A 55,917-nucleotide genomic window follows, 5' to 3' on the forward strand; every position below is an offset into this window, starting at 1 on the left:
CTCACATGGGGGCTGCACAAGACGAGATTTTTGGTCCAGTGTTGTCTGTGATGACTTTTGACACGCTGGAGGAGGCGGTCGCGTTGGCCAATGGCACGGACTACGGGTTGTCTGCCGGGGTGTGGAGCAACGATGTCCATACCTGCCTGGCGTTCAGCCGCCGCGCTGAAGCGGGCACGGTTTGGACGAACACATGGATGGATGGATTTCCTGAGGTCACATTTGGAGGGGCCAAGCAATCCGGTCAGGGAAGAGAGATCGGGCGCTATGGCTTTGAAGAATTTATGGAGGTTAAATCGGTTGTGATGCGGATCGGGAATACCCGGGCGCGTTGGGTGACCGACACAAACGACGAATAACCAAAGAAATTTCGCAGATCGGGAGGAAAACATGCGAATTTTTACCAAAACCAAAGCAGCTGTTGTGGGAGCCTTGTTGGCGAGTACCAGTATGGTGCAAGCGAGCGATGTGGAGGTACTGCACTGGTGGACATCCGGTGGTGAAGCGGCTGCGCTTAACGTTCTGAAACAGGATCTGGAAAGCCAAAGTGTGGGCTGGCAGGACATGCCGGTTGCAGGTGGCGGCGGTGAGCAGGCGATGACTGTTCTGCGCGCACGCGTTACTGCGGGCAACCCACCAACCGCCGTGCAGGCGCTGGGCTTTGATATTCTTGACTGGGCCAACCAAGGTGCGCTTGCGGACCTCAACGAGGTTGCGGCGAAAGAAGGTTGGGACGCGGTTGTTCCTGATGCCCTGAAAGCATTTGCCAAGGCAGATGGTAAGTGGGTCTCCGCGCCGGTGAATGTGCATTCTACCAACTGGGTCTGGGCCAACAAAGCGGTTCTGGATGCCAATGGCATTGCGCAGCCTACCTCTTGGGATGACTTTGTTTCTGCGGTTGAAGCGCTCAAAGCGGCGGGTGTAACTCCGATTGCGCATGGCGGTCAGGCCTGGCAGGACGCCACCGTGTTTGACGCCGTTGCAATGGGCGCGCTGGGCCCGGATGGCTACAAAGCCGCCTTCATCGATTTGGACAGCGCAACTCTTGGCAGCGATGCCATGAAAACCGCGTTCGATCGCATGGCATTCATCCGTGACAACGTGGATGACAACTTCTCTGGCCGTGACTGGAACCTTGCGACTGCGATGGTGATCAACGGTGAAGCTGGTTTCCAGATGATGGGCGACTGGGCAAAGGGTGAGTTCCTGAACGCGGGCAAAGTACCGGGCGAGGACTTCCTGTGCTTCCGCTTCCCAGGAACCGCGGAGCAGGTCACGTTTAACGCGGACCAGTTCATGATGTTTGACCAAGGCGGTGAAGTTTCTACTGAGCAGGCGGCGCTTGCCAGTGCGATCCTGTCGCCAAGCTTCCAGTCCGCATTCAACGTGGTGAAAGGCTCTGTGCCAGCCCGTACCGATGTGTCTGACGCCGACTTTGATGCCTGCGGCAAGCAGGGCATGAAGGATCTGGCTGCGGCTGCGTCCAGCGGCAACCTGTTTGGCTCCATGGCCCATGGTCACGCAGCGCCCGCATCGGTGAAAAACGCGGTTTATGACGTGGTTACCGCGCATTTCAACGGCGAGTACGACAGCGAAACAGCTGTTCAGGAGCTGGTGGATGCGGTGGAAATCGCCAAGTAATCCATAGGGTTACCTCCCCAGGCGGGGCTGCCACTTTTGGCCCCGCCACCTAACCGGACTTTTTTTTCCCAATGGAGGTCGCGTCATGGCGCAGACTGCTGAGGCGGATTTCAAAACCCGTCTACAGAATTGGATTCCCAAACTGGTGCTTTCGCCTTCGTTGGCCGTGATCCTAGTGTTTGTCTATGGGTTTATCCTGTTCTCCGTTTACCTGAGTTTCACCGACAGTCGCCTTTTGCCGTCTTATGGCTGGGTTGGCTGGGAGAACTATTCCAAGTTATGGCGACTGAGCCATTGGGAGATTTCGCTCACAAATATGGGCATATTTGCCCTGCTTTACATCACGCTTTGCACAGCAATCGGTCTTGGGCTTGCGATCTTTCTGGATCAAAAAATCCGTGGTGAGGGCCTTTTGCGTCCCCTCTACCTCTATCCGATGGCGCTGAGCTTTATCGTGACAGGGACGGCCTGGAAATGGTTTCTTGATCCGGGGATCGGGCTTGAAAACGTGATGCACACCTGGGGCTGGGAAAGCTTCAAGTTTGACTGGATCAAAAACCGGGACTTTGCAATCTACACCGTGGTTCTGGCCGCTGTCTGGCAGACCTCCGGGTTTGTGATGGCGATGTTCTTGGCTGGCCTGCGCGGGATCGACAATGAGATTTTGAAGGCGGCGCAGATGGACGGTGCCAGCAATTGGAACCTCTACCGGCGCATTATCATTCCGCAGCTGCGGCCCGCGTTTCTGTCGGCCTTCGTGATCCTGAGCCACCTCGCGATCAAAACCTTTGACCTGGTGATCGCGTTGACAGGTGGTGGACCGGGGCGAGCCACAGAGCTGCCTGCGACTTTCATGTACTCCTACACGTTTACGCGCAACCAAATGGGGATTGGTGCGGCATCTGCCACCATCATGTTGATGGCGATTGCCTCAATCATGATCCCTTATCTCTACTCTGAACTGCGGGAGAAACGGTGATGTCTGTTGCGACCCAAGACACAGCAATCCGCACCGGGCGTTTCACGCGCACGCTGATCTATGTGGTGCTGATCCTGTTTGCCCTGTTTTATCTGCTGCCGCTTTACGTGATGCTGGTGAATTCGGTGAAACCGCTTGATGAGATCACCGGTGGTGGCATGATGAGCCTGCCTGATGCCTTCACGCTTGAGCCGTGGAAGCAGGCCTGGGCGAGCGCGCAGATTGGTGTGGAGCCAACCGGCCTCAAGCCCTACTTCTGGAACTCGATCAAGATGGTGGTGCCTGCGGTGGCAATCTCCACAGTGCTTGGCGCGCTGAACGGCTATGTCCTCACCAAATGGCGCTTTAAAGGCGATACGATCCTCTTTGGACTGATGCTCTTTGCCTGCTTCATCCCGTTTCAGATCGTTCTGATCCCTATGGCGCGGATGCTAGGGCTGATGGGGCTCGCCGGGTCGACCTATGGTCTGTCCTTTGTGCACATCGTGTTCGGCATTGGTTTCACCACGCTCTATTTCCGCAACTACTACGCGGTGTTCCCAACCGAGCTGATCCGTGCGGCACAGATTGACGGGGCGGGCTTCTTTCAGATCTTCTGGCGCATTCTGTTGCCAAGCTCCGGGCCAATCGCCGTGGTCAGCGTGATCTGGCAGTTCACAAACATCTGGAACGACTTCCTGTTTGGCGCCTCTTTCGCGGATGCGAGCAGTCAGCCAATGACCGTGGCACTCAACAACCTCGTGCAGTCGAGCACAGGTGTCAAAGAATACAACGTGCATTTTGCCGGGGCGATCCTGGCGGCGATGCCCACTCTCTTCGTTTACATCGTGGCTGGACGGTACTTCGTGCGCGGCCTGATGGCGGGCTCAGTTAAAGGATAAGACGTCATGGGCTTTCTCGACATTGATAAGGCAACCAAATCTTACGGGGCCATCGAAGTGCTGCACAATGTGGACATCTCGATTGAGGAGGGCGAGTTCCTTGTGCTCGTGGGGCCATCGGGGTGCGGTAAATCCACCCTGCTTAACATGATTGCTGGGCTGGAAGATATCACCGGCGGCGAAATCCGGATCAAAGATCGGGTGATGAACGGGGTACACCCGTCCAATCGCAACATCGCGATGGTGTTTCAGAGCTACGCGCTCTACCCGAATATGACGGTTGGGCAGAACATTACATTTGGTCTGGAAATGCACGGCGTGCCAAAGCCAGAGCGTGAGAAGGCAATGCACGATGTGGCAAAGCTCTTGCAGATTGAGCAGCTGCTGGATCGCAAGCCCGGCGCACTTTCGGGTGGGCAACGGCAGCGGGTCGCCATGGGGCGCGCATTGGTGCGGGATCCGGATGTGTTCTTGTTTGATGAGCCGCTTTCAAACCTTGATGCAAAGCTGCGCGTGGATATGCGCACCGAGATCAAGAAGCTGCACCAGAAACTTGGCACCACGATCGTCTATGTGACCCACGATCAGATCGAGGCGCTGACACTGTCTACACGGATTGCGGTGATGAACGGCGGCTATGTTCAGCAACTTGGCACGCCGCAAGAGATCTATGACAACCCTGCCAATATATTTGTGGCGACGTTCATGGGCTCTCCTGCGATGAATGTGGTGCCTGCCAAAGTGGTCATGCAGGATGGGCGTCCAGCGGCGCAGGTTGCGTTGGCTGACGAAAGCCTGGCAATTCTGCCATTCAGTCAGGACAATCTGGCCCCGTATGAAGGCCGCGAGATCCTGTTGGGCATACGTCCAGAAACCATCACTGATCCGGACAGCGCAGACCGCAAGTCCAGCAATATCGCGGAGCTCACCAACCGCATTGATGTGACAGAGCCAGCGGGGTCTGATACTTTTGTGTCGATGCAACTTGGCGGGCGCGACGTGATTTCACGTATGCGGTCCGATGTGCCGGTGGCTGCCGGGCAGCAGTTTGCGTTCGCCGTCAACATGGAGAAGGCGGTTGCATTTGATCCTGATACCGAGATGCGGATTGCCCCCTAATGGACGCGGATGTGGTCATCATCGGCTCTGGCATTGGCGGTGCAAGCATGGCGGCGGCTTTGGCGCCAAGCGGAAAGCGCATTGTTGTGCTGGAACGTGGCGAAAGACTGCGCTCTTGTCCGCAAGATAGGGATGCCGAGGCCATCTTTGGTCAGGGGTATTTTCGGCCGGATGAAACCTGGCTGGATGGCGCGGGCCGCGCCTTTTCGCCGGGGAATTACTACAATGTGGGAGGCAATTCGAAATTTTATGGCGCAGTGATGCTGCGCTATCGGGAAGCAGATTTCCGCCCCATTGTGCATATGGAGGGCACCACGCCTGGATGGCCGATTTCTTATGCGGATCTGGCGAAAGACTATGCTGCCGCCGAAGCGCTTTTTGACGTGCGTGGGGCGGCGGATGAAGATCCAACCGATCCGGCGCGCGCAGGCAAGCTGCCCTATGGAGCGGTGCCCGACGAAGCTGACATTGCCGATTTGCGTAGCCGTCTTAAACGGGTTGGGTTGAAGCCTGCATCCCTGCCGTTGGCGGTGGATATTGGGACTTGGCTGGCCAATGGGCAGACCACTTGGGATGCCTATCCCAATACCTGCGCGGGCAAGCAGGATGGTGAGACCGTGCTGATGAAAGCCAGCGCAAGGGGGCGTATTGCGCTTTGGACGGGGTGCGATGTGCGGCGACTGGAGATCGGCACGGATGGCCGCGTTTCGGCGGTACACTATAGGCAGGAGGGCAGAGACAAGCGGATCGCCGCGCCGGTGGTTGTTCTGGCGGCAGGTGCCGTGCGCTCGGCCGCGCTGTTGCTTTCGTCTGCCAATGACAATTGGCCCACAGGTGTGGCGAACCGATCTGATCAAGTTGGACGTAACTTTATGAACCACAATTGCAGTGCGGTCTTGGCACTGCATCCGCTGCGCCGCAACCGGGCGATCTATCAGAAGACGTTGATGGTGAATGACTACTACCATGATGACGGGGAAGGGGGCGCGCCTCTTGGCAATGTGCAGTTGCTTGGCAAAATCACCGGGCCGATTTTGGCGGCGACGTCGGGACTGCCCAGTCTTCTTGCCAATTGGATCGCTGCGCGCAGCTTTGATTTCTATGCGATGAGTGAAGATCTGCCGCGTTCCGATAGCCGCGTCACGGTCAAGAATGGGCAGATCAGTTTGGTGTGGCAACGCTCCAACTGGGCGGCGCATGAGGCTTTGGTGAAACAGTTGAAAGTGAAGCTGCGGCAAGCCGGGTTTCCCGTGGTGCTGAGCCGCGCCTTTGACCGGTCTACGCCCTCCCACCAATGTGGCACAGCCCGCATGGGCACTGATCCGGCGAAATCCGTTGTGGACAGCTTTGGGCGCAGCCATGACCATCCCAATCTTTTTATCACGGATGCCTCCATTTTACCGACCTCTGCGGCGGTGAACCCCGCGCTGACGATTGCGGCCCTTGCCCTGCGTGCTGGTCGTCATATCGCGGAAACGGAGTTCGCGGCATGAGTGGTGTTGCGCTGATAACAGGTGGTCAACAGGGTATCGGACTTGGCATTGCTCAAGCGTTGCAGGCTGCAGGCTTTCGGATCGCAATCGCGTCTCTGCCTGAACCGGATGCGCCTGCAGTGCAGGCTGGACTTGCGGCGCTTGATGGGGACGCTGTCTATTTCACCCATGATGTCAGTGACATCGTGGCCATCCCGCAACTGCTTGATCAGGTGGAGGCGGCGGTGGGTCCTGTCACCGCATTGGTGAACAATGCGGGCGTCGGAGCGCCCGCGCGTGGTGATTTGCTCGATCTGCAGCCAGAGAATTGGGATTTTGTGCAGAACATCAACCTGCGCGGGGCGTTCTTTCTCGCGCAAGAAGTCGCGCGCCGCATGGTGACGCAGGGCGGAGAAAACTATCGCTCGATCAGCTTTGTTACCTCTGTAAGTGCCGAAATGGCCTCTCCTGAACGGGCCGAATACTGCGTCTCCAAAGCAGGGGCGTCGATGGTTGTGAAGCTGTTTGCAGCGCGTCTAGCCGCAGAGAACATCGGTGTTTTTGAGATACGCCCAGGCGTGATTGCCACGGAAATGACGGCGGGCGTGAAAGACAAATACGACGCGCGGATCGCAGATGGGCTGATCCCGGCGGCACGCTGGGGGACACCGGCAGATGTCGGCCAAGCGGTGGTGCCGCTGGCGACGGGGCAGATGGCATATTGCAGCGGATCGGTGATCGCCGTGGACGGCGGTCTGTCGATTGCGCGGCTTTGAGGAACGGACATGAAGACAGACTTTGATTTCATCGTTGTGGGCGGCGGCTCCGCCGGGTCGGTGATTGCTGCGCGGCTGAGTGAGGTGGCAGACGTGTCGGTGCTACTGCTTGAAGCGGGGGGGACGGATCGCCATCCGTTTTTCCATCTGCCAGCCGGATTTGCCAAAATGACCAAGGGTATTGGCAGCTGGGGATGGACGACGGTTCCTCAGAAGCACATGAAAAATAAAGTGTTTCCCTACACGCAGGCCAAAGTGATTGGCGGCGGGTCTGCCATCAATGCGCAGATCTATACCCGGGGTGCGGCGCAGGATTATGACGATTGGCGTCAGATGGGCTGTGAGGGCTGGGGCTATGACGATGTGCTGCCCTACTTCCGCAAGTCTGAGGACAACGACACCCATAACAACAAGTTTCACGGGCAAGGTGGGCCACTGGGCGTAAGCCAGCCCGCTGCGCCGCTGCCGATCTGCGATGCGTTTATCGCGGCGGGGGGTGAATTGGGCATCCCAGCAGCGGGTGACATGAATGGCGAAAAGCAGGATGGGGTGGGCTACTACCAGCTGACACAGCGCAATGCGCGGCGCTCTTCTGCGGCGATGGCCTTTCTGGCGCCCAATCGCAATCGACCTAATTTGACCATTCAGACCGGCGCTCAGGTGCGCCGCTTGAGTATTGAGAACGGGCGTGTGATCGGCGTCGAGTTGATGGATGGCACCAAGCAGCGCGCGGCGCGCGAGGTTGTTTTGTCTTCTGGCGCTATTGGGTCGCCACGATTGTTGCAGCTGTCCGGCATCGGGCCGGCAGATGCGCTGTCTGAGTTGGGCGTCGAGGTGCAGCTCGACCAACCAAACGTTGGCGCGAATTTGCAGGATCATCTTGATCTCTATGCGATTTGCGAGGTGAGCGGTCCATATACCTATGACCGGTTTGCCAAGCTGCATATGTCGGCGCTTGCGGGGCTGCAGTACCTGTTTGCGCGCAAAGGGCCTGTGGCAAGCAGCCTATTTGAGACCGGTGGATTTTGGTACGCCGATGAAAGCGCGCGCTCACCTGATATTCAGATGCATCTCGGGCTGGGCACAGGCATTGAGGCGGGAGTGGCGGCCATGCCCAACGGGGGCGTGACGCTGAACGCCTGTTTCCTGCGTCCGCGCTCGCGTGGATCGGTGCGCCTGCAGAGCGCTGATCCAAATGATGCACCGTTGATCGATCCGAATTATTTGGCCGATCCTTATGACCGGGAAATGTCGCTGCGCGGTTTGCAGCTGGTGCGAGACATCCTCGCGCAGGACGCGCTCAAGCCATATATTCTGGCGGAGCGTTTGCCGGGGCCGGAGGTGCGCACCGAGCAGGACGCGTTTGAATTCATCTGTCAGCATTCCAAAACCAGCCACCATTGTGCGGGCACGTGTCGCATGGGGCCGGATGAGGCGGCTGTGGTGGATATTCGTCTGCGATTTAACGGGCTTGAGGGGCTGCGTGTGGCGGATGCCTCGATCATGCCAACCGTCAACTCATCCAACACCAATGCACCATCCATCATGATCGGCGAGAAGGCCGCCGATATGATCAAAGAAGATCAAGGGCTTACAACATGATCAAACATATCGTTCTGACCCGGTTCCGTTCCGACGTGTCTGAGGATACCATTTCGGAAATCTACGCGGGGCTCGCCGGTGTGACAGCGCGGCTGGAAGGGGCCTCAGGCTTTCATGGTGGCCGCTCAACCAGCCCGGAGAAGATTGAGCGTGGTTACATGCACGGTTTCACCATCGATTTCGACAGTTTTGATGACCTGGCAGCCTATTCCGAAGATGCAGAACACAAGCGCTGGGGGGCGGAGATTGTTGCGCATGCAGAGGGCGGGCTCGATGGGGTTTTGGTGCTGGATGTGGAGGCCTGAGCCGATGATCGGAGGAGTGATGTCATGCTGAAGCTGCCAACACAGGACGGGCGCATTGAGGACTATCGTCTGCACGGCACACCGCTTGTGCCACGTGCGCCCAAGGTTGCGCTGACCCGCACGGCCTTTGCAGCGGCGCATGTGGTGTCAGATCCGGTTGCGGAGCGAGATCCCTGGACAGGCCGTCCGGCGGTTGATTGGGACTCCACCTTGGCGTTTCGCCAAGGTCTCTGGGATCAGGGACTCGGTCTGGCAGAGGCCATGGATACAGCGCAGCGTGGCATGGGCGTGGATTGGGCGACAGCACGTGAATTGATCGAGCGCACGATGGTGGCAGCCAAGGCACACCCGCAACAGCCACGCGTGGCCTGTGGTGCCGGAACCGACCATTGTGAGCTGTCTGAGTTGACTACTTCGGAGGTCATCGCTGCAGCTTACGAGCATCAGGCAGAAGTCATTGAGGCAGCTGGGGGACAGTTGATTTTGATGGCGACCCGAGCATTTCCGGCAATTGGAGCGGACAAAGAGGTTTATCGCAAAGTCTATCGCCGCTTGATTGATGGGGCTGCGCAGCCTGTGATCCTGCATTGGTTAGGTGATATGTTTGATCCCGCGCTCAAAGGGTACTGGGGCTGTAACTCTGTTGAGGCCGCCAGTGACTTTGTTCTGGAGCTGATTGGCGAGAACCCGAGTCAGGTTGATGGCATCAAGATCTCTCTGCTGGATCAAGCGCATGAGGAGGCCTTTCGGGCGCGGCTTCCTGAAGGCGTGCGTCTCTATACGGGGGATGATTTCAACTATGCGCCACTGATTGAGGGAGATGGCACACATCACTCCCATGCGCTGTTGGGGATTTTTGCCGCCATCGCTCCGGCGGCCAGTCAGGCGCTCGAGGCTTTGGCGATGGGCGACATGCACCGCTACCATGCTTTGCTGGCACCGACAGTTCCTTTGTCCCGCGAAATCTTCCGCGCACCAACGCGATTTTACAAGGCCGGCATTGCCTATCTTGCCTGGCTCAATGGCGCGCAGAGCCATTTCATTATGCCGGGCGGGTTTCAGGCGAGCAGAGATATCACCCATTATGCAGAGGTGTTTCGCCTGGCCGATGCTGCAGGGCTGCTTTCGCAGCCGGAATTGGCGGAAACCCGCATGAAAGCCTTGCTTTCCCTGCATGGTATCTGACACCTAGCGGCCATGGAGCGCAGACCGACGATCAAAGATGTGGCCCGCGAGGCTGGGGTGTCAAAATCCACCGTTAGCCTCGTGTTGCAGGGCAGCAGCTTGGTGAAGTCCGAAACGCGAGAGCATGTGCAAAAGGTGATGGCCGATATCGGTTATGTCTATAACCGTGCTGCTGCAAAACTGCGTTCCGGTTCAACCGGCCTGATTGGTCTCGTGATCAATGATCTGCGCAACCCGTTTTTCTCTGAGCTTGCGGCCTCTTTGCAGCGCAGTCTGAGTCAGCAGGATTATGCGGCCGTTGTGGCCAATACCGAAGAGGACCCAGCCCTGCAGCAAAAGATGATCAATGCGTTGATCGAGCACGGTGTGTCTGCCTTTGTGATCTGCCCCACCTATGATGATACAGGACAGGCCTTGGAGCCGATCGCGCGCGCAGGGCTACCTGCGATGCAGGTGTTTCGGCGCGTAGACAATCGGTTGGATAAGTTTCCCTTTGCCGCTCCGGACTATGCCGAAGGTGGGCGGCTGGCGACCGAGCATTTGCTTTCGCAGGGGGCGAAGCAGATCGCCTTCGTTGGCGGGCTTGACGGGCGGCCTGTCACGCAGGAGCGCGTGTCGGGATATCTCAAAGTGATGGAAGAGCGTGACCAGCAGTCGGTGGTCTTGACCGGGGCTGCCACAAGACAGTTTGGGCGCGAACAGGCACAGGTGCTCAAAGAACGGTTTCCGGAGGTTGACGGGGTCATTTGCTTCAATGACTTGGTCGCGCTCGGGCTCGTCGCATCTGCCTCAGCGCAGGGACGTGTGATCGGAGCGGAATTAAGGGTTGTCGGCGTCGATAACATCGAAGAATGTGCGCATAGTGCACCGCCGCTGAGCTCGGTGAGCTGCCGTATCCCCGAATTTGCCACTCATATCAGCGATGCGCTGCTGGGGTGGCTGACCCAAGGTCCGGCGCCTGCGCCTGACGCGCGCACACCCGTGTCATTGATGGTGCGGGCCTCCAGTGGAGAGAGCTAAGTGATTGATGACCCGAATGACTTCCTGAGAGCGCTTTTTGCCAAAGCTGTGGCTGTTGCCGATCCTATGGCGGCGCTGCCGGACGCATTGCCCTCCAAACCGTCAGGTCGGTTGATTGTTGTAGGCGCTGGCAAGGCGAGCGCGCGGATGGCGGAGGCTTTGGAAGCGGCTTGGGGTCCCTGTGAAGGGCTGGTGATCACGCGCTACGGATATGAGCGCCCTTGTGCGGGCATTCGGATCTCCTCGGCCGCCCATCCGGTGCCGGACGCCGCCGGTGAAGCGGCGACGCTTGAAATGCTGGAGCTGATGCGTGGACTTGGCGCCGAGGACACGGTGATCTGTTTGATTTCGGGAGGTGCGTCCTCGCTCTTAACAGCGCCTGTTCCGGGTGTGACCTTGGACGAGTTGAAACAGGTAAACGCGGATTTGCTGGCGTCTGGTGCGCCAATTTCAGCGATGAACGCGCTGCGCAAGCATTTGTGCCAAGCCAAAGGTGGTCAGTTGGCCGCGGCGGCATATCCTGCCAAGGTGGTGTCTTTCCTGATCTCAGATGTGCCGGGTGATGAGCCGGGTATGATTGGTTCCGGCCCGACGGTTGGAGAACCCTCGGATTTGGATGTCGCACTGGCAGCGGTTGCGCCATTTGGTGTGACTTTGCTCAAACATGTTGAGGCGGCTGCACGGGCACATGCTGGCGTTGTGGCGCTGGATGATGAGCGGCTTTCGACCACGGAGAATGTCCTCTTTGCTTCGCCGATGCAGTCGCTTCTGGCAGCGAAGGCGATGGCGGAAGACGCAGGATGTGTGGTGGAAATTCTGGGCGATGCCTTGGAAGGCGAGGCGCGTGAGATTGCTGCAGAGCATGCTCTTCTCGTGAAAGAGCGAGCCGCGACAGCCACGGAGCCTTTGCTTCTTTTGTCTGGTGGGGAGCTTACGGTGACGCGTCGTGGTGACGGTGTAGGCGGGCCAAACGCGGAATATGCGCTGGCACTTGCCTCAGCTTTGGATGGCGCGCCACAGATTCACGCGCTGGCCTGTGACACGGATGGTGTAGATGGGGCTGCGGAGGTGGCCGGGGCGGTCATTTCGCCGAACACGCTGAAAGAGGCAGAGGCGCTTGGTGTTGATGTGGCGGAGGCGCTGGCGATCAATGATGCGCATAGCTTCTTTGCCAAGCTGGATAAACAGGTTGTACCTGGCCCGACATTGACCAACGTGAATGATTTCAGGGCGATTTTGATCACCCGGTAGAGCAAAGACGCCGCAGAGAGGTCTGCGGCGCTTTCTTTTATTTGAGGTAGTCCAGCCAGGGGCTTTGTTCAGCGATCATATGATCCACCAAGGCTCCCAAGCCTTTGGATTTGGTCACCACCGGATCCACAAGCAGGGCCTGCACCACGAGATCGCGGCTGCCTTGCAAGATGGCTTCAGCGGTCATGTCGTGGATGCCAATCTGGTTGGTCAGAAGGCCGCGCACACCGGCTGGGATGTCGACCGAAATGCCGTGCAGCCCGTTTGGGTCGATCATCGCCGGAACTTCGACGCAGATCCACTCTGGCAAGTTGGCGATGTAGCCCTTGTTTGGGATGTTGACGGCGGCCTCCTCGTAGGCAGGCGCACCCAGCAGGGCTTCCATGATGGGCACCACGCGCTCTTTCAGAACAGGTTCGATCACCGGGTCCGTTTTGCCGAGGAAGTTACGGTAGTAGGTGTAGAAATCCAGAATACCTTGATGGTCAGAGCAGTCATGGGCCCACTGGATGTATTCGCCAAAGTGGCTGTCATAGGTGATCGGAAGCGCGCCGAATTTTTCGAGGATTTCGGCAAACAACCAACGGTCAGACCATGGGCGAACGGTGTCGATCATGCTCAGGTCGATGTCCATCCAGCCCTCGGTTTCAATCGACGTGCCGGTTTTGCGCGAGGCTTGCAGAATTTCAGAGTAGCCCGGCATTTCACCGAAGTAGCCCTCAGCCTTGGCGCGGACATCCTCATAGGCGTCCGAGCCATCTTTGACATAGGTGCAATCCGTCATCACCGAGAAGTGGTTTAGCCCGCCCGCACGATAGCTGATGTCTGCGCGTTCAACGCCCAAGAGCGGCGCGAGGTGACGCTCCAGAGAAGCTATCTCGTGGCACATGCCCACAAAGGTGAGCTCTGGGAATTTGCGGTGCACTGTTGTGCAGATCCGGCTCATGGGGTTGGAATAGTTGAACACTGTGGCGTCAGGGCAGATGTCCATAACCTGCTGGCAGATGTCGAGAATTGGCGGGATGATACGCAGGCTGTGAAACAGACCGCCGGGGCCGCCGTTTTCACCGTAGACCTGTTGAATTCCGTATTGTTGCGGGATCTTCCAATCCATGTCCCAAAGGGCAAAACGGTCGCCAACCTCGATAGAGATGACGACGAAGCGTGCGCCTTTGAGCGCTGCAGTAAGATCTGTGGTTGCGGTGAGCGCATGCTTGAGGTTGTTGGCGGCGACATAGTCCTCAGCAACTTTTAGCGTGCGCTGGGCGGCGTCCAGATTGATGTCATGCAGGACAATCTCAGCTTGTTCCAAATGAGGGCTTTGAAAAATGTCGCCCAGCATTCCGGTGCCAAATTGCAGGCTGCCCGCCCCCACGAGTACGATTTTGGTCATGCGTTTATGTCCTTTGCGCCGCCTCAGGAGGCTTGGGCTGGTTTTGCAATATGAGAGATGCCCGCGTGACCTTTCGGGAAAGTCCAGTGGGTCGCACAGGCTGGTCGGCGAAGGGCCGTTATCGGTAACATGTGCGGCGAAATTGGTTTCGGCAAGTGTGTTTTTGAACGTGCATGTTGCGAAACAAGTTTCGGACGGGTCTGGAGTGGACTGAAGCATGCGAGCGCGTGATTTCAGTTGCCCCAAGGGCGGCCTTTTGCCATAGCATATTGGAAATGTTAGCGCTAATGGTTGACTTGCTTGGGGCATCCCATGTGTGAGAGGCCAGTTTGCGAGGGAGATTGCGATGAAACGCTCAACCATCAATGAGATCATGGCCGCTGCGGACGAGATGATCCGTTCCTATGGTTTCAAGCTGCCACCATTTGCCTATTGGACGCCAGAAGAGTTCGTGGCACGCAAGCAGGCTGCCAAAGCGCTGGTTGATGCGCGCTGCGGGTGGGACATCACCGACTACGGCGCTGGCAATTTTGATGAAATGGGCTTGTTCCTTTTCACGCTACGCAATGGCCGGTTGGCTGATCTTCAGCGAGGTGGTGGCATGTGCTACGCGGAGAAGCTCCTGATTTCACGTCAGGATCAGCTGTCCCCGATGCACACGCATGTGATCAAGGCCGAGGACATTATCAATCGTGGTGGGGCGACCATGGTGGTGGAGCTTTATGGCTCTGATGATGACGGGAACTTTGCCGAAGATCGCGGTGGTATGATCATGTGCGACGGTATCGCGCGCGAGTTTGCACCAGGTGAGAAGCTTAAGTTCGCGCCCGGAGAAAGCCTCACGCTGATGCCCGGCGATTGGCATGCCTTCTGGGGCGAAGGGGGCGATGTACTGATTGGAGAGGTCTCGACGGTAAACGACGATGAAACCGACAATATCTTTCGTGAACCGATTGGGCGGTTTGCCGATATCCGGGAAGATGTGGACCCAACGCATCTGCTCGTGAGCGACTATGCAAAGTGGCTTGGGTGAGGAAGCACCATGATCCTGTGTTGCGGAGAAGCGCTGATTGATATGATCCCGGAAGCGACGGTGGGCGGAGCGGAAGGTTTTGTGCCACATGTCGGAGGCGCGGTGTTTAACACAGCGGTTGGGCTCGGGCGGCTTGGCGCCGATGTCGGGCTTTTGAGCGGTATCTCGGAGGATCGATTTGGCGCGCAACTGATTGCGCGGCTTGAACAAAGCAAGGTTGCGACAGGTGCTGTTGTGCGTTTGGATCGTCCGACAACGATGGCCTTTGTGCACCTCGAAGACGGCCATGCCACCTATGATTTCTATGATGAAAATACGGCAGGCAGGATGATCGCATCTGAGGATGTTGCGCCGGTTTCGGACGATGTGCAGGCGCTCTTCTTTGGGGGCATCAGCCTCGCGGTTGAACCTTGTGCCGATACATATGCAGATGTTTTGGAGCGTGAGGGCCAAAGCCGTGCGGTGATGATTGATCCCAATATCCGCCCGGGGTTCATCCGCGATGAGGCAACCTATCGCGCTCGATTGGCGAAGATGTTTGCCAAAGCGGATGTGGTTAAAGTCTCTGATGAAGATCTGGTATGGCTGATGCCAGAGCTTGCCGATATGGATGCGCGCGCTGCGCAGCTTCTGACGCAAGGGCCTGCCTTTGTGATTGTCACTTGTGGCGGTGACGGCGCGCGCGGGTATTTGGCTTCTGGGGAAGCGTTTTCTGTGGCGGCGGAAAAAGCCAACGTGGTGGACACCGTGGGTGCAGGCGACACATTCAACAGCGGGGTAATCGCGAAGCTCTCGGAACTGGGTGTCTTAGACAAAGACCGGGTGCGAGCGGTTACGGCCTCCGAAGCACAGGCGGCGATGGCATTCGGCGCTAAAGTCGCGGCCGTGACGGTGGCCCGGGCTGGGGCCAATCCGCCTTGGGCAGAGGAGCTAAGTTAGGGCTGGTCTAACTTCAGAGCCAACACGCCATGTGGACGGCAAGACCGCAGGAGGCGGCGCTGGTATCCGCTGAGAGCAGGGCGCGAGATAGAGAGCGTGGTGAGCTCTTGTCTTCCGCGAGGTTGCACGGCATGAAGCGGTGATGGTTTCAGGAGGCTGGAAATGACACCGCAGGATGTTGAAACGCTCTTTACCCGTGCCGATGGCAGCTATGGTTTTGCCCGGTGGGGGCGCCCGATTGCCCCAGTGGTGTTCGGTGTGGAAGACGCAACTCTGCGCACAGTCAAAGGCGCTCTGGAGGCAGTGGCCACGCTGGTTGGCCATCAAATGGCGGAGACGGATCCGGAACTTGGCAGCAACCTGATGATGTTCTTCTTCCGCGAGTGGGAAGAACTGTTGTCCGTGCCGGATCTGGATCGTCTGATCCCCGACTTGCCAGCTTTGGTTGCGCGTTTGCAGGCGGCCGATGCGACCCAGTACCGAGCATTTCGTTTTGACAACGACGGGGCTATTCAGGCGGCTTTTGTGTTTTTGCGCATGAGCGGCGAAATGGCGAAGCTGCCCGCAGAGGCGCTCGCGCTTGAGGAAGCGGTCCAGACCATCGTGACCTGGGGGCCAGCGGCTTTTGCCGAGACGTCACCGTTGGCGGTCGTGCCAGAGAGCGGAGCCACAGTGCTGCGCCCTGAGGTGGCGGCGGTGATTGCCGCAGCCTATGACCGGATGATGCCAGCAGCAGCCGAAGATCCAAGTCATGCCCTGCGTCTCTTTGCGCGGTTGCGATTGGAATAAACAGCGCTTTGTTCCGCTTGCATTGAACACGTCTGCGGCCTACCCATAGGGCAGCCGAATTTGGAGCAAGTTCAATGATCTACACCCTGCCAGTCCGCATCTACTACGAAGACACCGACATGGCGGGGATTGTCTATTATGCCAACTACCTGAAATTCATCGAACGCGGCCGCAGCGAGTGGGTGCGCGAGATTGGGCTTGATCAAAAAGAGATGAAAGACGAAGGCATCGTCTTTGTCGTGCGCAGGGTCGAGGCGGATTATCTGGGATCTGCTGTTTTGGATGACGAGCTGACCGTTGAGACCGAAGTGCGGAGCGTGACCGGCGTGCGCCTGACGATGGATCAGCGGGTGAAACGGGGCGAAGAGCTTCTGTTTCAGGCTGTGGTGACCGTTGTTTGCATGAATGAAGCAGGGCAACCGGTGCGTTTGCCGGCAAATATTCGCCAAATGATCCACTAGAGCGCGCAAATTTTCGCGATTGATGCCAATTCATTAGATTTCCCAGTGGAAACCCGCTAGGTTTGCTCTCAAACAAGGCTCCAAAAGAGGGCCTCAGAAAAGAGCAGGCAAAATGGAACACGCAGCAGTCGATTTTTCGATGTGGGCGCTTTTCGCGCGCGCAACCCTCACCGTAAAGCTGGTCATGGTGATGCTTATTGTAGCGTCGTTCTGGTCTTGGTCGGTGATCATTCAAAAGCACATCATGTATCGTAAAGCCCGCCGTGAGGCGGCGCGGTTTGATCGTGCGTTCTGGTCCGGCGAGCCGCTGGATCAGCTCTTTGAAGAACTCGGGCCTGAGCCAAGTGGGCGGTCTGAGCGTGTGTTTGCCTCAGGTATGGTGGAATGGCAGCGCAGCCATCGGCAGGATGGCGGTTTGATCGCGAATGCCACAAGCCGGATTGACCGGTCGATGGATGTGGCGATTGCCAAGGAAGCTGATGAGCTGCAGCATGGTTTGCCGATCCTTGCCACGGTGGGTTCCACTGCGCCTTTTGTCGGGCTGTTTGGGACGGTCTGGGGCATCATGAACGCCTTTATTGAGATCGCGGCTCAACAGAACACGAACCTCGCTGTAGTCGCGCCGGGCATTGCAGAGGCGCTATTGGCCACGGGCCTTGGCTTGTTGGCGGCTATTCCGGCCGTGATCTTTTACAACAAACTCAGCGCGGACAGCGATCGGATCGTTTCAGGCTATGAAGCCTTTGCCGATGAGTTCGCCACTATCCTTAGCCGCCAGCTGGACGCATAAGGGATGGGTGCGGGTGTGATGAAATCAGGCGGAGGAGGCGGCAAACGCCGCCGCCGCTATCGGCGCAGCAGCCAGCCGATGAGCGAAATCAACGTGACGCCTTTTGTGGATGTCATGTTGGTGTTGCTGATCATCTTTATGGTGGCGGCTCCGCTACTGACCGTGGGTGTGCCAGTTGAACTGCCAAAGACAGCAGCCAATCCGCTTCCTGGCGAACAGGAAGAGCCTTTGACCGTAACCATCGACTCAGATCTTGGCATCACCATCATGACCACGCCCGTTGCGGCGGAAGAACTGGTGCCCAAGCTTCGGGCGGTTGCTGCGGAACGCAGCTCTGAGCGGGTTTATCTGCGCGCGGATGGCGCAATTCCTTATGAGGCTGTGGTGCAGGTGATGGGCGCGCTCAATGCAGGTGGTTTCAGTGATGTCGGCCTTGTGACCGATGTTGGCGGGCCGACGCTGAGCGGTGCGGAGCCCGCAGCGGCCTCTGGTACCGACAACTAGGACGCAGGCGTGCATATCGGCCACTATATATCCGGCATCGCCCACACCGGTCTGATTGGTTGGGTGTTGTTTGGCGGGGTGTTGAACCCTGACCCGCCTCCGATGGAAGTGACGGATGTGTCTGTGATTTCCTCTGCGGAGTTTGACGCTTTGGTGCGCTCTCAGGAGTCACCGGATACGGCCACGGAAGTTACCTTGCCCACGCCACCTGAAGAGTTGGAGCGGACACCGGAGTTGTCATCTCAAGCGGACGACACGCCTGAGCAGGTGACGCCGCCTGAGGCGCTGCCCACAGAGCCAGATGTGACTCCTGAGCTGACAGAGGTCACGCCACCAGCGCCAATTGAGCCGGACGATGTTGCGCAAGAGGCGCCTGAGTTGCCGACGCCGGAGAGTGACAGCGCGGTGATCATCCCCGATGCGCCCGTCCGTCCAGCCGCCCCGCAGGCAGAGCGGGTGGCGCCAGAGCCTGTGGCCCCGCCGGAGCCTGAAACAGCTATTGCGGATACATTGCAGGAAGCGACACAGCCGGACGAAAGCGCTGAGGTGCAGGACGAGGTGCAAGAAGAGACAGCGCCAGAAGCCGCCAGCACGGAAATAGCGACGGAACCCAAACAAGAAGAACTCGCTAGCGCAGCGCCAAGCCGATCGTTGCGTCCACGTGTGCGCCCAACGGCGCAGCCAACACCAGCGGCCGAAGCTCCGGCAGCTGAGACAACTGATGATGCCATTGCCGCGGCCTTGGCAGAAGCCAGCGCGTCTGAGGCAGCAGAGACCACCGCTGCGCCTTCGGGGCCACCCCTGAGCCAAGGGGAGCGTGATGGTCTGCGAGTTGCCGTGCAGCAATGCTGGGTCGTGGATGTGGGCTCGCGCGCTGCAGATGTAACGGTGGTTGTCGGTCTTTCCTTGGACCGCAACGGCAAAGTGCAGGGCGATATTAAGTTGCTGAGCGCAGAGGGCGGCGATGACGCTGCCACGCGCACGGCTTTTCAGGCTGCAAGACGCGCGGTTTTGCGCTGCCAGAAAGACGGATATGACTTGCCAGTGGAAAAATATGACCATTGGCGAGATGTTGAGATTACATTTAACCCAGATAATATGAGGCGCCGATGAGCAGACTTTTTGCCACAGTGATGATCGGGGTGATGGCCCTGACCCCTTGGGCGCATAAGGCTGAAGCCCAAAGCACCCCTCTGCGCATCGAGATCACGGACGGTGTGATTGAGCCTTTGCCTTACGCGGTACCAGATTTTGTTGCGGAAACGCAGGGCTCCAATCAGGTGTCGCGCGATATCAGCCAGGTGATCGCCGCAGATCTGAATGGCACGGGGCTGTTCCGGCAAATCCCGGCCAACGCGCATATCTCCAGCATCACCAACTTTGACAGTCCGGTGCAATACGCCGACTGGAAAGCCATCAACGCTCAGGCGCTGATCTCCGGTGGCGTCTCTGTGAGCGGCAATCAGCTTGAGGTGCGCTTCCGTGTATATGATGTGTTTGCAGGGACCGAGCTGGGCAGCGGCCTGCGGTTCAAAGGCACCCTCGACGGCTGGCGGCGCATGGCCCACAAAGTGGCGGATGAAGTCTATGCGCGCATCACCGGTGAAGGTGGATACTTTGACAGCCGCGTGGTGTTTGTAAGCGAGACAGGCCCAAAGAGTGACCGCAAAAAACGACTGGCGGTGATGGACTATGACGGCGCCAATCTACAGTTTTTGACCGACAGCCGCGCGATTGTGTTGGCACCACGGTTCTCTCCGAAAGGAGACCGCGTGCTCTACACGAGCTACGAAACGGGCTTCCCGCAGGTGTATGTTCTGGATGTTGGCTCTGTGCAGCGCCGGGTGCTGTCCAATGAGAGCGGCACCATGAGCTTCGCGCCGCGTTTTTCGCCGGATGGCTCAAGTGTTGTTATGTCCGTGACCGAAGGCGGCAACACTGACCTCTACAAAATGAACATTGCAAGCGGGCAGCGCCAGCGTTTGACGTCGACCCCGTCGATTGAAACCGCACCGAGTTACAGTCCCGATGGCAGTAAGATTGTGTTTGAGAGCGACCGTTCCGGCACACAGCAGCTCTACATCATGAACGCCAATGGTGGCGAGGCGACGCGTATCAGCTTTGGCAAAGGGCGTTATGGTACGCCAGTCTGGAGCCCGCGCGGTGACCTGATTGCGTTTACCAAGCAGAACAAGGGACGGTTCCACATTGGCGTCATGCGCACCGATGGCAGCGAAGAACGCCTGCTGACGGCATCTTTCTTGGATGAGGGGCCAACATGGTCGCCCAATGGCCGCGTGATTATGTTTACACGCGAGACCAAAGGCTCCGGCGGTGTGTCGGCGCTCTATTCGGTGGACGTGTCCGGACGGAACCTTAAGCCGGTAAGCGTAACGGGTGGCGGTTCTGATCCAAGCTGGTCGCCACTCCAATAACGCTTGAGCGAGCAAACCACGGCGGCGTTTTCTAAAACGCAGGCTTGTGATACACGAATGGCACAACAGGCAAGAGACGAAAGAACTTTCGGGATAAAAGGCGAGGCGATTTCATGAAAACTTGGACAAAAGCGGCGTTTTTGGTGACCGCGGTGGCGCTTGGCGCTTGTACGGATGCTGATCGGTTTGGTGGCGGATCTGGTGGTTTTGGCGCGGATGGCACTGGCGGCGTAGCGGGAAGCAGCGCGGACCCAACCTCCATCGCCTATTTCCAGGAAGCTGTCGGAGATCGTGTGCTCTTTGCAGTGGACCAATCCACACTGAGTGAGCAGGGGCGTCTGACAGTTCTGTCGCAGGCAAACTGGCTGCTTGAGAACACAGACTATGTGGCGGTTGTGGAAGGTCACGCCGACGAACAGGGCACCCGGGAATACAACCTCGCGCTTGGCGCGCGGCGCGCAAGCGCGGTCAAAGAGCTGCTGGTGTCCCAAGGTGTTGCGTCCAATCGCGTGCGTACTGTGAGCTACGGCAAAGAGCGCCCGATTGAGGTTTGTTCGCAGGAAAGCTGCTATGCGCAGAACCGTCGCGCGGTGACCGTGCTGACGGCAAATGTTTCGGGATAACTCACGATGCGAGCGCAGGTATTTGCAGGACTAAGCGCACTTGCGCTTGTATTGGCTCCGGTGATGGGCAGCACGCAGACGCGTGAGGAAACGCTGGCGGATGTGCGCCAGCAACTTTCGGTGCTTTATGTCGAAATTCAACAGCTCAAACGCGAGCTTTCGACAACCGGCGCGCCGGGCACCGTGGTGGCGGGTGCCTCCACGTTGGAGCGGGTCGATGTGATTGAGCAGCAGCTTCAGGTGCTGACCAACAAAACCGAAGAGCTGCAATATCGCGTAGCGCGCATCGTGGAAGATGGTACCAATCGCATTGGGGATCTGGAGTTTCGTCTTGTGGAGCTTGAAGGTGGAGACCTGAGCCAACTGGGCGAAACCACCACGCTGGGTGGTGATATCGAGGCTGTGCCCGATGTCACCGAAGGTGAAGATGATGGATCGGGTGATGGCGAGCCGACAGAGCTGGCCGTAGGGGAAGAAACGGATTTCAACCGTGCAATGACCGCTCTGGACAACGCAGAATATGCGTCTGCGGCAGATCAGTTCGCCTCATTTGTGCAGACCTATCCGGGGAGCCCGCTGGAATCTGAGGCGCATTTGCGGCGCGGACAGGCGCTTGAAGGTACGGAAGACAAAACCGGCGCAGCGCGTGCGTTCTTGGAAGCCTATTCGGGTGCGCCTGTGGCGGGCACAGCCCCAGAAGCGCTGTTTCGCCTCGGAAAATCCCTTGGCGCGCTTGGTCAGGTCAATGAGGCCTGTGTAACGCTAAACGAAGTTGGTGTGCGCTTCCCGGGTGGTGTGTTTGTCTCTGAGGCGCAGGCCGAGATGGCCAACCTGCAGTGCCCCTGATTGCGCCAGCTGATGCCTTGTTAAAGGCACTTGATACGGCTTTCGGACACGAATTCCCCGACAAAATAGGCGTCGCCGTCAGCGGTGGCGGAGACTCCATGGCGCTTCTGGATCTGCTGCGCGCATGGGGCAAATCAGAAGTTTTTGTCGCAAGCGTCGATCATGGGCTTCGGCCGGAAGCGCGCGATGAAATCGCCTTGGTTGCGGAGTACGCCGCGTGTCATGAATTGTACCACAGTGTTTTAAATTGGCAGTGGGATCTGCAAGGCAATCTGCAGCAAGCGGCCCGAGAAGGGCGGCGCACGGCTTTGCGCAAATGGGCTGAAGAGTGCGGGTTGACCTGCGTTGCTCTGGGGCACACTGCTGATGATCAGGCGGAAACGTTTCTGATGCGGCTTGCGCGTGGATCGGGTGTGGATGGGCTTTCTGCTATGGAGCTGACACGTCATGACGGAGAATTGACGTGGTTGCGCCCGCTTCTGAACGTGCGCCGTCAGGCACTTCGTGATCATCTGCGGCAGGCTAATGTGCCTTGGGCGGATGATCCCAGCAACGAAGATCCAACGTTTGATCGCGTCAAAGCGCGCCAAATGATGGAGACATTGGAGCCGTTGGGATTGACCGTAGAGCGTCTGGCCCAAACCACTGATCATATGAGAGAGCAGCGGGCGCTGGCGGCTTGGGTCGCAGAGCGTGCCACGAAGGATTTGGTTTCACGGGATGCAGGCGACGTTATTTTTGATCTCCCAGGGCTGCTAAACCTGCCTGACGCTCTCAAGTCACGATTGCTTGCCGATGCTTTGGCGGCGGTGTCCGGAAATCCGTATCGGCCGCGTTTCAAGGCGCTTTCGGGTGTTTGGGACATTGAGGTTCCAAAGCCCTTGCACGGATGCTTGGTGATCCCGAAAGCTGCACAGCTGCGTATCACCCGTGAATGGCAAGCCGTGAAAGGCATCCGCACTGCGACAGACAGCCTTTGGGACGGACGGTGGCGCTTGACCACAGTCGAAGACGGCGATGTGACTGGCCTTGAAATTGCGGCGCTTGGCGAGGCGGGGCTGGCAGACGTTCCAGACTGGCGGGCCATCGGGCGCCCACGCCAGAGCCTGCTGTCTTCACCTGCAATCTGGCAGGGTTCAAAGCTGATCGCGGCCCCCATCGCAGGCCTTTCTAACGGATGGGATGCGCAGGTTTTGGCGCTTTAGTTACAAAATGGCGCGACTTGCGAGTGTGTTTGCCAAATATCGCATTGATAACGAGGCAGCGATCTCTATTTAACTGTATACGCGCCCGTGATAGGGAACGGGCGTACTTAAAGGGAGACTTGCCTTGGGCAATGCGCGAAATGTAGCTTTCTGGGTCGTGCTTTTTCTGCTGATCCTTGCCTTGTTCAATCTGTTCAGCGGTGACAGCAGCACTCTGCAAAGCCGGGAAATCAGCTATTCTGACTTTGTTGCGTCTGTGCAAAGTGACCAGGTGGCCAGCGTGACGCTTGATGGCGAGAAAGTGCGCTATGCCACGAAAGATGGCTCCAACTATGTGGCAGTGATGCCTGCGGATGCCGAAGTCACGGGCCTGCTGATTGAGCAGGGTATTCCGGTGCGCGCTGAAAGTCAGGAAACCTCCGGGTTCCAAGCCTTCCTGATCAGCCTTCTGCCCTTCCTGCTTTTGATCGGCGTCTGGGTCTACTTCATGAACCGCATGCAGGGCGGTGGCAAAGGTGGCGCAATGGGCTTTGGCAAATCCAAAGCTAAGATGCTGACCGAAAAGCAGGGCCGCGTGACCTTTGACGATGTGGCCGGTATTGATGAGGCGAAAGAAGAGCTCGAAGAGATCGTTGAGTTCCTGCGCAACCCTCAGAAATTCTCCCGCCTTGGCGGCAAGATTCCAAAAGGTGCGCTGCTTGTTGGCCCTCCCGGCACCGGTAAAACACTGCTCGCGCGTGCCATTGCAGGCGAAGCGGGTGTGCCTTTCTTCACCATCTCCGGTTCTGACTTCGTCGAGATGTTTGTGGGTGTTGGTGCATCACGTGTGCGCGACATGTTTGAACAGGCGAAGAAAAACGCGCCTTGTATCGTGTTTATCGACGAGATCGATGCGGTTGGTCGCCATCGTGGCGCGGGCTACGGCGGCGGCAACGACGAGCGCGAGCAGACCCTCAACCAGCTGCTTGTTGAAATGGATGGTTTTGAGGCCAATGAAGGCGTGATCATTCTGGCGGCAACCAACCGTCGTGACGTGCTTGACCCTGCGCTTCTGCGCCCGGGCCGCTTTGACCGCAACGTGACCGTGGGCAACCCGGACATCAAAGGCCGTGAGAAAATTCTTGGCGTGCACGCACGTAAGACGCCGCTTGGCCCCGACGTTGATCTGCGCATCATTGCGCGTGGTACGCCGGGTTTCTCTGGTGCGGATCTTGCTAACCTCGTGAACGAAGCTGCGCTGATGGCGGCGCGTGTTGGCCGTCGCTTTGTGACCATGGAGGATTTTGAATCCGCCAAAGACAAAGTGATGATGGGCGCGGAGCGTCGCTCTATGGTGCTGACGCAGGACCAGAAAGAGAAAACAGCTTATCACGAAGCCGGTCACGCGCTGGTTGGCCTCAAGCTGCCAGAATGTGATCCGGTCTATAAAGCAACCATCATTCCGCGCGGCGGCGCGCTGGGTATGGTTGTGAGCCTGCCGGAGATGGACCGTCTGAACTGGCACAAGGCTGAATGTGAGCAGAAGCTTGCTATGACCATGGCTGGCAAAGCGGCTGAGATCATCAAGTACGGCGAAGACCATGTGTCCAACGGCCCTGCAGGCGACATTCAGCAGGCAAGCCAGTTGGCGCGCGCGATGGTCATGCGCTGGGGTATGTCCGAAAAAGTCGGCAACATCGACTATGCTGAGGCCCACGAAGGCTATCAGGGCAACACGGGCGGCTTCTCTGTTTCCGCGCATACAAAAGAGCTGATCGAGGAAGAGGTGAAACGCCTGATCCAGGAAGGCTATGACAAAGCGCACCAGCTGCTCACCGACTTCAACGATGAATGGGAGCGTCTGGCGCAAGGGCTTCTGGAATATGAAACCCTGACCGGCGATGAAATCAAACGCGTAATGGACGGCGAGCCGCCACAATCGGGCGATGATGACAGCAATGACGCAGATGAGGGCAACGCGCCAAGCGTCACCGCGATCCCGAAAACCAAACCGCGCAGCAAGCCAAGCGGTGACGGTGGGATGGAGCCGGAGCCGTCGGCCTGATCTGACCAAACTTACAAGATATGACCCCGGAGCGATGAAACGCTCCGGGGTTTTTCGTTTTGTGCGTTCTGTTGGCTGCGCAGTTGGGGGCAGGCCAAAGGTAAGAAACGTCACCCAAATTGATGTTTGCTATCAAGGCTCGTCGTTTGTTGTGGTGCCCGCCTGTTGTTAGGGTCGCCGGGCAAATACTCAGGAGATGACCCAATGCCCGCGCTCAAACCCACCTCTTTTGAAGCAGAGATCACTTGGTTGGGGCGTGTTGCTCCCGCGGGAAAAGATCTGCGTGCGACTGCTGCGGAAACACTGACTTTGTCGATTGGGGGCGCGGTTGGCGAGGCGCACTCAGGCGTGACGCGGAAATCCTGTGTGCGGGTGAAGGCGCTTTATGAGAAAGGCACAGAGATTGCCAATGTACGCCAATTGTCGGTCTTGTCACAGGAAGAGCTGGATCTGATTGCGCAAGAAATGGGGCTGGAGACAGTGGACCCGGCGTGGCTCGGCGCCTCTATCGTGATCAAGGGCATCCCGGATTTCACCCATGTGCCACCTAATGCGCGGCTACAGGGGCCGGATGGCGCGACCATTACGATTGATATGGAGAATCGCCCCTGCGTGTTGCCGGGGCGTGTGATCGAAGGTCACCATCCGGGGCATGGTCCGAAATTCAAGGCGGCGGCAGAAGGGCGTCGGGGCGTGACCGCCTGGGTCGAGCGGGAAGGGCATTTTGCGGTGGGCGACAAACTGCGGCTGTTTGTGCCTGATCAGCCTGTTTGGGCGCATTTGGATGCCGCGAGGGCGGATTGACCGCTGCATCGCAGCGCGCGTCGGTACGTTGAAGCCTATATTGACGTAACGTTTCCTAAAAGAAACCGCCGCCACGATCGCCGACGCAACAAGCGCGGGAAATGTCGGAATTGCATCCCTCGGGTGACGTTGTGAGCGCTAGAAGTGGTTCAGAACGTCAACATCCTTGTGACAGGGACCGCCATGAGTTTCAAAACCGACATCGAAATCGCCCGTGAAGCCAACAAGAAACCGATTCAGGAAATCGGTGCAAAGCTGGGCATCAGCTCTGATGACCTGCTGCCATACGGCCACGACAAAGCCAAAGTCAGCCAGGAGTTCATCAACTCCGTCAAAGACAAAGAAGACGGCAAACTGATTCTGGTGACCGCCATCAACCCGACACCTGCGGGCGAAGGCAAAACCACCACCACCGTGGGTCTGGGCGACGGCCTGAACAAGATCGGCAAAAACGCCATGATCTGTATCCGCGAAGCGTCTCTCGGCCCGAACTTCGGCATGAAAGGCGGCGCAGCGGGCGGCGGCATGGCACAGGTTGTGCCAATGGAAGAAATGAACCTGCACTTCACTGGTGACTTCCACGCGATCACTTCCGCACACTCTCTGCTGTCGGCGATGATCGACAACCACATCTACTGGGGCAACGAGTGCGAAATCGACATCCGCCGCGTTGCATGGCGCCGTGTGGTCGACATGAACGACCGCGCCCTGCGTCAGATCACGGCTTCCCTTGGTGGCGTGTCCAACGGCTTCCCACGCGAAACCGGCTTTGACATCACCGTGGCTTCCGAAGTTATGGCGATCCTCTGTCTGGCAAACGATCTGGAAGATCTGGAAAAGCGCCTGGGCGACATCATCGTTGCTTACCGTCGCGACAAGACCCCAGTTTACTGCCGCGACATCAAAGCAGAAGGCGCAATGACCGTCCTGCTGAAAGACGCGATGCAGCCAAACCTCGTGCAGACTCTGGAAAACAACCCAGCGTTTGTACACGGCGGCCCATTCGCCAACATTGCACACGGCTGTAACTCCGTGATCGCAACCAAGACCGCGCTGAAGGTGGCCGACTACGTTGTGACCGAAGCAGGCTTCGGTGCCGACCTCGGTGCTGAGAAGTTCATGAACATCAAGTGCCGCAAAGCAGGCATCGCGCCTTCCGCGGTTGTTCTGGTTGCCACTGTTCGCGCCATGAAGATGAACGGCGGCGTTGCCAAAGCTGATCTGGGTGCAGAAAACGTAGAAGCTGTTCAAAATGGCTGTGCCAACCTTGGCCGTCACATCGAGAACGTGAAATCTTTCGGCGTGCCGGTTGTTGTGGGCATCAACCACTTTGTGACCGACACCGACGCAGAAGTTCAGGCCGTAAAAGACTACTGTGCAGAGCACGGTGTGGAAGCGGTTCTGTCCCGTCACTGGGAGCTCGGTTCTGAGGGCTCCGCACCGCTGGCAGAGAAAGTGGTGGAAATCGTGGAAGGCGGTTCCGCCAACTTCGCACCGATCTACCCAGATGATATGCCGCTGTTTGAGAAGATCGAAACCATCGCGAAGCGCATCTATCGTGCAGACGAAGTTCTGGCGGACAACAAAATCCGCAACCAGCTGCGCGAGTGGGAAGAAGCGGGCTACGGCAACCTGCCGGTCTGTATGGCGAAAACCCAGTACTCCTTCTCCACCGATCCGTCCCTGCGCGGCGCGCCAACCGGTCACTCTGTCCCGGTGCGTGAGGTTCGCCTGTCTGCCGGTGCTGGCTTCATCGTGGTTGTCTGCGGTGAGATCATGACCATGCCGGGTCTGCCCCGCAAGCCTGCGTCGGAAAGCATCCGTCTGAACGACGAAGGCTTGATCGAAGGCCTGTTCTGATCCGGATTGCGGTTTGGGCATAGGCAGGGTAGGGCATGCGCGACACGTTCTGGAGAACAGCGATGCTTGCCCCTGCCGATTGCCCCGACATGCCATCTTTGCGAGAGCAAATCGATATGCTGGACCGCACATTGGTCCAGCTATTGGCCAAACGGGCGACCTACATCGACCGGGCGGTTGAGATCAAACAGGGGGTCGGTTTGCCGGCCTCCATTCCGGCCCGCATCGAAGATGTGGTGGCCAAAGTCCGCGCCACAGCCGAGGCCGAGGAACTGGATCCAGACCTCATAGAAACCTTGTGGCGTCAATTGATTGATTGGTCGATTGCGCGAGAGGCGCAGACCATAGAATTCGAATAGCGGAGCACGACATGCGCGCAGCAGTGATTGATGGGAAAGAGATTGCAGCGACGCTGCGCTCAGAGGTCAGGGCAGAGGCGCAAACGCTGAGCGAACTGGGGTGGGCCCCACGCTTGGTCTCGATCTGCGTTGGCGATACGGCCGCCGCCGAGATCTATGTCCGCAACCAGCAGAAACAAGCCGAAAGCGCGGGTGTTCAGTTTGAGGCGCGCAGCTATCCGGCTGAGACCTCTTTGGAGCAGCTCATTGGCATCCTGCAGGGTCTCAACCATGATCCACGCGTAAACGGGATCATCATCCAGCGTCCGTTGCCAGAGCACATTCCGGTGAAAGCGCTGCAGAAAACGGTGCATCCACTGAAAGACGTTGAAGGCATGCACCCGGCCTCTATCGGCAACATTGTTTACAACGATCTGGCGCTTGGCCCCTGTACGGCGGTGGCAGCGGTGGAGATCCTAAAAACCCTGCCTTTGCAGATGGAAGGGTTGAACGTCACCGTGATCGGCCACAGCGAGATTGTGGGCAAACCAATCGCCTTCTTGATGATGGGCCTCGGTGCAACGGTCACCGTATGTCACCACATGACCCGCTCGGTCGCCATGCACAGCCGTGCCGCAGATGCGGTGTTTGTCGCGGTGGGCAAGCCGGGTCTGGTGACCGGTGACATGATCAAGCCGGGCGCTGCGGTGATTGATATCGGCATCAACCGGGTGGAGACACCAGACGGCCTGCGCACGGTAGGCGATGCGGATTTTGCCAGCTGTGCGGATGTGGCTGGGTGGATCACGCCTGTGCCGGGCGGCGTTGGCCCAGTCACAGTGGCCACACTGATGAAAAACGCCGTGTTGGCAACACGGATGCAAATGGATCATTACCGGGCGTCTTATGCCCGGGCGGATGCGTAAGGGGAGACCAAGATGACTGCGCAAGTGATTGACGGAAAGGCCTTTGCGGCCACTGTGCGCGAGAAAGTGGCGGGCCATGTGGCGCGCCTGAAAGAGGAGCACGGGATCACCCCGGGCCTCGCGGTTGTGCTGGTGGGCGAGGATCCTGCGAGCCAGGTGTACGTGCGCTCCAAGGGCAAGCAGACCGTGGAATCGGGCATGAACAGCTTTGAGCACAAGCTTGACGCAGACACGTCTGAGGCAGATCTGCTGGCGCTGATCGATCAGCTCAACAACGACGAGACCGTACACGGCATTCTGGTGCAGTTGCCGCTGCCTGGTCATCTGAACGAAGATCTGGTGATCAACTCCATCGCGCCGGAAAAAGACGTGGATGGCTTCCACATTTCCAACGTGGGTCTGCTGGGCACTGGTCAGAAATCCATGGTGCCTTGCACACCGCTGGGCTGCCTGATGATGCTGCGTGATCACCACGGCTCGATCTCCGGCATGAATGCTGTGGTGATTGGCCGTTCCAACATCGTTGGCAAGCCAATGGCGCAGCTTTTGCTGGGTGACAGCTGCACCGTGACCATCGCACACAGCCGCACCAAGGATCTGCCCGGTGTGGTCAAACAGGCCGACATCGTTGTTGCCGCGGTGGGCCGCCCGGAAATGGTGCCAGGGGACTGGATCAAAGAAGGCGCAACCGTAATTGATGTGGGCATCAACCGCATTGACGCCCCTGAAAAAGGCGAAGGCAAAACCCGCCTTGTGGGCGACGTTCACTATGAAAGCGCCGCCAAAGTGGCGGGCGCGATCACCCCGGTTCCGGGCGGCGTTGGTCCGATGACCATTGCTTGCCTGCTCGCCAATACTGTGACCGCCTGCTGCCGCGCAAACGGTTTGGAAGAGCCCGAAGGGCTGACAGCGTAAGCCTTTGGCGATACAAGACTTTGAGGCGGTCTTTTGGGCCGCCTTTTCTATTTGGGCAGGATCGGCACCATCGTGCCCGTGAGCAGAGCAATTTGCGTGCGCAGGCCTTTGTCTAAGACAAACACTTCGGCTTGAACGATGACCAGACGGCGGCCGGGTTTGACCACCCGACCAATCGCTTCAAGATGATCCCCCTGCGCAGGGGCCAGCAGGTGAATTTTCATTTCGCTTGTGAGAACCTCTGCCTCTTGAGGCATCATGGAAAGCGCCGCATAGCCCGCTGCGCTATCGCCCAGCCCAAAGGTCAGCGCGGCGTGGCCGAAACCGTGCTGTTGCGTGCAAGTGGGCAGAATAGGCGCGCTGAGCGTCACCGTGCCAGTATCCAGCTTGGTCAGCTCAGCCCCCAGAGTTGTCATCATGGCCTGCTTGGCAAAGCTGCGGTGAATTTTCTGCGCGATTGGTTCTGATAGTGGCATTTGTTTTCCTCTCCCAAAGGCAGAAGAGGGCAGACAACCCCAAGCGTCAACCTCGTCAGCGCGGCATGGTGACGAGCCGTGGCGTTTGACCGGTGATCACAGCCATCGCCTCTGGCCGCATCAGCTCTGACAGCGCTTTGTTGTCGCTGCGCAAACCTCCGGTATAGGTGCCAAAGGCCGGCAGGATGATGCGGTCGCTGTCAAAGAGAAAGGCAGGACGTGAGATTTTGCGCAGCCGGGTCTGGACTGAGACTTTGGGGTGAAAATGTCCCGATATCTCAGAGCTTCGTCCGGTCTGCGCGATATGGCGAAACGTCAAAGGGGGCAAAGGGAGCTCTGACAAATGCGCGCCGCCCAGATCGACGGGGCCGGGATCGTGGTTGCCCTCAATCCAGACCCAACGCCTGCCAGCCTGCAATCGCGCGATCCAGAGGCGTTCATCATCTGAAAGCGCACGGGCAGCTTCTACATCGTCAAAACTGTCGCCCAAGCACACCACGGTGCTGGCCTCTGTCGCTTCAAGGACCTCTTCCAAACGCAAAAGGGTGTCTCGCGTTTCATAGGGAGGAATGGCGGGACCACCGCGCCGCAAAACGCGTTCCGATTTGCCCAGATGCAGGTCAGAGACCACCAAAAGCCGCTGATCTTCCCACCACAATGCGCCGGATCCCAGCGCGGAAAGTGTGCAGCCTGCAAGAGTAATCGAAACGCCGTTCATGGTACGTTCTTATGGGCTGTTAGTAGTCAGATCAATGGGTATCTCTTTGTTTCTTAGACGCTTTGCACAAGTTCAGTTCAAACGCTGGCGAGGCCACTGTCTTGCATAAGCGCTGCGGTTTCTTCTGCGAGCAGGCGCTCTTCGGCGCTGCCACTCTGCACGGGGACTTTGCCCACTTCCAAAAGCAGAGGTGCGGCGAGGGGCGTGACATGCGGGGCGCGCACGTAGTCGATCCGGTCTCCGACTTGGGACAGCATCGCCTCGATCCGCGCAAAATCGACCAGCCCGCGCATGGCCTCCATCCGCGTGACCTCCATCAACAAATGATCGGGGTCGTATTTTAGCAGGGTGTCGTAGAGGATGTCTGAGCTGAAGGTGGCTTGGCGGCCCGATTTCTTTGCACCCGGTGTGTTGCGTTCGATCAGCCCTGCAATCGTCGCTGAGGCTCTGAAGGTGCGTTTTATCAACGCGTTGCCCGCCAGCCAACCGTCCAACCCATCTCGCAACACATTGAGATCAAAGAGAGGTTTGGGTTCTATCACCTCATCCAGCCCCCAGATCAAAGTGGCATAGTCTGAGGCGACAAACCCCATGGGTGCGAGGTCCAAGTCTTCCATCCGTTTGGTGAGCAGCAACCCGAGTGTTTGCTGCGCATTGCGCCCGGAAAACCCGTAAACGCACATGTTTTGCCGCCCGTCCCGTTCAAAGGTTTCGACCAGCAACCGGTCAGGCTCCGGTAGTTGCGAGATCTCCCGTTGGAGCCGCAGCCAGTCGGCGGTGTGCTCTGGCAGGTCGGGCCAATGCGCTTGTTGCAGATAGCGCAGGGTGCGTTGTGAAAGCTGTGTGGATGTTGAGAATTTGGTGCCGGAGAAAACGGCCACGCGCGGCTTGCGTGCGGCATTGCGGGAGACTTGCACTGTCATGTCGCGCAGGCCCTCATAGCGCACGATCTGCCCGCCGATGAGGAAGGTGTCTCCCGCGGAAAGCGTCGCGGCAAAAGCTTCTTCCACTTCACCGAGCGGCTTGCCACCCCGATTGCGTTTCAGTTGCACCTTCAGGGTGTCGCTGTCCTGAATTGTGCCTGCGTTCATACGGATGCGCGCGGCGGCGCGGGGATCGCGCAACTGCCACAGCCCATCGGGGCGCTGTTGCAACCTTTGCCAACGATCATAAGCCTTTAGCGCATAGCCGCCCGTGGCGCAGAAGTCGAGGCAGGCGTCAAAATCTGAACGGGTCAGGTCTGTGTATGCGCCGACACTGGCGACTTCGGCGAAGAGGGCATCGGCCTCAAACGGGCCAGAGGCCGCTGTGAGCAATATGTGTTGGCAGAGCACGTCGCGCGGGCCGGGACCGCGGGGATCGGCATCCAAATCGCCTGTACGGGCTGCTGCCAGCGCATTGACGCATTCCACCACCTCCCAGCGGTTGGCTGGCACCAGAAGCGCCTTAGAAGGCGCGTTGTAGCGGTGGTTTGCGCGCCCGATGCGCTGGATCAGGCGTTTGACGTTTTTGGGGGCGCCGACTTGGATTACAAGGTCAACATCACCCCAGTCGATGCCCAGATCCAGACTGCCGGTGCAGACAATCGCGCGCAGGTCACCGCGCACCATGGCGGCCTCAACCTTCTCCCGCTGCGCGCGGTCGAGGCTGCCATGGTGGATGCCGATCGGGAGGCCCTCATCATTGGCAAGCCACAGATTATGAAAGAAAATCTCCGCCTGCGCACGGGTGTTGTGAAAGATCAGCGTGGTCTTATGTGCTTTGACTTGCTCAAGCACTGCGGGGATGGCGTAGGCGGCCCCGCCGCCGGACCAAGGTGGGGCCTCCTCGGTTGTCAGCATTGCGATGTCCGGTGCGGGGCCTGGGTCTGCATAGAGGATGTCGCAAGGATCGGGATTGCGCGCGAGCATGCGGGCGATTTCCTCAGGGTGGTCGACGGTTGCAGATAGGCCGACGCGACGCAGATCGGGGCAAAGCGCTTGCAAACGGGAGAGGGCTAAAAACAGTTGATCGCCGCGTTTGCTTTCTGCAAGTGCATGAATTTCATCAACAACTACGCGCTTTAATCCCGCAAAAATGCGTGGGGCATCTTCGTAAGATGTTAAGAGCGCTAGGCTTTCGGGGGTGGTCAGCAGAATGTGGGGTGGGTCGACCCGCTGGCGTTTCTTCACGGTTTGTGAGGTGTCGCCGGTGCGATCCTCAATGCGAATCTGCAGGCCGATTCCCTCGACGGGTGCGCGGAGATTGCGCTTGATGTCGGCAGCTAAGGCCTTGAGAGGAGAGACATAAAGTGTGTGAAGCCCTTTGTGCTCATTCCGCGCGAGGTCTGCGAGTGTGGGCAGAAAGCCGGCGAGGGTTTTACCGCCACCTGTGGGGGCGATCAGCAGGGTGCAGGGGGCGTCAGCGCGCTCCAGCATGGCGCGCTGGTGGGGATGGGGTTGCCAGCCGCGCGCTGCAAACCAATCCTCAAGGGCGGTTGGAAGCGCTTCAGCCAAACAGATCTACTCCGGCTTTGGGGCGCAAAAGATGTTGTAAAGCAACGAGATTACCTGAGATGTGTTTGAATCTGCCAGACTGTAGAAGATGGTTTTGCCTTCGCGCCGGGTGGCCACCAAGCCCTCTTCGCGCAGGCGTGCGAGCATTTGGCTGACAGCCGCTTGGCGCACTTCCAGCAGAGCTTCCAATTCGCCGACCGATTTTTCTCCACCCTCCAGATGACACAGAATCATAAGACGCCCGGAGTGGGCCAGGGTTTTGAGGTAAGTCGCTGCAGCATCGGCGTTTTTCGCCATTTCGGACTGCGGCGCGGTGGGGTCTTGAAGTGTCACGTCTGTTGGTTCCGGTATGGCAGAAAGTTCGTTGTCCACTTCTCATATAACATGTGTAGCATCCGGTTGCGAGATGGCTCAGACTTTTGGTGGTGCCCCTCCTTCAAAGCTGTTTCCATTGACATAATCGCACGGCGCGTCTTGCATCTGGAGGTGTAAGCCCTTGCCATCAAAGGGATTTGCGCGGGCCAGAGCTTCGTCCACATCGATGCCGAGACCGGGCGCGGTTGGCGGGGTCACATATCCGCCCTCAACTTTGAGAGTAGATTTGATGAGCGCATCGTGGAACGGCGTTTCGATGGTTTCGATCATCAGCAGGTTGGGAATGGAGGCGGCCAGATGGATATTGGCGGCCCATTCTATCGGTCCGGCATAAAGATGCGGCGCCATTTGAGCGTTGTAACACTCTGCAATCGCTGCAACTTTTTTCATTTCCCAGATGCCGCCTGCGCGGCCCAGAGCGGGTTGCAGGATCTCGGCGGCGCCGGTGCGCAGGACGGTGGCGAACTCGGATTTGGTGGTCAGGCGTTCACCGGTGGCGACGGGAATGCGGACGTTGCGGGCCACGCGGGCCATGTCTTCGATGTTGTCGGGCGGGGTGGGTTCTTCGAACCAGAGCGGGCTGTAAGGCTCTAGCGCCTGACCCAGCCGGATGGCACCTGCGGTGTTGAATTGGCCATGGGTGCCAAAGAGCAAATCCGCTTTGTTTCCAACGGCTTCACGGATCGCTTTGCAAAAGGCCACGGACATGGAGATGTCGCTCATGGCGGGCATGTGGCCACCGCGCATGGTGTAGGGGCCAGCGGGGTCGAACTTGACGGCGGTGTAGCCTTGATCCACGGCAGCCAGCGCACTTTCGGCGGCCATCTCGGGCGAGGTCCAAAACTCAGAAATCTTATGATTTTCAAGAGGGTAGAGATATGTGTAGGCGCGCAGACGTTCGTTCATCAGGCCGCCCAGCAGCGCATAGACAGGGCGGTCGCGGTCTTTGCCGAGGATGTCCCAGCAGGCGATTTCCAGACCGGAAAACGCGCCCATCACCGTCAGGTCGGGGCGCTGGGTGAAGCCTGAGGAATAGGTGCGGCGGAACAATCGTTCAATGTTTTCAGGGCTTTCGCCCAAAAAGTAGCGTTCAAACACATCGCGGATGACGTGGGTCATCGCGTCGGGGCCAACGGAGGAGGCATAGCATTCGCCCCAGCCGATGATGCCGGTGTCTGTGGTGAGCTTCACCAAGATCCAGTAGCGCCCGCCCCATCCGGGGGCTGGGGGGGCGGTGATGATCACGTCCAGATCGGTGAGTTTCATGGCGCAGCTCCTCAATGCAACGGGCAAAATTAACCATAAAATTGCACGTCGGTATCGCGTCTGTATCGCGACTGTATTGCGACGGTGCGAATTTTGGCGAGCAAAAAACCTTACCGCACCGTGCGTTGCGTGGATTTACAGCCCTTTGGCGGCGGCGAAAGCCTCCAGTTCCTGCTCGATCTCCTGCACCGCCTCCAGCGTGCTGAAGAAGGAGAGATCCGGGGCATTCACATCATCCATGAAGGCTTCGATTTCCAGATGGATCGGCTGACGGTCGAGATCGCAGGTCAGCTTCCAGCGCCGGGTTTCTTCGACCGCCATTTCTTGCAGATCCTGCTGCACCAACTGCGCCACGCCTTCGGGAAACACAAACCGGGGATTGTTGGCGAGCTGGATGAGGAAGGGGGTGACTTCCTCGGTGTCAAAATTCATGGAGGTCTGCGAGGAGATCGGTGCTGGCGGTTTGGGCGCCGAAGGTTTGAAAAGATCGGTGACAAATTTCAACACAGGGGGTCTCCTCGCAGTGAGTGGTCAGTCGTCAAACACAATCACATTGCGTTTGGCGCTGCCGGTTTTGGTGTCCGCAATGGCTTCGTTGATCTGATCTAACGTCCAACGACCAGAGATCAACTCATCAAGTTTCAATCTGCCCTGCTGATAGAGATCGACCATCCATGGAATGTCGCGCTTGATCACCACATCGCCCATCTTGGAACCTTGCATGCCCTGACCAATGGCAGCGAGGATCACCGGCTCATAGCTCGACTTCTCACCGGAATGCGGCATGCCCACCATGATGACTTTGCCACCCGGTGCGAGGTAGCGCGGGGCCTGATCATAGGCGGGGATCGCGCCGACGGTGACGATCACCGCATCTGCGCCGCGGCCCATGGCGCGGATCGCCTGCACAAATGGTTTTTTGTCGGTGGCAAGTACGCCGTCGGTGGCTCCGAACTCCTTGGCGATTTCGAGTTTCTCTTCGCCCATGTCCACGGCGACGATGCGGCGGGCTCCGGCGATGCGCGCACCCTGAATGGCGTTGAGGCCAACGCCGCCTGCGCCGATCACCACCACATCCTGACCGGCCCGGATCTGAGCCGCATTGACCACAGCACCCACGCCGGTGATCACACCGCAAGCGATGAGGCTGGCGGCCTCCATGGGGATGTCATCAGAGATTTTCACCACTTGGGACTGATCCACCACCACCTTTTCGGCAAAGGCGCCACAGGCCATGGCCTGATGCAGCGTGCCGCCATCGGCGGTGGTGAGCGGACCTTTGTCCCCATCGTAAGGCGTGCCGCAGATGGTGGGTTTGCCTTCGGCGCAGCTAGGGCAGCTGCCACAGGCACGGATCAGGGTGACCACCACCGGGTCACCTTCGGCCAGACCCACGACGCCATCGCCGACAGAGGTCACATGACCCGCCGCTTCGTGGCCGTAGACGGCGGGCAGGCTGCTGCCCCATGCGCCTTCGGCAAAGGAGATGTCGGAATGGCAAACGGCCACAGCTTTGAGGGTGACCTCAATCTCGCCCATTTGCGGTGCGCGCAAAGTGATGTCTTCGACCACTAGGGGCTCGCCAAACGCATGGCAAACGGCGGCTTTGACTGTGCTCATGTGGATCTTTCCTCCTCCGGTCCCTGTCACTCTGGCAGCTTAGAGGTGATCGGTTGGTCAGTTCCAGACAAAGCACGTCGTTTTCAGGTTAAGTTCCCCTACGTGAGTTCATGAAGACACCAAGGGAGAGCACCATGAGCACGGCGGCCAGCAGGAAGGGCGCGCCGGGCAGGTAGAGCGGGGCGTGATCGGCGGAAAAATAGGCAAATGCCTGCGTCATCACCAACGGCGCAAGCACATGCGCCAGTGAGGTCAGGGACGAGGAAATGCCCTGCAGTTCGCCCTGCGCATCATCGGCAACGCGGCGGCTCATGATGCCTTGCAGCGCGGGCAGGCCCACCGAGGCGAGCGCGGCGATGGGGATGCCCATCAGGAGCAACATGCCGGTGGGGACAAAGCCGATATAGATCAGCGCAAAGACCTCCAGCGCAAGGCCGATGATCACGGCGCGGCGGTTGCCAAACCATTTGATGGTGGGGGCAATGAGTGCGGCCTGCACGATGGCGTAACAGAGCCCGTAGGTGGAAAGGGAGAGGCCGATCATGCCCTCTTCCCAGGCAAAGCGCTCGGTCACGAAATAGGCCCAGATGGCGGGGTAGACCGCTGCGGCCACCTGATAGAGGAAGAACACCACCAGCAGTTTGGTCATTGTCGGCAGGTGGTTGAGCGCATAAAGCGCGCCCAGCGGGTTGGCGCGGCGCCATTCAAAGGTGCGGCGGTTGGCGGCGCTGACGGTTTCTTTGAGGACCATGTAGCCGAGGAGTGCGTTGCCGCCAGCAAGCAGGGCGGCGGCCCAGAAGGGCGCGCGAGTGCCGAACTGCCCAAGGATGCCGCCCATGGCGGGGCCAAGCACAAAGCCGATGCCCACCCCTGCACCGACGATGCCAAAGGCGCGGGCCTTGTCCTGCGCGCTTGAGATGTCGGCCATATAGGCCATGGCGGTGGCATAGGTGGCGGCGGTGATCCCGGCGACGATGCGGCCGATCACCAGAACCCAGATGTTTTGCGCCAGCGCCATGATCACATAGTCAGCGGACATTACGGCGAGCGATATCAGCAGGACCGGGCGGCGGCCAAAGCGATCGGACAGGTTGCCCAGAAGCGGGCCGCAGAGAAACTGCATGAAGGCAAAGACCGTGGAGAGCACGCCGCCCCAGATCGCCGCCGCGCCGAGATCGCCTCCGGTGACCTCTCGGATGAGATCAGGCATGACCGGCAGGATCAGCCCGATGCCCATGGCATCAATGATGACGGTGGCGAGGATCACCAAAACGGGGAGCCGGTTTTTCATAGGTCTGTTGTCTGTCCTGCGGATGGCCGGGGCCGGGATTCTGGTGTGAGTACGCAGGGAGCGGGCCTCTGGATGTGCCGCTCTTTGAAGTGCCTCCCCACAGCTCCAAAAGTTGCGGGCAGGCTGGCGCAAGCCTTTGAAGGGTGCAATATTTCCCTTACGGCACCTTTGGCGCGAGTGGGTTTTTTATTACTCTTTCGGCCTTGGCGGCAACCCGTGCGCGTCAGGTGTTTGGGGCGGCCATCAGTAGGAGCGACAGGCTGCCCAGAGCGATCTGCGGCAGGTGCAGGGTTTCGGCCATGGCGGCGTGGGGTTCAACCGCGCTGAGTTGCAGGGTGCCGTTGAGGGTTTGCAGCTGTTGCAGCAGCGCTGCTGTGGCTGTGCAGTGGGGCATCTGGGCGGCAGCGGCCTGTGCGGCGGCGGTGAGCCATTGCGAGATGCTGCGCGTGCTCTGCCGGACATCTCCCGTTGCCCCCAGCGAGAGGGCTTTGGCGATCTCATCGCCGAGCTCGGCATCCTTGGCAACCGCCGCGTGGATGCTCTCTGCGCGCAGCGCGGGCAATTCTGCCAGGGCGGCGGCGGTTTGATTGGTCTCGGGCAGGGCCTTGAGGGCGGTTTCCGCGAGGCCCAGCAGTTGGCGCAGGCGCAGCATCAGAGCGGTGTCGGCGATGTCCTGCGGGTCTGCGTTTTGACCGATGAAGCGGCTGTGCTCCGGCGCTTCCATGGCTTTGTCAAAGGCGGCCATCAGCGCGGGCACGTAGGTTTGATCCGTGGCAAGACCATCAGACAGACCCGCGGGATCAACCTGCACCTCCATCGCGCTGCGGTGGATAAAAAAGCCGCTGTCTTCGGGGATGTCACCACGGGTGGCCTGAACCTTTGCCAAGGTGCCAAGAACCAGCAGGGCGGCGCGCAGCTCGGCGCTGTGGGTGAAAAGACGCCCGGCTTCCCCGACGGGGAAGCGTTTGGTGAACATCGGGCTGTCAAAGACGGAAGCGGTCATCAGGAGGCTTTCAGAATGCGGTCGATCAGCGCGGCGAGCCCGGCTGGATCGGCGAAGAAGGGGGAGTGGCTTGTGGCCATCTCATAAACCTCTGCGCTTGGCCAGTCCTGCGTCATTGTGACCTGAAATTCCGGCGGGATGGTCTGATCATCGAGGCAGCGGATGTAGTTGCGGGGCAGGGTGCGGTGGCCGTCGCCCAGAGTGATCGGATCGGCCTGCGCGCGGATCGACTGGGGGCAGAGGTGGGCGTTGGCAAAATCCTCGGTGCCAGCGGGGCAGTCGTGATAGAAGGCGGCGCGGGTTTGGGCGGGATCAATGGTGTAGCTGAGGCCGTCCTCGGATTTGACCACGGCCTGCATCAGCGGTTGGCGCGGGGCGGCGCGGCGCATGTCGGCAAGGGAATGGCCATCCCACGGGGTGTAGGCGCAGAGGTAGATCAGGCGTGCGATCTGTTTCGGTGCCATGTCGGCGGCGCGGGTGATCGGGAAACCGCCCCAGCTGTGCCCCAGAACGACGGTGTTGTCGCCAAGCGCATCCACAACAGCCTGCGCGCAGCTTTCCAACGTCACCTCGGCAACGGGTGTTTGATCTTCGCCATGTGATGGCAGATCGATTGCGCGGGGATGGTGGCCAAGCGCTTTGAGCGCGGGGATGAGGTCTCGCCAGCACCATGCGCCGTGGCAGGAGCCGTGCACCAGAAGAATGTCAGCGCCAGAGGTGGAGGTGTCAGACATGGCCGGTTTCTTTCATGAAGTCGGTGAGGAGTTGGGCGTATTCGACGGGCTTTTCCACACAGGGCAGATGGCCTGCGCGGCGCAAAAGCTCCATGCGCGCGCCGGGGATCAGCTCGACGGTTTCGCGCACCAGATCGGGGGGCGTGGTTTTGTCCTCCGGCCCCGCAATGCCAAGCGTTGGCAGGCGCAGCCCGGAGGTGGGCGTATAGAAATCTGTGCCCTTTATGGCCGCGCAGCAGCCGATATAGCCCTCTGCTGGGGAGGCCGCCAACATCGCTTGCCAATGGGCCATCTCGGGACGCGCCTGAAAATCGCGGCCAAACCAGCGGGTCATGATCTCCGGCGCGACGGCGGGGAGCCCTTTGGTCTGAACCGCCTCGATGCGCTCATCCCACATCTTGGGGGAGCCGATCTTGGCGGCGGTATTGGAGAGCACCATGGCGCGCACCAGATCGAGCCGTTTGACCGCCAAGCCCTGCGCAATCATGCCGCCAATGGAGAGACCGACAACCAGCGCGTCTTTGACGTTCAGATGCTCAAGCAGCGCCTCCGTGTCTTTGACCAATTGGCCCATGGCGTAGGGCGCGGGTGGCACGTCGGTCTGCCCATGGCCGCGCATGTCGGCGCGCAGGATGCGCAGGCCGGCAGGCAGATGCTGCAGGACCGGATCCCAGAGCTGCAGCGTGCTGCCCAATGAGTTGATAAACACCACCGGTGCGCCGGTTGGGTCTCCTTCGTCGCGGTAGTGGAGTTGAATGCCGTTGAGCGTGGCAAAAGGCATAGCTGTCAGTCCTTCAGGCGCATGTGGGCCATGATTTGCCCGTGATCAGACGCGAGCTTGTTGTAGGGCGCTTCGGCGTGGCTGCCATCGGTGAGATGGTCGTTCAGAACGCTGAAGTATTCCATGTCGCCCAAGCGCTCGGGGTTGTCCGGGTGGAAATGGCGCGAAAGGTAGATTTGGTCAATGCTTTCATAGACCCCGCCAAAGGCTGTTGTGTAGACCATGTCGCGCAGGGATTTGCGGGTGAAAAGCGCCTCGGCTGAGGTGAGGCGCACCGCGCCCACGGCCTCCTGAATGGCGTCGTTTTCGCCGCGCGTGTAGCGGTCGTTGGCGTGTTTGGCGTCGTGGCGCAGCATCCAGCTGTAGTTGCGGAAGGGCACCTCGCCTGAGATGATTTCCGAGCTGACCGCATGCTCACCATCGTTGAAATCCCCGAGCACCATGACAGGGCGGCCAAGGTTCAACTCTTCGACAATGGCGCGGCGCAGCACCCAAGCCTCGGCCATGCGGCGCAGGCTGGCGCGGATCGCCCCCATGGCGCGGCCAAGTGGGTCATAGTTGGTGAGATCGGCCTCAGGCGCGGTGCCAGTTTCAGGGTCGCGTGGAAACTCGCCCAGCTTGGATTTGAGGTGGCAGTTGAAGACGGTGATGATCTGATCGCCCACCGGTATGCGCGCCTTCAGGATCGGGCGGGATGTGCGGGTGAGCGTGAAATGCCCAGCCTCGCCGCCGCCCAAGGCCGCAAAAGGGATTTTGATCGGTTCGGCGAGCTCCTGAATGATCTCAGGCGGTTCCGCGAAGCCGAAGCGGGACAGGATGGCGACGCCCGGGCGGCGGTTGCCGGGTTCTCCTGTGTCATTCACGTTGGGGGCCACAAAGAGGCCCTCGGTGCCATAAGGCGTGAAGCCCAGTTTGCGGAAGATCGCCTTGCGGTGATAGCGCTTGGAGCGGTCGGGGATGACGGCCTCATTAGAGGCGACCCCGATGCGGTCGGCCTCCGCCACCACATCGCGCAGCGCGCTTTCCTCAAAGATTTCCTGAAAGCCGATGATGTCGGCGTCCATGGAGAAGAGCTGGGAGGCGGTCCAATCTTCTTTCCAGGCGTATTCTTCGGGCGTGTAGGATTGGAAGGTGTAGTATTCCTGATCCGGACCGATGAGGTTTTTGACGTTGAAAGAGGCGATGGTGAATTGGGTCATTGAGCTACCTCTGGAACTGTGGTTCCCGGAAGGACAACAAGTGTGTGGTCCAGCCCCGAAAGCGCCTTGTCAATCGATGGGGCTATGATCGACCAGTCGCCACCTGCAAGGCCGGCTCCGATGAGGGGGTAGCCTATGCGGAGCCCTGCGAATTCAGAGGCAATGCGCGCAAACACTTCGGCGACAGCTTCATAGCTGACGCGCGGCTGGGGGCCTCTGAAATTGAACTGGGTGTAAGCGTTTACGATGTGAAAGCTGTGGTCTTGAAAAGCGACGTTGGCCACGGAGTAGCTGCCGAGTTTTTCCCGACTGCCTTCGTCAGTTTTGCGGTCCGCGTTGAGTGCTTCTGGAAATTCGGCGGCGATGGCTTTGGCGATGCCAGCGCCCATCGTGCAGAAGCAATTGCAGCCATGCACCATAACATCGAACTGGCCGGATTTTGTTAGGGCAATCAGGTCGCCTTCGATCACTTGCATGAGCTGAAATTCCTTTTTTTCTATATAGTTCCTCAGATCGGGCCCATCCCCTCGGGGCCGGGCGCGATCCTTTTGCTAGGCATATTTTTCAAGAGCATCCGCGAACACATCTGCGTCCACATTGCCGCCGGTGCAGACGGCCATAACCGCGTCCCCTTCGAGCTGATCGCCATGAAACAGCGCGGCGGCCAGGGCGACTGCACCCCCTGGTTCCACGATGATTTTCAGACGTTTGAAGGCGATTGCCATGGCGTGCAGGGCTTCGTCTTCGGTGACGACAAGGCCGGGGCCGCAGAGGCGGGACATGATCGGGAAGGTGATCTCGCCCGGGCTTGGCGTGATGATCGCGTCACAAAGTGAGCCGGAGAGGCGGGTGTTGCTTTCAATGTCACCTGAGGCAAGCGAGCGGGCCACATCGTCAAACTCTTCTGGCTCAGCGGTGCGCACGCGCATCTCAGGCGCTTCGGCCTCAAGCGCCAGCGCGATGCCGGAGGACAGCCCGCCGCCGCCGCAACAGACCAGCACGTCGCCTGAGGTGACGCCCAGTTCCGCTGCCTGCTCCGCGATCTCAAGCCCCGTGGTGCCCTGACCAGCAATCACCTGCGGCTCGTCATAGGGGCGGATCAGGGTGAGGCCGCGCTCGTTTGCAATGGTGCCGCCGACTTCTTCGCGGTTCTCGCCGCCTGCACGGTCATAAAGCACGACTTCGGCGCCAAGCGCGCGGGTGTTGTCGATTTTGAGCTGCGGCGCGTCTTTGGGCATGACAATCACGGCTGGCGCATCATGGGCTGCCGCCGCCATCGCGACGCCTTGGGCGTGGTTGCCGGAGGAATAGGCGATGATGCCGCGTTTGCGGGTCGCCTCATCCAATGCAGACACAACCGACCAGCCGCCGCGAAACTTGAACGATCCGGTGTGCTGCAGGCATTCCGGTTTCACCAGAACGCGGCGGCCCGCGATCTCATCCAGAAAGGGGGAGGTCAGCATGGGCGTGCGCCGCGCGTGGCCGTTCAGGCGCTTTTGGGCGGCGCGGATCATGTCGATGTTCATTTGGTTTCACGCTCTTTGAGGTTGGCAATCCATTGGTGCAGCACCGCGAGGCTTTCCGGCTCGTCCAGAAACGGGACATGGGCGCGGTCAGCGACCTCTGCGGAGAGCATGGGCGCGCGAGCCTGCATTTCCTCAACCGTATCGCGGCTGAGGATGTCGCTGTTTTCGCCGCGCAGCACCGCGAGGGGCAGGCCCGCGAGCTTGTCAAACTGGGGCCACATGTCGCTTGCGGGGGCTTTGGGATCAAACTCGGCCAGCACGGCGTTGCGCAGTTTGGCGTCGTAGTTGATCGCAAGGCCGGTTTCGGTTTCGACAAAGTGGTGTTCGGCCTCTTCCGCCCAACGGCTGGCCGGAACATTGTGGAAGCCCGGCAGGCGCTGGGCGAGGGCTTCGGCGGCCTCCGCGCGGGTTTTCCAGACCGGGTTGCGACCGATAAAGACAAGGATGACCTCAAGCCCTTCGGATTCAATCACCGGGCCGACGTCGTTGAAGCAGACGCCGGTGATGCGATCCGGCGCCATTTCTGTCAGAAGCAGCGCGATCAGACCGCCACGGGAGGTGCCAAGAATGGCGGTTTTCTCAAGGCCGAGATGGTCAAGCAGCTCCAGCGCGTCCTGGGCTTCGCGCGGCAGGCTGTAGGTGCTGAAATCCTCAGCCCAGTCCGACTGCCCACGGCCGCGGTAATCCATACGGACTACGCGGGCGTCGGACAGGTGCGGGAGGACGTAATCAAAATCGGTGGCGTTGCGGGTGAGGCCGGAGAGGCAGAGCACGGCGGGGCCGTCGCCGCCGGTGTCGTCAAAGTAGATCGACAGGCCATCAGACGTGGTGAAATGGGGCATCAGGCGCTCGCAAGATCGGGGATGGTTGTCAGGTCAGACAGAATATGGGCCGGTTGCCAGGGCAGGCGGTCCACCGGTTCGCCCGCGCGGTTGACCCAGGCGGTGGTGAAGCCGTAGCCGGTTGCGCAGCCTGCGTCCCAGCCATTGGAGGAAACAAAGAGCACCTCGCCTTTGGCGCAGTTAAAGCGTTTGCCAACAAGGTCATAGACGGAGGCGGCGGGTTTGAAGATGCCCACGTCTTCGACGCTGAGCACATCATCGAGAAATTCGCCAACCTGCGCCGACTGCACCGCGCCATTGAGCATATCGGGCGAACCATTGGACAGGATTGCGGTGTTGAAACCGGCGGCCTTCAGTTTGGCCAGCATGGCGGGCACTTCGGGGTAGGCTGAAAGCTCCCAATAGAGCGCCAGCAAACGCTCGCGTAGCTCTGCATCGCCTTGCAGGCCTGAGGCCTCCAGCGCCCAGTCCAGACCGTTTTGGGTGACTTCCCAGAAATCGGTGTGGGCATCCGCAACAGCGCGCAGCCATGTGTATTGCAACTGTTTGAGACGCCAGTTGTTTGCGACATCCATCCAATGCGCGGCAAAAGCCTCTCGTCCCGGTTCGCTTGCGGCTTCCCGCGCGGCGGCGGCGACGTCAAAAAGCGTGCCGTAAGCGTCAAAAACACAAGTTGTGATGGCCATGTGATCCTCCCATTTAAAGTGCAGACTGGCAGGTTTGACGCAGGGCGAAAAGGCCTGTTTGCCAATTAACACCAAGGTCTATAGGGTGCGCCTTTAAAGCCGACGCTTTGGTCGGGACATGCTGACAGATGGGACATTTTATGACCGCAGCGAAATCGGGCGACACCGTCCGCATCCACTACACTGGCACCCTGAGCGACGGGTCTGTTTTCGACAGCTCTGAAGGGCGCGACCCGCTGGAGTTCACCCTTGGCTCCGGTCAGGTGATCGCGGGCTTTGACAGCGCCGTGGATGGCATGAGCGTGGGCGACAAAAAAGTTGCCGAGATCCCAGCGGATCAGGCCTATGGCCCGCGTCATGATGAGGCCGTGCAGGATGTGCCACGCGAGCAAATCCCGGCGGAGATCCCGCTGGAAATCGGCCTGCAGCTGCAGATGCAATCCCCGACAGGTCAGGTTGTGCCTGTGACCGTGGTGGAGATCACCGAAGAGATCGTGACGTTGGATGCCAACCACATGTTGGCGGGCAAAGATCTGACCTTTGCGATCGAGCTGGTCTCGATCAACTGAGCCTGCGCTCAGTAGAATTCAGCGAAGAGCCCGTCTTTTATGGCGGGCTTTTTGGTTGTCTTAACGATGCAGGCAGGCGACGGAATTGGGTTCTTCCGCGGGGCAACACTGAAAATTGCCTTGCTGCGTCAGCGGCCCGCCTGCCTTGGCCGGGCAGGAAGAGGCCCATTGCAGCTTGGACAAATTGGCATGGGCAATGCTTTCGGAGAACGGCTCTGACTTGCCGGTGGAGGAGGTGAGCAGCGCCCAGAACACGATGCCCAGACTGAGGCCGACAAACAGCGGCTCAAGCTTTTTCAATCGCGGGGTGTGGCTAAGGATATTCGCGGCCAGAAAGACCATGAATGCCACGCCAGTGATGGCCAATAAGAGTGTGTAAAGCTGCATTTTAAAAACGTCCGGGCAAAGACAAAATGAAGCCCTCTATATTGCGCCCAAAACCGAGGTTCCAAGGGGGCGCGCTATGCAGTTTGGGGCGTTCCGTTATGTAAAATTTGAAAGGCTTTATACCTTGTCAAACGAGAGGGTGCGCGCGGCGTTGTCAGCTGCGCCGTGCCAAAAGATCGGCGCGGCGGCGTTTCTCGGGTTTTCTTTTGGCTGCGCTGCAGTAGCGTGAGGGCAAGGAGGAGTGCTCATGGATTTGGTCACGCGGTTGGGGCTTAAGTGGCCCCTGTTTCAGGCCCCGATGGCGGGGGTGTCCACGCCGGAAATGGCGGCAGCGGTCAGCAATGCGGGCGGTTTGGGCGCGCTGGGGCTTGGCTCAGCCGGTGTAGAGGGCGCGCGCGCGATGCTGCGGCAGGCGCGGGCGCTGACGGAGCGCCCGATCAATGCCAATGTGTTCTGCCATGCGCCCGCTGTGCGCGATGCGGATGTGGAAGCAGCCTGGCTTGATGCGCTTGCGCCGACCTTTGCTGGCTTTGACGCCAAGCCGCCGGAAGCGCTGCATGAAATCTATCAGAGCTTTGCTGTGGATCGGGCCATGTGTGAGATGTTTCTGGAGGAAAAGCCCGGCGTGGTGAGCCTGCACTTCGGTCTGCCGGATGAGGGTTGGATCAAAGAGCTGCAGGCGGCGGGCAATCTGGTTTTTGCCAGCGCAACCAGTGTGGCCGAAGCCTTGGCCTGTCAGACAGCAGGCGTGGATGCGGTGGTGGCGCAGGGTATAGAGGCAGGCGGACACCGAGGCGCGTTTGATCCGGATGCGGAAGATGCGGCGCTGCCAACGTTGGCGCTTGTGCGGCTGTTGGCAGAGGCGGTTGAGGTGCCGGTTATTGCCGCCGGTGGCCTGATGGATGGCGCGGATGTGGCGCGGGCCTTGGCGGCGGGCGCCACTGTCGCGCAGCTTGGCACCGCGTTTCTGGACAGCGCGGAATCCGCGGCGGATGCGGGATACCGTGCAGCGCTCAGGGATGAGGCGTTGCGGCCTCCGGTGCTGACGCCGGTGCTGTCGGGGCGTCCAGCGCGGTGTTTGCAGAACAAATATGTGGCGCTGGGGGAGCAGCTTGGCGCGCGCCTACCGGATTATCCGGTGGCCTATGATGTGGCTAAAGCGCTGAATGCGGCGGCGAAATCGGCGGGTGAAGCGGGTTTTGGCGCGCAATGGGCCGGTGCCGGGGTGGCTCGGGTGCGCCAAGGCGGTGCGGCAGAGATCCTGCAGGCCATTGGCGCGGAGCTGGAGGCGGCCTCGGCCTAGAGGTTTTCCGTCAGCGGCATGCCCAACACGTGAAAGCCGCCATCCACGCGTAGCACTTCGCCTGTGGTGCAGGCCCCCGCGTCAGAGGTCAGATAGACGGCGGTGCCGCCCACGGCATCAAGCGTTGCGTTGGCGCGCAGCGGGGCGTTTTGCTCGGCATGTTTGAAGGTGGCGCGTGCGCCACCGATGGCGGCTCCAGCCAGGGTTTTCATCGGCCCCGGCGAGATCGCATTGACGCGAATGCCGTCAGGACCAAGATCATTGGCCAGATAGCGCGTGGCGCTTTCAAGGGCAGCTTTGGCAACGCCCATGACGTTGTAGAAAGGGGTCACGCGGTTTGCGCCCTGATAGGTCAGGGTTAGGATGGTGCCACCGTTTTCCGCCATCATCGGATGGGTGCGGCGGGCGACTTCGATCAGGGAATAGCAGGAAATATCCAGCGAATTCTTGAAGTTGTCCCGTGTGGTGTCCACAAAGCGCCCGGTCAGCTCATTGCGGTCTGAATAGGCAATCGCGTGCACCACAAAGTCGATGGTAGGCCATGCGTCTGCCAATGTGGCAAAAGCCGCATCAAGCGAGGCATCATCGGTGACATCCACATCAAGCAGCAGATCGCTGCCGACACTTTCGACAAGCGGTTTGACCCGCTTGCCAAATGCGTTGCCTTGGTAGGTGAAGGCGAGCTCGGCTCCGGCCTCATGCATGGCGCGGGCGATGCCCCATGCAATCGAGCGCTCGTTTGCGACGCCCATAATCAGGCCGCGCTTGCCCGCCAGAACACCTGTCATGGCGTTACCCTTTGTATTTACTGAGAACCATGGAGCCGTTGGTGCCGCCAAAGCCGAAGCTGTTGGTCATCACGCTATCCAGCCCTGCGTTCTCCACCAAAGAGGTCGCCACTTCGCCCGGCTCGATGCCGGTGGCCAGTGTGTCGACGTTGATCGACGGCGCAATGAAATCCTGATCGAGCATCAGCAGGCAGAAGATTGCCTCCAGTGCGCCTGCTGCGCCCTGTGCGTGGCCGGTCATGGATTTGGTGGAGGAGATCGGTGGCACGTTGCCTGCGCCAAAGACGCGGCGGGCGGCCTCGACTTCACCCACATCGCCCACAGGTGTGGAGGTGCCGTGCGCGTTGATGTAATCCACTTTGCGCCCCTCAGGCAGGGTGGAGAGCGCCAGACGCATGGCGCGCTCGCCGCCTTCGCCGGATGGGGCTACCATGTCGTGACCATCAGAGGTCGCGGCAAAACCGGTGACTTCGGCGTAGATTTTTGCGCCGCGGGCCAGTGCGTGTTCAAGATCCTCGAGCACCACAATGCCACCACCACCGGAGATCACAAAACCGTCGCGGTCTTCGTCAAAGGCGCGGGAGGCTTTTTCCGGGGTGTCGTTATATTTGCTGCTCATCGCGCCCATGGCGTCAAACAGGCAGGAGAGGGTCCAGTCGAGCTCTTCACCGCCACCGGCAAACATCACGTCCTGCTTGCCCATCATGATCTGCTCTGCGGCGTTGCCGATGCAGTGCAGTGAGGTCGAGCAGGCCGAGGTGATGGAGTAGTTGATGCCTTTGATCTTAAAGGCGGTGGCGAGGTTCGCCGAGATGGTCGAACTCATGCATTTTGGCACGGCAAAAGGCCCGATGCGCTTGGTCGCGCCGGTTTTCTCCACGGTCTGGTGCGCAACCAGCATGGAGGAGGTCGAGGGGCCGCCTGAGCCAGCCACAAGACCCGTGCGCTCGTTCACAACCTGATCTTCCGCAAGGCCGGAATCGGCAATCGCTTGGCTCATGGCGATATGGGCGTAAGCGGCACCGGGGCCCATGAAGCGCAGGGTACGCTTGTCCACATGTTCCTTGGGGTCGATGTCAATATGACCGGCGATCTGGCTGCGGAAGCCGTGCTCACTCATTTCCGGGCTGGCAGAGATGCCAGATTTGCCCGCTTTCAGCGAGGCGGTGACTTCTTCGGCATTGGTGCCGATCGAGGAAACGATACCCAGTCCGGTAACGACGACGCGACGCATGTGCGCTCTCCCTTAGTTTGCTGGCGTCTATGTAGGGGATTTGTGCAGGCAGGCGCAAGGTGGGTTGGGGCGCGTCCGCAGTCTTGTCAGGGATTGTTGGGCAAATTTGGCCTTGGGGTCGAGAAAGGGGTGCGCTGGATTGGAGCCCTGCGTTGCCTTAACCCCTCTAAGCCATCCCAAAGCGCGTTTTGAAATAGGTTTCGGTGAGATCGTAGGCTTCGGGCAGGTAGTCCAGTGTCAGCAGAGAGTGCTGGCGGCCGGTCACGCCATCGGGGTTGTCATACTCCTTAATATCAAGGTGCTCGCCAAAGGCTGTTTTGAGGGCGCAGATATGTGCTGGTTTGCTGAGGTCATCTGACTTGTAGCGCATGGCCAAGGCAGGGCCTTTCTCCATCATTTTTTCTTTGGCTGCGTCGATGTCCTCTTGCGACATGTGCAGCGGCGGTGTGCTCTTTATCGGCAGGGCGGGCTGGCTGGCCACGGCGGCCTGAACGGCGTCTTCTGCCATCAGCGGGATCACGAAGCTGCCGGTCAGGCACATGCCGATCACCCCGAGGCGTGCGCCGTCTTCACGTGCGGAAATGTCTGCGCATAGGGCGCGCATCCAGGCGGCGATGGGGCTTTGTTTGCCGTTCCAGAAGATTTGGAATTCACGCCTTACGCAGTACAGTCTTAGGAAATTTGTTGCAGTGGTCAGTTTGTTGGCCCTGCCGAGGCGGCCGAACAGATGCGGGAGGTAGACGGAGAAACCGGCGGCGATCAGGCGGTCGGCGAGGTCATAGGTTTCCACGCCGATGCCGGGCAGTTCCTGCAAAATCAGAATCGGAGGCCCTTCGCCGCGACGATAGACGTCGTGGGTGGCGGTATGGCCGTTGTCCAGTCGGTGGCTGAATGTGAAGGCGGGCGGGTCTGTCCAGTTGGGCAAGGGAACACTCCTTTGGCGGGTCGGCAGCCTGTCCGCATGGGGCGCGCAAGCTTTACGGGAGTATTGTCTCAAAACGCACTTCAAACAAGCTGGGCCAGAAAGAGGCCTAAGAGGCATCGTTGGCGCGTGGTCTGATGGCACGACCTGATGGCGGACGCTTGGCCAACAAAAAAGGCCCCACAGGGCCTTTTCCTTTTCCTCACATGTCGCGCGCAATCAGCTCTCGCTGAGCGCAACCTTCATGTCTTTGACCTCATAGATCACTTCGCCGTCGGCTTCGACGATGCCATCCGCAACACCCATGGTCAGGCGGCGGGTTTGGACGGCTTTGGTGAAGTCGATCTTATAAGTCAGCATCTTACGGTCCGGGCGCACCATGCCTTTGAGTTTCACTTCGCCCACACCCAGCGCGTAGCCGCGGCCGGTCCAGCCGCGCCAGCCGAGGTTGAAGCCGGTCAGCTGCCACAGGCCATCGAGACCCAGACAGCCGGGCATGATCGGGTTGTTGGGGAAGTGGCAGTCAAAGAACCAGAGGTCGGGTGTGATGTCGAATTCCGCCAGCACGTGGCCTTTGCCATGGGCGCCGCCGTCACCGGAAATCTCGGTGATGCGGTCCATCATCAGCATGGGCGGGGCAGGGAGCTGTGCGTTGCCGGGACCAAAGAGCTCGCCACGGGCGCATTTCAGCAGATCGTCTTTGTCAAAGCTCGTTGGGTAGTCGGCCATTCTGGGAGTCCCTTGTCCATCTATCTTGATTTGGACCCCTCTAGCACTTGCTCCTATACTCCTGCAAGGCGGCTCTCGTGCCGCAAAAGAAGCACTTTGGAGGTGCGACATCTGGTGTTGCGACTCATTTTCAATTGAAACTGCCCCTAAGGCTGCGCTAAACATGACGCGCACAAGCAGGATTTGACCCATGAGCACGACAGACGGCACACAGGCACATATCTCCGATGACCCCACCCGCGTGGGGACAAAGTGGCTGGCCTCCGGTGGTCTGCGCCCAACCCGGCAGCGGGTGGCGCTGGCAGCGCTGTTGGTGGGCGATGGCAATGACCGGCATGTGACGGCCGAGAGCCTTTATGCCTCTGTGCAGGATTCCGGGGACCGCGTGTCTTTGGCGACGGTCTACAACACCCTGCGCGCGTTCTGTGATGCGGGGCTGATGCAGGAAATCACCGTGGATGGTGCCAAAAGCTATTTTGACACCAACACCGGCGATCACCCGCATTTCTTCTGGGAAGATGACCGTATCCTGACCGACGCGCCCTCTGAAGAGCTGAAGATCGCGCGCCTGCCAGATGCGCCTGAAGGTGCTGAGATCTCCAAGATCGACGTTGTGATCCGCCTGCGCCGCACCTGAGCGGCGTCTCTGCCAAATTCTTTTCTCCTATTGTGACGTGGCGACGCGCGGCGACGCCCTGTGATTGTGTGCGGCTCATGCCTGTGACAGCATGAGTGCGGCTCAGATTGGGGCGGACCACGAAGGAGAGGGCAATGAAGGCAGTGACTTGGCGCAGGTTTGGCGCGGCGCAGGATGTTTTGCAGGTTGAGGATTTGCCCACGCCGACCCCGGCAGATGGCGAGGTTCTGGTGCGCGTGGCGTTTTCCGGTGCGAATCCCTCGGATGCCAAGGCGCGCAGCGGCACACGTCCGGGTGTGACCAAGCCGCCCTTTGAGGTCATTGTGCCCCACAGCGACGGCTCCGGCGTGATCGAGGCGGTGGGCGCAGGCGTGGATGCGGCCCGTGTGGGCGAACGGGTCTGGATCTGGAATGGCCAGTGGCAACGCCCGTTTGGCACCTGCGCGGATTATGTCGCCTTGCCAGCCGATCAAGCAGTGGCTTTGCCGGATTGTGTTTCTCTTGAAGTTGGGGCGGTGCTGGGCATCCCCGGGCTGACGGCGGCGCAGACGGTGTTTGGCGACGGGGATATCACGGGGCAGACGGTGCTGGTGGCTGGCGGCGGTGGCGCTGTGGGCTATCTGGCGGTGCAGCTTGCGGTTTGGGGCGGGGGCACGGTGATTGCCACCTGCGGCGCGCGTGATGTGGACCGGGTGCGGGCGGCGGGAGCCACCCATGTGTTTGACTACGCGAGCCCGACTTTGGCAGAGGATATTCTGGCCGTCAGCGGCGGGGGCGTGGACCGTGCTGTGGAGGTGGAACTGGGGCCAAACTTGCCGTTGCTTGCCGAGGTCATGAAGCCGCTTGGCACCATTGCGGCTTATGGATCGGCAAAGGACATGGCGCCTGAGATGCCTTTTGGCCCAATGCTGTTCAAAGCGCTCAAGCTAGACATCACCCTGATTTATATCCTGCCAAAAGCGGCCCGCGATGCGGCGATTGCCCGCCTGCACGACGCGCTGGAGGCAGGTGCGCTGACCTTGGAGGCTCCGAACGTCTTTGCGCCAGAAGAGGCGGGCGCCGCGCATGATCTGGTCGAAGCGGGCGGACGTAAAGGCGCGGTTTTGGTGGGGTTCTAAAATTCAAAAGAGCCACTTGTGAAAGCGACAAACACCCCGCAAGAGGCGCATAGCTGGGCTTGCGGGGTAGGGCGCGCTTTGGCCTTTTCGGGCAGGCTATCCCTTCGCGTCGGATGGGCCCCTCAAAACCACTGACCCGGTTCCATCAGGCCGAGGTCGAGCAATTGGCGGGAGTGCCATTCAAAGCGCACGGAGTTGTGCCAGCTGAATTGTTGAATGTCGAAAGTTGAGCCGGGATTGGACTTCAGCGCCTTGGCGGTGCGGAACGAGCACACTGCGGCGGTCAGGTTGTTGTGCCAGGGGCAGGCGTAGGTGTTGTATTCCTGATCGTTGAAGGTGAAATCCTCGTTCAGGATCAGGTCCGGCTTGCTGCGGAAGATCGAAATCCGGTCGATTTTGCGGCGGTTGGCGGGGATGTGCTCCTCAAAGCGCCAGCGCAGGCCGCCAAAGAAATCGAGTTGCCGCTCTCTGGGGTGGTTGTGATTGTCCGCATCCAACCGTGCCAGCGCATAATATCCGGAGCGGTCCAGCTGTGCGGTGTCCAGCGCCACGGCATTTGGCGTCTGGTAGAGATCGGCGGCGTAGAGATCGATCACATAGGTGAGCATCGCGTCGCGGCGTTCCTCGGTGTGAAAGGTCAACATCTCGCCAATGCCGCGGGTCTCGCAGAACGGGAAGAACAGATACTCGGCGTTAAAGCAGTAGTAGATCCAGATGTCCGGCGCGGCCTTGGTGATCGCATTGACCGTGTCGCGCATCGGCGGGCCGGAGGGCCTGTCCATGGTCACGCGCTGGCAGCGGTCCACCAGATCCGGTGCCATCTCAAAAGACGCGGGCATGAAGGCGATGACGGCTTTGAACCCGAGCGACAGATGGTGGCGCAGGGTGCTGTCCACCTCCACGTCATCTTCGGCAAAGATCAGCGCCACCGGTCCCTTGGCGAGATGCTCTTGGCCGGTTTGCAGGAACTGCTCCAGCGAGTCGTATGTCATACGCTGCCCCACATGCGATTTTTGCCCGTTCTTTCATACTCTTGTTCCCGTCAAAATCAGGTAAAAGCCTCCGCATTGCAAGCACCCCTCATTTTGATGTAGGGAAACGCCTTGAAACCGCGAGACGCGACAGGATGTGAGCCATGGCCGAGAACACTGCAGCTGAGAAAAAGAAGCTCTTCATCAAGACCTACGGGTGTCAGATGAATGTTTATGACAGCGAGCGGATGGCCGAAGCCATGGGTGGCGCGGGCTATGAGACCACCGACAGCGCGGATGATGCGGATATGATCCTGCTCAACACCTGCCACATCCGGGAAAAGGCAGCCGAGAAGGTCTATTCCGAGTTGGGCCGCTTCAAAGGGCTGAAGGCGGAAAAGCCCAACCTGAAGATCGGCGTGGCGGGCTGTGTGGCCCAAGCTGAGGGCGAAGAAATCATGCGCCGCCAGCCATTGGTGGATCTGGTTGTGGGGCCGCAGGCCTATCACCGCTTGCCGGAGATGGAGGCCAAAACCCAGGAGGGGGTGAAGGCGCTCGACACTGATTTCCCGGAAGAAGACAAATTCGAAAAGCTCAAAGGCCGTTCCAAAGCCAAGCGCGCGCCGACCGCGTTTCTGACCGTGCAGGAAGGTTGTGACAAATTTTGTGCCTTTTGCGTGGTGCCTTACACCCGTGGGGCCGAAGTGAGCCGCCCTGTGGATCGCGTGCTGACCGAGGCGCGTGATCTGGTGGAGCGCGGCGTGCGTGAAATCACCCTGCTGGGCCAGAATGTGAATGCCTATCACGGCGCCTATGGCGGCGGCGACATGACCCTTGCGGGTCTGATCTGGGAACTCGACAAGATTGACGGGCTGGAGCGTATTCGCTTCACCACCTCCCACCCCAACGACATGATGGATGACCTGATCGAGGCCCATGGGACTTGCGAAAAACTGATGCCTTACTTGCACTTGCCGGTGCAATCAGGCTCCAACAAGATCCTCAAACGCATGAACCGCAGCCATGACCGTGACAGCTATTTGCGGCTGATCGATCGCATTCGCGCGGCGCGGCCCGACCTGCTTCTGTCTGGTGATTTTATCGTGGGCTTCCCGGAAGAGACCGAAGAGGATTTCCAGGACACCATGGATTTGATCAAAGAGGTCAAATACGGGCAGGCCTACAGCTTCAAATACTCCACACGTCCGGGCACCCCGGCGGCGGAGCGTCCGCTTGTGGATGAGGCGGAGGCCAATGACCGCCTGCAACGCCTGCAGGCCCTGCTGGGCACCCAGCAGCGTGAAATTCAGGACAGCATGGTGGGGCGCGAGGTGAGCGTGCTTTATGAAAAGCCCGGTCGTCTTGAGGGGCAGATGGTGGGCAAGTCCGATTATCTGCACGCGGTCTATGTGCAAGACCCCAAAGGCCGTGTCGGGGACATCAAACGTGTGAGAATCGTTGAGAGCAGCGCGAACTCGCTTGGTGCGGTGCTGCTGAGCGATTGATCGCGCTCTGGAAACATTTCTATACACGGTAAAATATTGGTCACGGCGTCTCATATCGGGTGGGGCGCCGTCGTCACATTCTGACCATATTTTTGTGATCTGCGCCCGAAAATGCTGCATTTTTTCTTCACTTAGGGGACTTTTCACGGCATCTTAAGCTAATTGTGAAAGCCTTGATTTAGAACGTGTTTCAACTGAACCGGGGCCTTCGGGGGATATGGAGAGGTAATCGCAGTGGCGAAAAATTCCAAAAATATGGCGCGGGCAATTATGACAAGCGCGGCAGCTGCCTGTGTTGCGCTTATGTCTATTGCTGAACCCGCCGTCGCGCAGAACCAGCGCACCGTCTTGGGGCAGCGTTATGTGCCCACCGTCTGGGTCGATCCGGATGGCTGTGAGCACTGGGTGATGGACGATGGCGTTGAAGGCTACATGACCCCCCACGTGAACCGTCAGGGCATTCCGGTCTGCCGCCGGGGCAATGTCTGTGGCGTGATGAACTCTGACCAGTTCTTTGCCACCGACAAATATTACATCAACGCGGCCAACCGGCAGCGTCTGGCGGAATTCTTCCAGAATGCGAGTGCTTCCGCCTTCATCATCACC

58 protein-coding genes (1 of these 58 only partly in view) are annotated in these 55,917 nt (G+C 59.3%); 35 read left to right on the forward strand and 23 right to left on the reverse strand.

The features are described from left to right. The 12 genes from J7412_RS04535 to J7412_RS04590 all read left to right on the forward strand — a co-directional run. The coding region (locus J7412_RS04535) for an aldehyde dehydrogenase family protein (RefSeq protein ID WP_209077560.1) at positions 1-359 on the forward strand (359 nt) is incomplete at its 5' end. 31 nt (positions 360-390) lie between these two features. Continuing rightward, positions 391-1,641: an ABC transporter substrate-binding protein gene (locus J7412_RS04540; protein WP_209077562.1), complete on the forward strand. Its 1,251-nt coding sequence runs from the start codon at positions 391-393 to the stop codon at positions 1,639-1,641. A gap of 85 nt (positions 1,642-1,726) precedes the next feature. Next, positions 1,727-2,620 (forward strand): sugar ABC transporter permease, encoded by an 894-nt coding sequence (locus J7412_RS04545; protein ID WP_209061973.1) that lies wholly within the window; start codon positions 1,727-1,729, stop codon positions 2,618-2,620. Continuing rightward, positions 2,620-3,501, forward strand: a complete 882-nt coding sequence (locus J7412_RS04550) for a carbohydrate ABC transporter permease (RefSeq protein WP_209061972.1) — start codon at positions 2,620-2,622, stop codon at positions 3,499-3,501. The genes J7412_RS04545 and J7412_RS04550 overlap by 1 nt, the downstream gene beginning before the upstream one ends. A 6-nt stretch (positions 3,502-3,507) precedes the next feature. Then, positions 3,508-4,620 carry a sn-glycerol-3-phosphate ABC transporter ATP-binding protein UgpC gene (gene ugpC, locus J7412_RS04555; protein ID WP_209077564.1) on the forward strand — a complete coding sequence of 371 codons (1,113 nt, stop codon included), beginning with the start codon at positions 3,508-3,510 and terminating at the stop codon, positions 4,618-4,620. Beyond that, the gene (locus J7412_RS04560; RefSeq protein WP_209077566.1) at positions 4,620-6,113 is read left to right on the forward strand and encodes a GMC family oxidoreductase; all 1,494 of its coding nucleotides are present in this window, start codon (positions 4,620-4,622) and stop codon (positions 6,111-6,113) included. Before ugpC ends, J7412_RS04560 begins: the two co-directional genes overlap by 1 nt. Beyond that, positions 6,110-6,868: a 3-ketoacyl-ACP reductase gene (locus tag J7412_RS04565; RefSeq protein WP_209077568.1), complete on the forward strand. Its 759-nt coding sequence runs from the start codon at positions 6,110-6,112 to the stop codon at positions 6,866-6,868. The genes J7412_RS04560 and J7412_RS04565 overlap by 4 nt, the downstream gene beginning before the upstream one ends. A 9-nt stretch (positions 6,869-6,877) precedes the next feature. Beyond that, the gene (locus J7412_RS04570) at positions 6,878-8,470 is read left to right on the forward strand and encodes a GMC family oxidoreductase N-terminal domain-containing protein (protein ID WP_209077570.1); all 1,593 of its coding nucleotides are present in this window, start codon (positions 6,878-6,880) and stop codon (positions 8,468-8,470) included. Then, positions 8,467-8,775: a Dabb family protein gene (locus J7412_RS04575; protein ID WP_209077572.1), complete on the forward strand. Its 309-nt coding sequence runs from the start codon at positions 8,467-8,469 to the stop codon at positions 8,773-8,775. The genes J7412_RS04570 and J7412_RS04575 overlap by 4 nt, the downstream gene beginning before the upstream one ends. 24 nt (positions 8,776-8,799) lie before the next feature. Then, complete coding sequence (locus tag J7412_RS04580) at positions 8,800-9,960, forward strand: dihydrodipicolinate synthase family protein (protein ID WP_209077574.1); 1,161 nt, start codon at positions 8,800-8,802, stop codon at positions 9,958-9,960. 12 nt (positions 9,961-9,972) lie between these two features. Beyond that, positions 9,973-10,980 carry a LacI family DNA-binding transcriptional regulator gene (locus J7412_RS04585; RefSeq protein WP_209077576.1) on the forward strand — a complete coding sequence of 336 codons (1,008 nt, stop codon included), beginning with the start codon at positions 9,973-9,975 and terminating at the stop codon, positions 10,978-10,980. A gap of 3 nt (positions 10,981-10,983) precedes the next feature. After that, positions 10,984-12,231: a glycerate kinase gene (locus tag J7412_RS04590; protein WP_209078297.1), complete on the forward strand. Its 1,248-nt coding sequence runs from the start codon at positions 10,984-10,986 to the stop codon at positions 12,229-12,231. A gap of 37 nt (positions 12,232-12,268) precedes the next feature. Here J7412_RS04590 and J7412_RS04595 read toward each other — a convergent pair whose 3' ends face one another. Continuing rightward, the gene (locus J7412_RS04595; RefSeq protein WP_209077579.1) at positions 12,269-13,624 is read right to left on the reverse strand and encodes a hypothetical protein; all 1,356 of its coding nucleotides are present in this window, start codon (positions 13,622-13,624) and stop codon (positions 12,269-12,271) included. Positions 13,625-13,970: 346 nt separating this feature from the next. Here J7412_RS04595 and J7412_RS04600 point away from each other — a divergent pair, with 346 nt between their 5' ends. The 17 genes from J7412_RS04600 (at position 13,971) to folD (ending at position 30,136) form a co-directional block, all read left to right on the forward strand. Continuing rightward, positions 13,971-14,657: a D-lyxose/D-mannose family sugar isomerase gene (locus tag J7412_RS04600; RefSeq protein ID WP_209077581.1), complete on the forward strand. Its 687-nt coding sequence runs from the start codon at positions 13,971-13,973 to the stop codon at positions 14,655-14,657. A 9-nt stretch (positions 14,658-14,666) separates the two neighbouring features. Continuing rightward, a complete protein-coding gene (locus tag J7412_RS04605; RefSeq protein ID WP_209077583.1) occupies positions 14,667-15,596 on the forward strand; it encodes a carbohydrate kinase in 930 nt (309 codons plus the stop codon). A 162-nt stretch (positions 15,597-15,758) separates the two neighbouring features. Continuing rightward, positions 15,759-16,385, forward strand: a complete 627-nt coding sequence (locus J7412_RS04610) for a hypothetical protein (protein WP_209077585.1) — start codon at positions 15,759-15,761, stop codon at positions 16,383-16,385. Positions 16,386-16,459: 74 nt separating this feature from the next. Continuing rightward, positions 16,460-16,846 (forward strand): tol-pal system-associated acyl-CoA thioesterase, encoded by a 387-nt coding sequence (gene ybgC / locus J7412_RS04615; protein ID WP_209061946.1) that lies wholly within the window; start codon positions 16,460-16,462, stop codon positions 16,844-16,846. A gap of 112 nt (positions 16,847-16,958) precedes the next feature. Then, on the forward strand, positions 16,959-17,636 hold the full coding sequence (tolQ, locus tag J7412_RS04620; RefSeq protein WP_209061944.1) for a protein TolQ: 678 nt from the start codon (positions 16,959-16,961) through the stop codon (positions 17,634-17,636). A gap of 3 nt (positions 17,637-17,639) precedes the next feature. Further along, complete coding sequence (tolR, locus tag J7412_RS04625; RefSeq protein WP_209077588.1) at positions 17,640-18,140, forward strand: protein TolR; 501 nt, start codon at positions 17,640-17,642, stop codon at positions 18,138-18,140. A gap of 9 nt (positions 18,141-18,149) precedes the next feature. After that, positions 18,150-19,253 carry an energy transducer TonB gene (locus tag J7412_RS04630; protein ID WP_209077590.1) on the forward strand — a complete coding sequence of 368 codons (1,104 nt, stop codon included), beginning with the start codon at positions 18,150-18,152 and terminating at the stop codon, positions 19,251-19,253. After that, on the forward strand, positions 19,250-20,575 hold the full coding sequence (gene tolB / locus J7412_RS04635; protein WP_209061938.1) for a Tol-Pal system beta propeller repeat protein TolB: 1,326 nt from the start codon (positions 19,250-19,252) through the stop codon (positions 20,573-20,575). The genes J7412_RS04630 and tolB overlap by 4 nt, the downstream gene beginning before the upstream one ends. Positions 20,576-20,688: 113 nt before the next feature. Next, positions 20,689-21,198, forward strand: a complete 510-nt coding sequence (gene pal, locus J7412_RS04640; RefSeq protein ID WP_209077592.1) for a peptidoglycan-associated lipoprotein Pal — start codon at positions 20,689-20,691, stop codon at positions 21,196-21,198. 6 nt (positions 21,199-21,204) lie between these two features. Continuing rightward, positions 21,205-22,044: a tetratricopeptide repeat protein gene (locus J7412_RS04645; RefSeq protein WP_209077594.1), complete on the forward strand. Its 840-nt coding sequence runs from the start codon at positions 21,205-21,207 to the stop codon at positions 22,042-22,044. Beyond that, positions 22,035-23,249 carry a tRNA lysidine(34) synthetase TilS gene (gene tilS / locus J7412_RS04650; protein ID WP_348540460.1) on the forward strand — a complete coding sequence of 405 codons (1,215 nt, stop codon included), beginning with the start codon at positions 22,035-22,037 and terminating at the stop codon, positions 23,247-23,249. The genes J7412_RS04645 and tilS overlap by 10 nt, the downstream gene beginning before the upstream one ends. 124 nt (positions 23,250-23,373) lie before the next feature. Beyond that, positions 23,374-25,293 carry an ATP-dependent zinc metalloprotease FtsH gene (ftsH, locus tag J7412_RS04655; RefSeq protein WP_209077598.1) on the forward strand — a complete coding sequence of 640 codons (1,920 nt, stop codon included), beginning with the start codon at positions 23,374-23,376 and terminating at the stop codon, positions 25,291-25,293. Between the two features lie 204 nt (positions 25,294-25,497). Continuing rightward, positions 25,498-26,097 (forward strand): MOSC domain-containing protein, encoded by a 600-nt coding sequence (locus tag J7412_RS04660; RefSeq protein ID WP_209077600.1) that lies wholly within the window; start codon positions 25,498-25,500, stop codon positions 26,095-26,097. Positions 26,098-26,280: 183 nt separating this feature from the next. Next, positions 26,281-27,957, forward strand: a complete 1,677-nt coding sequence (locus J7412_RS04665) for a formate--tetrahydrofolate ligase (protein ID WP_209077602.1) — start codon at positions 26,281-26,283, stop codon at positions 27,955-27,957. Positions 27,958-28,019: 62 nt separating this feature from the next. Beyond that, positions 28,020-28,316: a chorismate mutase gene (locus tag J7412_RS04670; protein WP_209078298.1), complete on the forward strand. Its 297-nt coding sequence runs from the start codon at positions 28,020-28,022 to the stop codon at positions 28,314-28,316. 11 nt (positions 28,317-28,327) lie between these two features. Continuing rightward, positions 28,328-29,221, forward strand: coding sequence for a bifunctional 5,10-methylenetetrahydrofolate dehydrogenase/5,10-methenyltetrahydrofolate cyclohydrolase (locus J7412_RS04675; protein ID WP_209077604.1), 894 nt, complete (start codon positions 28,328-28,330; stop codon positions 29,219-29,221). A 12-nt stretch (positions 29,222-29,233) separates the two neighbouring features. Further along, complete coding sequence (folD, locus tag J7412_RS04680) at positions 29,234-30,136, forward strand: bifunctional methylenetetrahydrofolate dehydrogenase/methenyltetrahydrofolate cyclohydrolase FolD (protein ID WP_209077606.1); 903 nt, start codon at positions 29,234-29,236, stop codon at positions 30,134-30,136. Between the two features lie 47 nt (positions 30,137-30,183). Here folD and J7412_RS04685 read toward each other — a convergent pair whose 3' ends face one another. From J7412_RS04685 to J7412_RS04760, 16 genes are all read right to left on the reverse strand, one after another. Next, a complete protein-coding gene (locus J7412_RS04685) occupies positions 30,184-30,612 on the reverse strand; it encodes a PaaI family thioesterase (protein ID WP_209077608.1) in 429 nt (142 codons plus the stop codon). Positions 30,613-30,667: 55 nt separating this feature from the next. Continuing rightward, on the reverse strand, positions 30,668-31,330 hold the full coding sequence (gene pdeM, locus J7412_RS04690) for a ligase-associated DNA damage response endonuclease PdeM (protein WP_209077610.1): 663 nt from the start codon (positions 31,328-31,330) through the stop codon (positions 30,668-30,670). A 77-nt stretch (positions 31,331-31,407) separates the two neighbouring features. After that, a complete protein-coding gene (locus J7412_RS04695) occupies positions 31,408-33,825 on the reverse strand; it encodes a ligase-associated DNA damage response DEXH box helicase (protein ID WP_209077612.1) in 2,418 nt (805 codons plus the stop codon). A 6-nt stretch (positions 33,826-33,831) separates the two neighbouring features. Then, the gene (locus J7412_RS04700) at positions 33,832-34,122 is read right to left on the reverse strand and encodes a metalloregulator ArsR/SmtB family transcription factor (protein WP_209062105.1); all 291 of its coding nucleotides are present in this window, start codon (positions 34,120-34,122) and stop codon (positions 33,832-33,834) included. A gap of 114 nt (positions 34,123-34,236) precedes the next feature. Next, positions 34,237-35,466 (reverse strand): mandelate racemase/muconate lactonizing enzyme family protein, encoded by a 1,230-nt coding sequence (locus tag J7412_RS04705; protein WP_209077614.1) that lies wholly within the window; start codon positions 35,464-35,466, stop codon positions 34,237-34,239. A gap of 135 nt (positions 35,467-35,601) precedes the next feature. Beyond that, entirely contained in the window at positions 35,602-35,973 is a 372-nt protein-coding gene (locus tag J7412_RS04710) for a hypothetical protein (protein ID WP_209061913.1), read from the reverse strand. 24 nt (positions 35,974-35,997) lie between these two features. Beyond that, positions 35,998-37,086: a Zn-dependent alcohol dehydrogenase gene (locus J7412_RS04715; RefSeq protein WP_209077616.1), complete on the reverse strand. Its 1,089-nt coding sequence runs from the start codon at positions 37,084-37,086 to the stop codon at positions 35,998-36,000. 88 nt (positions 37,087-37,174) lie between these two features. Then, positions 37,175-38,377, reverse strand: coding sequence for a TCR/Tet family MFS transporter (locus J7412_RS04720; RefSeq protein WP_209077618.1), 1,203 nt, complete (start codon positions 38,375-38,377; stop codon positions 37,175-37,177). Between the two features lie 223 nt (positions 38,378-38,600). Continuing rightward, positions 38,601-39,380, reverse strand: a complete 780-nt coding sequence (locus J7412_RS04725; RefSeq protein WP_209077620.1) for a hypothetical protein — start codon at positions 39,378-39,380, stop codon at positions 38,601-38,603. After that, the gene (locus J7412_RS04730) at positions 39,380-40,114 is read right to left on the reverse strand and encodes an alpha/beta fold hydrolase (protein ID WP_209077622.1); all 735 of its coding nucleotides are present in this window, start codon (positions 40,112-40,114) and stop codon (positions 39,380-39,382) included. The genes J7412_RS04725 and J7412_RS04730 overlap by 1 nt, the downstream gene beginning before the upstream one ends. Beyond that, complete coding sequence (gene pcaD, locus J7412_RS04735) at positions 40,107-40,895, reverse strand: 3-oxoadipate enol-lactonase (RefSeq protein WP_209077624.1); 789 nt, start codon at positions 40,893-40,895, stop codon at positions 40,107-40,109. The genes J7412_RS04730 and pcaD overlap by 8 nt, the downstream gene beginning before the upstream one ends. A 5-nt stretch (positions 40,896-40,900) precedes the next feature. Further along, complete coding sequence (locus J7412_RS04740; RefSeq protein ID WP_209077626.1) at positions 40,901-42,094, reverse strand: endonuclease/exonuclease/phosphatase family protein; 1,194 nt, start codon at positions 42,092-42,094, stop codon at positions 40,901-40,903. Then, entirely contained in the window at positions 42,091-42,570 is a 480-nt protein-coding gene (locus J7412_RS04745; protein ID WP_209077628.1) for a macro domain-containing protein, read from the reverse strand. Before J7412_RS04745 ends, J7412_RS04740 begins: the two co-directional genes overlap by 4 nt. 75 nt (positions 42,571-42,645) lie before the next feature. Continuing rightward, positions 42,646-43,620 carry a pyridoxal-phosphate dependent enzyme gene (locus J7412_RS04750; RefSeq protein ID WP_209077630.1) on the reverse strand — a complete coding sequence of 325 codons (975 nt, stop codon included), beginning with the start codon at positions 43,618-43,620 and terminating at the stop codon, positions 42,646-42,648. Beyond that, complete coding sequence (locus J7412_RS04755; protein WP_209077632.1) at positions 43,617-44,462, reverse strand: alpha/beta hydrolase; 846 nt, start codon at positions 44,460-44,462, stop codon at positions 43,617-43,619. The genes J7412_RS04750 and J7412_RS04755 overlap by 4 nt, the downstream gene beginning before the upstream one ends. Beyond that, on the reverse strand, positions 44,462-45,148 hold the full coding sequence (locus J7412_RS04760) for a haloacid dehalogenase type II (protein WP_209077634.1): 687 nt from the start codon (positions 45,146-45,148) through the stop codon (positions 44,462-44,464). Before J7412_RS04760 ends, J7412_RS04755 begins: the two co-directional genes overlap by 1 nt. Before the next feature lie 140 nt (positions 45,149-45,288). Between J7412_RS04760 and J7412_RS04765 the strand changes: the two genes are divergently transcribed. Beyond that, entirely contained in the window at positions 45,289-45,717 is a 429-nt protein-coding gene (locus J7412_RS04765; RefSeq protein WP_209077636.1) for a peptidylprolyl isomerase, read from the forward strand. 60 nt (positions 45,718-45,777) lie between these two features. Here the strand turns inward: J7412_RS04765 and J7412_RS04770 are convergent, their stop codons facing one another. Then, positions 45,778-46,104, reverse strand: a complete 327-nt coding sequence (locus tag J7412_RS04770) for a hypothetical protein (RefSeq protein WP_209077638.1) — start codon at positions 46,102-46,104, stop codon at positions 45,778-45,780. Positions 46,105-46,351: 247 nt separating this feature from the next. On the opposite strand from J7412_RS04770, the gene J7412_RS04775 reads away from it, so the two are divergent. Further along, positions 46,352-47,407, forward strand: a complete 1,056-nt coding sequence (locus tag J7412_RS04775) for a nitronate monooxygenase (protein ID WP_209077640.1) — start codon at positions 46,352-46,354, stop codon at positions 47,405-47,407. On the opposite strand, the gene J7412_RS04780 is transcribed toward J7412_RS04775, so the two are convergent. The 4 genes from J7412_RS04780 to fabA form a co-directional block, all read right to left on the reverse strand. Beyond that, positions 47,404-48,195: an enoyl-ACP reductase gene (locus J7412_RS04780; protein WP_209077642.1), complete on the reverse strand. Its 792-nt coding sequence runs from the start codon at positions 48,193-48,195 to the stop codon at positions 47,404-47,406. The genes J7412_RS04775 and J7412_RS04780 overlap by 4 nt on opposite strands. A 4-nt stretch (positions 48,196-48,199) precedes the next feature. After that, positions 48,200-49,429, reverse strand: a complete 1,230-nt coding sequence (gene fabB, locus J7412_RS04785; RefSeq protein ID WP_209061870.1) for a beta-ketoacyl-ACP synthase I — start codon at positions 49,427-49,429, stop codon at positions 48,200-48,202. A 166-nt stretch (positions 49,430-49,595) separates the two neighbouring features. Continuing rightward, complete coding sequence (locus J7412_RS04790; protein WP_209077644.1) at positions 49,596-50,354, reverse strand: dienelactone hydrolase family protein; 759 nt, start codon at positions 50,352-50,354, stop codon at positions 49,596-49,598. A 216-nt stretch (positions 50,355-50,570) separates the two neighbouring features. Then, entirely contained in the window at positions 50,571-51,080 is a 510-nt protein-coding gene (gene fabA / locus J7412_RS04795; protein ID WP_209077646.1) for a bifunctional 3-hydroxydecanoyl-ACP dehydratase/trans-2-decenoyl-ACP isomerase, read from the reverse strand. Positions 51,081-51,270: 190 nt separating this feature from the next. Between fabA and irrA the strand changes: the two genes are divergently transcribed. Together irrA and J7412_RS04805 are read left to right on the forward strand one after the other, a co-directional pair. After that, positions 51,271-51,717 carry an iron response transcriptional regulator IrrA gene (gene irrA / locus J7412_RS04800; protein WP_247738676.1) on the forward strand — a complete coding sequence of 149 codons (447 nt, stop codon included), beginning with the start codon at positions 51,271-51,273 and terminating at the stop codon, positions 51,715-51,717. A gap of 134 nt (positions 51,718-51,851) precedes the next feature. Next, positions 51,852-52,835 carry an NADPH:quinone reductase gene (locus J7412_RS04805; protein WP_209077648.1) on the forward strand — a complete coding sequence of 328 codons (984 nt, stop codon included), beginning with the start codon at positions 51,852-51,854 and terminating at the stop codon, positions 52,833-52,835. 122 nt (positions 52,836-52,957) lie between these two features. Here the strand turns inward: J7412_RS04805 and J7412_RS04810 are convergent, their stop codons facing one another. Beyond that, on the reverse strand, positions 52,958-53,827 hold the full coding sequence (locus J7412_RS04810) for a hypothetical protein (protein WP_209077650.1): 870 nt from the start codon (positions 53,825-53,827) through the stop codon (positions 52,958-52,960). 143 nt (positions 53,828-53,970) lie between these two features. On the opposite strand from J7412_RS04810, the gene miaB reads away from it, so the two are divergent. Together miaB and J7412_RS04820 are read left to right on the forward strand one after the other, a co-directional pair. Next, on the forward strand, positions 53,971-55,311 hold the full coding sequence (gene miaB / locus J7412_RS04815) for a tRNA (N6-isopentenyl adenosine(37)-C2)-methylthiotransferase MiaB (RefSeq protein ID WP_209077652.1): 1,341 nt from the start codon (positions 53,971-53,973) through the stop codon (positions 55,309-55,311). 303 nt (positions 55,312-55,614) lie between these two features. After that, a protein-coding gene (locus J7412_RS04820; protein ID WP_247743774.1) for an OmpA family protein crosses the window boundary here: on the forward strand, positions 55,615-55,917 show its 5' portion. It continues 204 nt past the right edge of the window; the window shows 303 of its 507 coding nt (coding positions 1-303); it begins with the start codon at positions 55,615-55,617; its stop codon lies beyond the right edge, outside the window.

It is taken from the genome of Shimia sp. R9_3 (genome assembly GCF_017743755.1).
GTDB lineage: Bacteria > Pseudomonadota > Alphaproteobacteria > Rhodobacterales > Rhodobacteraceae > Shimia.

What these genes read in the sequence shown, in the direction of transcription:
- J7412_RS04570 (WP_209077570.1), top strand. Translation starts at nt 6,878, where the DNA reads ATGAAGACAGACTTTGATTTCATCGTTGTGGGCGGCGGCTCCGCCGGG.
- J7412_RS04540 (WP_209077562.1), top strand. Translation starts at nt 391, where the DNA reads ATGCGAATTTTTACCAAAACCAAAGCAGCTGTTGTGGGAGCCTTGTTG.
- J7412_RS04575 (WP_209077572.1), top strand. Translation starts at nt 8,467, where the DNA reads ATGATCAAACATATCGTTCTGACCCGGTTCCGTTCCGACGTGTCTGAG.
- folD (WP_209077606.1), top strand. Translation starts at nt 29,234, where the DNA reads ATGACTGCGCAAGTGATTGACGGAAAGGCCTTTGCGGCCACTGTGCGC.
- miaB (WP_209077652.1), top strand. Translation starts at nt 53,971, where the DNA reads ATGGCCGAGAACACTGCAGCTGAGAAAAAGAAGCTCTTCATCAAGACC.
- J7412_RS04810 (WP_209077650.1), bottom strand. Translation starts at nt 53,827, where the DNA reads ATGACATACGACTCGCTGGAGCAGTTCCTGCAAACCGGCCAAGAGCAT.
- J7412_RS04550 (WP_209061972.1), top strand. Translation starts at nt 2,620, where the DNA reads ATGTCTGTTGCGACCCAAGACACAGCAATCCGCACCGGGCGTTTCACG.
- J7412_RS04715 (WP_209077616.1), bottom strand. Translation starts at nt 37,086, where the DNA reads ATGAGCACAGTCAAAGCCGCCGTTTGCCATGCGTTTGGCGAGCCCCTA.
- J7412_RS04750 (WP_209077630.1), bottom strand. Translation starts at nt 43,620, where the DNA reads ATGAACATCGACATGATCCGCGCCGCCCAAAAGCGCCTGAACGGCCAC.
- tolQ (WP_209061944.1), top strand. Translation starts at nt 16,959, where the DNA reads ATGGAACACGCAGCAGTCGATTTTTCGATGTGGGCGCTTTTCGCGCGC.
- J7412_RS04665 (WP_209077602.1), top strand. Translation starts at nt 26,281, where the DNA reads ATGAGTTTCAAAACCGACATCGAAATCGCCCGTGAAGCCAACAAGAAA.
- J7412_RS04705 (WP_209077614.1), bottom strand. Translation starts at nt 35,466, where the DNA reads ATGAAACTCACCGATCTGGACGTGATCATCACCGCCCCCCCAGCCCCC.
- pdeM (WP_209077610.1), bottom strand. Translation starts at nt 31,330, where the DNA reads ATGAACGGCGTTTCGATTACTCTTGCAGGCTGCACACTTTCCGCGCTG.
- J7412_RS04580 (WP_209077574.1), top strand. Translation starts at nt 8,800, where the DNA reads ATGCTGAAGCTGCCAACACAGGACGGGCGCATTGAGGACTATCGTCTG.
- J7412_RS04595 (WP_209077579.1), bottom strand. Translation starts at nt 13,624, where the DNA reads ATGACCAAAATCGTACTCGTGGGGGCGGGCAGCCTGCAATTTGGCACC.
- J7412_RS04730 (WP_209077622.1), bottom strand. Translation starts at nt 40,114, where the DNA reads ATGTCTGACACCTCCACCTCTGGCGCTGACATTCTTCTGGTGCACGGC.
- pal (WP_209077592.1), top strand. Translation starts at nt 20,689, where the DNA reads ATGAAAACTTGGACAAAAGCGGCGTTTTTGGTGACCGCGGTGGCGCTT.
- J7412_RS04585 (WP_209077576.1), top strand. Translation starts at nt 9,973, where the DNA reads ATGGAGCGCAGACCGACGATCAAAGATGTGGCCCGCGAGGCTGGGGTG.
- J7412_RS04770 (WP_209077638.1), bottom strand. Translation starts at nt 46,104, where the DNA reads ATGCAGCTTTACACACTCTTATTGGCCATCACTGGCGTGGCATTCATG.
- irrA (WP_247738676.1), top strand. Translation starts at nt 51,271, where the DNA reads ATGAGCACGACAGACGGCACACAGGCACATATCTCCGATGACCCCACC.
- J7412_RS04700 (WP_209062105.1), bottom strand. Translation starts at nt 34,122, where the DNA reads ATGGCGAAAAACGCCGATGCTGCAGCGACTTACCTCAAAACCCTGGCC.
- fabA (WP_209077646.1), bottom strand. Translation starts at nt 51,080, where the DNA reads ATGGCCGACTACCCAACGAGCTTTGACAAAGACGATCTGCTGAAATGC.
- J7412_RS04805 (WP_209077648.1), top strand. Translation starts at nt 51,852, where the DNA reads ATGAAGGCAGTGACTTGGCGCAGGTTTGGCGCGGCGCAGGATGTTTTG.
- J7412_RS04675 (WP_209077604.1), top strand. Translation starts at nt 28,328, where the DNA reads ATGCGCGCAGCAGTGATTGATGGGAAAGAGATTGCAGCGACGCTGCGC.
- J7412_RS04745 (WP_209077628.1), bottom strand. Translation starts at nt 42,570, where the DNA reads ATGCAAGTGATCGAAGGCGACCTGATTGCCCTAACAAAATCCGGCCAG.
- J7412_RS04610 (WP_209077585.1), top strand. Translation starts at nt 15,759, where the DNA reads ATGACACCGCAGGATGTTGAAACGCTCTTTACCCGTGCCGATGGCAGC.
- J7412_RS04560 (WP_209077566.1), top strand. Translation starts at nt 4,620, where the DNA reads ATGGACGCGGATGTGGTCATCATCGGCTCTGGCATTGGCGGTGCAAGC.
- fabB (WP_209061870.1), bottom strand. Translation starts at nt 49,429, where the DNA reads ATGCGTCGCGTCGTCGTTACCGGACTGGGTATCGTTTCCTCGATCGGC.
- J7412_RS04725 (WP_209077620.1), bottom strand. Translation starts at nt 39,380, where the DNA reads ATGACCGCTTCCGTCTTTGACAGCCCGATGTTCACCAAACGCTTCCCC.
- J7412_RS04765 (WP_209077636.1), top strand. Translation starts at nt 45,289, where the DNA reads ATGACCGCAGCGAAATCGGGCGACACCGTCCGCATCCACTACACTGGC.
- J7412_RS04670 (WP_209078298.1), top strand. Translation starts at nt 28,020, where the DNA reads ATGCTTGCCCCTGCCGATTGCCCCGACATGCCATCTTTGCGAGAGCAA.
- J7412_RS04545 (WP_209061973.1), top strand. Translation starts at nt 1,727, where the DNA reads ATGGCGCAGACTGCTGAGGCGGATTTCAAAACCCGTCTACAGAATTGG.
- J7412_RS04755 (WP_209077632.1), bottom strand. Translation starts at nt 44,462, where the DNA reads ATGCCCCATTTCACCACGTCTGATGGCCTGTCGATCTACTTTGACGAC.
- J7412_RS04760 (WP_209077634.1), bottom strand. Translation starts at nt 45,148, where the DNA reads ATGGCCATCACAACTTGTGTTTTTGACGCTTACGGCACGCTTTTTGAC.
- J7412_RS04600 (WP_209077581.1), top strand. Translation starts at nt 13,971, where the DNA reads ATGAAACGCTCAACCATCAATGAGATCATGGCCGCTGCGGACGAGATG.
- J7412_RS04645 (WP_209077594.1), top strand. Translation starts at nt 21,205, where the DNA reads ATGCGAGCGCAGGTATTTGCAGGACTAAGCGCACTTGCGCTTGTATTG.
- tolR (WP_209077588.1), top strand. Translation starts at nt 17,640, where the DNA reads ATGGGTGCGGGTGTGATGAAATCAGGCGGAGGAGGCGGCAAACGCCGC.
- J7412_RS04660 (WP_209077600.1), top strand. Translation starts at nt 25,498, where the DNA reads ATGCCCGCGCTCAAACCCACCTCTTTTGAAGCAGAGATCACTTGGTTG.
- tolB (WP_209061938.1), top strand. Translation starts at nt 19,250, where the DNA reads ATGAGCAGACTTTTTGCCACAGTGATGATCGGGGTGATGGCCCTGACC.
- J7412_RS04605 (WP_209077583.1), top strand. Translation starts at nt 14,667, where the DNA reads ATGATCCTGTGTTGCGGAGAAGCGCTGATTGATATGATCCCGGAAGCG.
- J7412_RS04740 (WP_209077626.1), bottom strand. Translation starts at nt 42,094, where the DNA reads ATGACCCAATTCACCATCGCCTCTTTCAACGTCAAAAACCTCATCGGT.
- ugpC (WP_209077564.1), top strand. Translation starts at nt 3,508, where the DNA reads ATGGGCTTTCTCGACATTGATAAGGCAACCAAATCTTACGGGGCCATC.
- ybgC (WP_209061946.1), top strand. Translation starts at nt 16,460, where the DNA reads ATGATCTACACCCTGCCAGTCCGCATCTACTACGAAGACACCGACATG.
- pcaD (WP_209077624.1), bottom strand. Translation starts at nt 40,895, where the DNA reads ATGCCTTTTGCCACGCTCAACGGCATTCAACTCCACTACCGCGACGAA.
- J7412_RS04720 (WP_209077618.1), bottom strand. Translation starts at nt 38,377, where the DNA reads ATGAAAAACCGGCTCCCCGTTTTGGTGATCCTCGCCACCGTCATCATT.
- J7412_RS04565 (WP_209077568.1), top strand. Translation starts at nt 6,110, where the DNA reads ATGAGTGGTGTTGCGCTGATAACAGGTGGTCAACAGGGTATCGGACTT.
- J7412_RS04780 (WP_209077642.1), bottom strand. Translation starts at nt 48,195, where the DNA reads ATGACAGGTGTTCTGGCGGGCAAGCGCGGCCTGATTATGGGCGTCGCA.
- J7412_RS04775 (WP_209077640.1), top strand. Translation starts at nt 46,352, where the DNA reads ATGGATTTGGTCACGCGGTTGGGGCTTAAGTGGCCCCTGTTTCAGGCC.
- J7412_RS04685 (WP_209077608.1), bottom strand. Translation starts at nt 30,612, where the DNA reads ATGCCACTATCAGAACCAATCGCGCAGAAAATTCACCGCAGCTTTGCC.